This window comes from Mesorhizobium liriopis, assembly GCF_024053505.1.
In the GTDB taxonomy this organism is placed as follows: domain Bacteria; phylum Pseudomonadota; class Alphaproteobacteria; order Rhizobiales; family Rhizobiaceae; genus Mesorhizobium_B; species Mesorhizobium_B liriopis.
In genome coordinates this window covers 228,961-283,330 of record NZ_JAMXQS010000009.1, presented here as the reverse complement: position 1 = coordinate 283,330, position 54,370 = coordinate 228,961, and the positions used below count along the sequence as shown (strand labels likewise).

Below are 54,370 nucleotides of genomic sequence, written 5' to 3'. Positions count from 1 at the left end.
AGTGTCGCTCACGCGGCTCTCAAGAAACACCAGAGGCTAACTCCTCAGAGCCAGTCAGCAAAGTCAGAGGCAAAACCCCGTCCCCGCCAGCGGCGTACCGCCCTCGTTGATGAGGCGTATATAGTCGGGGGCAGCCGGAACTGTAAACCCCCTTTTTCGAGTTTTTTGGAACTTTTGTGACGACCCAACGTAAAGTGCCTTCTGGCCTACGCGAGATGCGTCTAGTTCATCTCCGTGCCGACAAACGCAAAGCGGTCGACATCGACCATGCCGCGGTCGGTGATCTTGAGATGGGGAATGACCGGCAGGGCCAGGAAGGCGAGCTGAAGGAATGGCTCATCGAGTTTCGAGCCTAACGAGAAGGCGGCAGCCCTCAGTTCCCTCAGCCTGTCCCGTACGGCTTCGAACGGCTCCTCGCTCATCAGCCCCGCGATCGGCAGCGCCAGTTCGGCCAGCACGGCTCCATCCCGGACCACCACGAACCCGCCTTCGATGTCACCAAGCCGATTGACTGCGATCGCAATATCCGCGTCCGACACGCCGACCGCGCAGATATTATGGCTGTCATGACTGACCGTGGACGCGATCGCTCCCCCTTGCAGCCCGAAACCCTGCACGAAGCCCACCGCAATATTGCCGTTGATCCCGTGTCGCTCGACCACCGCGATCTTTGCGACATCCTTTTGGATGTCGCCTGAAACACCATTGGGTCCGGCAGGCAAATCGAGCACCAGGCTTTCCGTGATGATCTTGCCCGGCACGACGCCGATCACCCGCGAGCGCCCGCTATTGGAAGAAGAGCGGAATTGCGAAGCCTGCACGCGCGGTGCCTTCACGCTCTTCCGCCCCACCGCTGGAACCGGCTCGCGAGCGGCGAAGAGCGCATCCGAGACCACACGCCCCGCCGCGATCACCTTCTCTGCCCGACAGCTTTCGAGCATATCGAGCACCACCAGATCCGCCCGCCAGCCAGGCGCCACGAGCCCGCGATCGCTCAGCCCAAAGCCCCGCGCCGCCGAGATGCTCGCCGCGCGATAGATGGCGAGCGGCTCGACGCCCCGCGCGATGGCCGTGCGGATCATGTGGTCGAGATGGCCGAGATCGGCGATGTCGAGCGGATTACGGTCGTCGGTGCAGAGCGCGATGAAGGGCGAGTGTCGCTCGGTAATGATCGGGATCAGCGCTTCCAGATCGCGAGACACCGAGCCTTCGCGCACTAGAACATGCACGCCTTTCCTCAGCTTCTCGCGGGCCTCGTCCGCACTCGTCGTCTCGTGGTCGGTGCGGATGCCGGTAGCGAGATAGGCGTTGAGCGCCTCGCCCCGCAACAAGGGTGCGTGCCCGTCAATATGCCTGCCTTGAAAGGCCGCGAGCTTCGCCAGACATTGCGGATCCTTGGCGAGCACGCCGGGAAAGTTCATGAATTCGGCTAGGCCGATCACTTTGGGATGGCCGGCAAAGGGAAGCAGGTCTTCGATCCCAAGCCGCGCACCGGCCGTTTCCAGATGCGTCGCCGGCACGCAGCTCGACAACTGCACGCGGATATCCATCACCGTGCGCTCGGCACTGTCGAGGAAATAGCGAATGCCTTCCGCACCCAGCACATTCGCGATCTCGTGCGGGTCGCAGATGGCCGTGGTGATCCCCCGCGGCAGCACGCAGCGGTCGAACTCGTGCGGGGTGATCAGCGAAGACTCGATATGCAGATGCGTGTCGATGAACCCGGGCACGATCACCCGGCCGGACACGTCGATTTCCTCGCGGCCCTTATATATGCCGCAGGTGCCGACGATGCGGTCGCCCGAAATCGCCATATCGCTTTCCACCAGTTCGCCCGAAACGAGATCGAAGAAGCGCCCACCTTTCAACACGAGGTCCGCCGGCTCGCGGCCGAGCCCATGATCGATCATCCGTGCCAGCGCTTCGCTCATATTATCTGCCTCAATCACCATGCTTCCCATTGAGCATTGCGGAACGCGCAATCTCAAGAGCCGGCGCCCGTTGCGTCGCGCGAGAGGCTTCGGCAAGAGTGCGAACGCGGAGGCCGGCCAAGGGGAGGAAAAGCTGCCGATGACTTATGTACTTGCGATCGACCAGGGGACCACCTCCTCGCGTGCGCTCGTCTTCGACCGCGCGATGCGCGTGATAGCGACGGCGCAGCAGGAATTCCCGCAGCATTTCCCCGCCTCCGGCTGGGTCGAGCACGAGCCTGAGGATATCTGGAGCTCGGTGGTTGGCGTCTGCCGCACGGCGGTCGCGCAGGCCGGCATCGCGGCAAAAGACATCGCCAGCATCGGCATCACCAACCAGCGCGAGACGGTGGTGCTCTGGGACCGCGCCACAGGTCGCGCCGTTCACCGCGCCATCGTCTGGCAGGACCGCCGCACGGCGGAGATGTGCGCACAGCTGCGAAAGGACGGCGCGGAGCACCTGATCACAGCCCGCACGGGACTGATCGCCGACCCCTATTTCTCGGGCACCAAGCTCGCCTGGCTACTCGACCATCTACCGGGTGCCCGCGCTCGCGCCGAACGGGGCGAACTCGCCTTCGGCACGGTGGACAGCTTCCTGCTTTGGCGCCTGTCGGGCGGCGGCATCCATCGCACCGACGCGACCAACGCCTCGCGCACGCTTCTTTATGACATTCACAAAGGCGAGTGGGACGAAGACCTGCTCAAACTCCTGCGCATCCCCGCGGCCGTTCTGCCGGAAGTCTGCGATTCCTCTGGCGAGTTCGGCATCACCGACCCCAGCCTGTTCGGCGCTGCCATTCCCATTTGCGGCATCGCGGGCGACCAGCAGGCGGCAACGGTCGGCCAGGCCTGCTTTGCGCCGGGTATGGTGAAATCCACTTATGGCACCGGCTGCTTCATGCTGCTCAACACCGGCAGCAAGCCGGTACGCTCCGAAAACCGCCTGCTCTCCACGGTCGCCTATCAGCTCAACGGCAAGCGCACTTATGCGCTGGAAGGCTCGATCTTCGTGGCGGGTGCCGCCGTGCAGTGGCTGCGCGACGGTTTGGGCATTATCAAGCAGGCGTCCGAAACCGGCCCCCTGGCGCGCGCCGCCGATCCGGAACAGGACGTCATCCTTGTGCCGGCCTTCGTGGGCTTGGGCGCGCCGCACTGGGATGCCGACGCACGCGGCGCGCTTTATGGTCTGACCCGCAACACCGGCCCGCGCGAACTGGCGCGCGCCGCGCTCGAAAGCGTGTGTTTCCAGACCGCCGACTTGCTCGACGCCATGTTCGCCGACTGGCCGGAAGCCAGCGCGCAGGAAACCGTGCTTCGCGTCGACGGCGGCATGACCGCGTCCGACTGGACCATGCAGGGTTTGGCCGACACGCTCGGGGTGGCGGTGGACCGCCCCGAATTGCGCGAAACCACCGCGCTGGGCGCCGCCTATCTGGCCGGTCTCGCCAGCGGCATCTATCCCGACCCGACGGGCTTCGCTGACAGCTGGCGCCTGGAACACCGCTTCACACCGCAATCGGACAACGCGACGCGCGAAAAACGCCTCGCCCGATGGCGCGATGCGGTGCGCCGCACGCTTTCCGCTTGAGCCAGTCGATCGCGGCTCCAGATTGGATAGACACGCAAGGAGACTTCCATGGCTGAAACCGATCGCTGGCAACCCATGTCCCGCGCCCCGCGCGACGGCACCCGCATCCTCGTCACCGTGCGTTCGGCCGAGCAGGGCTCGGCGGAAGTGGATGTCGCCTATTGGGGCCGCTCCGACCAGCTCGGCGGCGAAGGCTGGCGTGCCGCCGATTCCACGCCGGGTGCGGTGGTCGAATATAGCGAGCCCGAACTGCAATGCTGGATGCCCCTGCCCATCGCGAGCCCGGCGAGCGAGGACAGGCCAGCGGCTTGGGAGGGGGAAAGAATTGAGGAGGTGGACGGGTCGGGGATTTAGGGATGTTCGGGTTTTATAAGGCTTTGGGTGCTCGACCGCCTATGCGCAGTGGATGAAGGCTCGAAGTCAGCGGAGCGGCTCGCTCACCCCCCGGGGACTTCAGCTATCCCGCACCAATGAGAAGTAGTCGTCGCCGCCAACCTGCCCGCCCTTGAACGCGACCTCCAGCCGGCTGCCATCCGCCCGGTGCGCCAAGCAAAGGGGCGAACCCGGTGAGCGCGGCAGCGGCAGCAGGCATTCCAGCGCGCCGATGCCGAGCTCCGCGATCGCATGGCTCGACGTATCGCCGCCGGCGACTACCGCGCGTGCCAAACCATGACGCGAAACGAGCTGCTGCAGCACGAGGCCAAGAGCGCGCCCGATGCGGCGGCCGCCACCCGCGCCTTCAGCCGTTTCCCCACCCAGCGCCGAATAGATCAGCGGACTGCGCCCGGCGCTCAGCGCGGCACTGCCTGCCTCGACGACCCGCGCAATCTCATGCTCACGCTCCTCGCCGAGCAACGCCGCGACATCGAGCGCGATGCCTTCGAAACCATTTTCGGTGGCATGGCGGATCTGCCGCTCCGTGGTCGGCGAGCAGGAGCCCGACACGACCGCGATGGGACCGCGCGAGCCGGGATTGTCGAAACGCCGCGTGCGCCCGCTCAGCGGTGTCGCGGCACCTTTTGCCACCAGCGCATATTCCACGCCCGAGGACCCGACCACGAACGGCGATCGAGCGCGCCGCTGCCAGAGCAGATCGCCGACGCGCTCTTGGGTGTCGGCATCCAGCACGTCGAGCAGCACCACGGGGAAGGTCGAGAAGACCGCTTCCGCATCCTCAGCCGTGATCCCCGCCTTCAATGCCACCAGGTCGATCAGCCCGACCGGCTTTTCCGTCTGCGCGCCGAGATGCACGCGCAGATCGCTTTCAGCCATCGGCGTCACCGGATGGCGGCTCATCACAGGATGGCGGTCGATGCGGAAGTTCTCGCCACGAAAACCGGCAAAGAGGTGAGCGAACGCAGTCCAGCGCTTCAGCTCCGGCGCACCGACAACCAACGGCGTCGAGCTTTGCCCGAACAGTTCGGCTCCGATGTCGAGCGCACGGCCGATGGAGCCGACCGTGGGGCTGGAGTCGAAGGTCGAGCACACTTTGTAATGTGTGAGCGCCGCACCCGTTTCCTTCAGCCAGCGGAACACGGCAGGCAGATGCGCATCCATCCAGTCCGGCGTTTCGCTGCGGCTGGTGCCCGCGATGCCGATCGCCTCGACATGAGCGAAGCGCGCGAGCAGTGCATCGTCCGGGATGCCCGTGAAAAGCACCGTCGGCACGCCGCGCGTTTCGAGCGCTTCCATGACATCCGTGGAGCCGGTGAGGTCGTCACCGTAATAAGAGAGAAGCGGCGGCATCAGCGGACTGAACAGATTGCGACGCCATAGGCGCCGAGGGAAATATGGTCACTGCCGCTTTCACGCGGCAACTCGGCCGAACTGGAGACAGCGTTCCAAACGGTCTCATCGACGCGCATGAAACCATCGAGTCCCTGAACTCGGAGATCGACCGGCTCCGGCCGCAGATTGGCCAAGACCAGCGTCGAGCCCGTCGCGAGACCTGCGACCACAGCATTTTCACCGATCTCGAGGGCACGTGCGGGCAGGCCCGAAAGCGCGGCAATCGCCTTCAAGGCATGGAAGGCCGGACGCACGCCCTCGCCTTCCACCACGCCAAACGGCCCTGTCAACGCACCGAGCGTCAGCGCTTCGAGCCTTGCCGAAAGCGTGGCCGCCGCATAGCCGACGTTCCAGGCACCGGCGAAAAGCCCGCGCTGGCGCGGATCGTTCGACATCATGGTCTTGCGCACCTTGCCGTCGCTGGTGGCCAAGGCAGCGCCATAAGGGTTGTGTCGCATCCCGATCGTGGAAGGGCCGATGCGGTAGGGTTTGTCACCGAAGATCGCCCGGACCGATTGCGTGTTGAAGGGCAGCGCTTCCAGCGTCTGCATCACGCTCTCGTCGTCGGCGGCATGAACGATGGGCGCCGTGCTGTGCGTGACGAAGTCGAGAAACTCCGCCGGCACCCGCTTGCGGTTCAGTTCGGTGAAATAGCTGAACATGCCGCCCCCGAGCCGAACGCCCGGAAAATGTGCGCGCCCCGTACGGTAAATCTCGTCGAGTGGCGGACATTCCGGCCACCGGCTGCCGGGCGGCGTCGATTTGAGGTCGGGCGCGGGGCTGACGGACACCGCATCGAGTCTGAGCCCGGCGGCCTCCACCATACGTGCCGCTTCCGCCAGTTCATCGGCAGGCGTGCGCTTGGCAGGCAGCGTCAGTTCGAGCGTCGCGGGCACCGGATAGGCATCGAGCAGTTGCCGGAACCCGTCGAGCGCCGCCTGCCCGTGACCTTGCAGTGGATCGAAAGACAGGATCAGATGACGCGGGCCGAGCGCCTTGAGATGGCTGAGCGCGGCAAGCGTTGCCGCTGTTTCTTCGGGTGTCACCACGAGCCCAACTGAGGGGTGAATCGCTCCTGTATCCTCACCAAGCCGAACCTGCACCGGACCAACGCCGTTCCTGCCCGACGACTCCGGCACACCTTCCAAGGTGATCGTGATGGTCTGCCGCACCGTCTCGCCTGCCGGCAATGTATAAGGCCACGGCAGCGCGAGCGGACGGACATAGGTCTTATATGAGGCGTCGGTCCAGTTGCGCTGGTCCTCCATCTCGAACGTGTCGCCTTCCATCAGCACGGAAGCCGTCACACTCGGCGCGAGCTCATGCGTGATCCGCCGCATCGCCATGAAAGGCTGCGCCGGATCGATCAGCAAGGGGAACTCCGAATGCTCCACCGTGCCGTCCGTATGCTCCACCATCGCCGGCCGGCCCGCGACGCCCACGATCGGATGCAGGATATTGAAGCCGGTCCGGTTGGTCGAGAAATCCGCATCGGGCACGGCCGACACATCGAACACCAGCCTGCCCGAAGCCTCGCCCGTGATCTTCGCCTCGAAGCGGAGCACCGTACCCGATGAAGCCTTGCAGGTTCCGCGATATGATACGGCAAACCGCGCCGCCTCTTCCTCGACGCTCAGTCCCTCGATCGCCGGCGCATAGGTGCCCCAGTTCTCATCGCGCACCAGATAGGACACCGCGCGGATCGCTTCAGTGCCGTGCCAGCGGATCGTGCGCAGATTGCCGTCCTCAAGCACGACGCTGAGCGGCCCGGCCCTTAAAGTTCGGCTTTCCGCCGGCCTTTCCTCAGTGCCGAACAGCATGATGGCGCGCGATGGTGTGCTCACAGTGCCGCAGGCTCCACCGGCAAGCCCGTCGCAGCACTGTGATAGCAGGCCTCGACCAGGCGCAGGGTCTTCAGATTGTCGGTGCCGCTCGTTTCCAACTGGGCACCGCCGTTGAGGCTCTGCACCCAGTGCTTCTGGATGGCCAGAACGCTTTCCTGAATGTTGTGCCACGGGCGCTCGGCCCAAGGGAGGAGCGGCGGCGACACGTCTCGATACTCGGTCCCGTCCGCATCCGTCACCGTCAGCCGGTAGCCCGCCCCCAGGCGGATCGAACCTTCCGTGCCGTCGATCTCGACCAGCGTCTGCGGAAACAGCTCCTCTTCGAGCTTCGAGGCATAGGAGCAATCCATGATGCCGGTCACCCCGCCCTCATGCTCCATCAGCGCGGTCGCCACATCCTCGCCCTTGATGCGTGGATTGACGCGCTTCGTCGTGGCCGTGAGCTTCGAGACATCGCCAAGCAGGAACCGCGCAACGTCGAGTGCATGCACGCCGAGATCTTCGAGGATGAATCGTTCGCCTTCGGCAAGATAAGGCTGGCCGGAAAACACGTCGAAAGCCGAGCGGAACGAGACGCGCCCCCAGAACACCGAGCCGATCCGCCCACTGTCAATAACGCCACGCACCGCGCGAATCGCCGACTGCCAGCGGAAATTCTCGTGCACCATCAGCGGCACGCCGGCTTTCTCGCAGGCCGTAACGATGGCCTCCGCTTCTTCCAGCGTCGGTGCCAGCGGCTTCTGGCAGATCACCGGCAGCTTGTGCGATGCCACCAGTTCCACCAGCGCCCGATGGCTCGGTGCCGTGGTGCAGATATCCACGAAGTCGAGCTCTTCCGCGTCGAGCATCGCCGCCGCATCCGTATAGGTGCGCGCGATACCGAATTGCGCGGCAACCTGTGCGAGCCGCGCGGCATCGCGGTCGCAAAGCGCCACGATCGCCGCCCCGCCCTCACCCGCAATGTCGCGCCAGGCATGGAGCTGGTTGATGGCGAAGAAGCCGCATCCGATCAGCGCGCCTTTCAGCATGGGCGCGCTCACGTGATGCGGCGGATCGAGGCTTCGAGCTCGGCCGGCTCGAAGATGCGCTTCCAGTCGTCACGCATCAGCATCGGCTTGCCGAATTCGATGGCCTTGTTGCACGCATCCGAGAACACGCCCGGCGTTTCGTCGAAGATCACGGCGCCCAGCACATTCATGTGGCCGAGCAGGAAGTCGCGCGCAGCCTCGTGCGGCACGCCGCGGCTGACCACCTCGTCCATCGCCTCGCGCATCACGACCAGCAGGCTCGCGCACAGCGTTTCCGACAGCCCCGGCTCGAGGAGCGCCATCTGCTCCACCGTAATGCGGTGCGAGCGCATCACCGGCGCCCAGATGATCTTGGCGATCTCCTCGCCCAGGGCATAGGCTTCTTCCGGCCCCTGCATGAGTGCCGAGACGATATGCTGCTTGGCCGCGACCCCACCGAAGAAGTCGCGCTTGGCGGCCTCTTCCGTCTCGTCGTTGAAGATCGGCGGGTGGCAGGGATGGGTAACGAAAACAGTGAGATCGTCGCGCTTGGGCAGATGGCCCGCAAACGGTGCGGCCGCATCGAGGATCACCAGCATCGTGCCGGGCGCAAGATCCTTTTCGATCGCCGACGAGACCTTGCCGATCGCCGTGTCCGGAACCGCGAGGATCACCACGTCAGCGCCTTGGATCGCGGCGGCCGTATCCGACGCATCGAGCCCGAGCCCGCTTTTCAGCCGCTCGCGGCCCGCATCGCTGACTTCGGCATAAGCCACGTCGAAGCGGGATTCCTTGAGCCTTCCGGCGAGCCGGAAGCCCATCTTGCCGCCGGCACCGACGAGCGCAACTTTGGTCATGGTTTGGGTCTTTCCTGAGAATGTCGGGTCTCAGCCGGATCGACATGGTTGAGCAGCAAGGGCACAGCGCGGACGCGCTGCCAATTCGCGGCCCAATCGCCACCGATCAGACATTCGAAACTCCCCAAGGCTTAAGTCGTCACATAAGTTATGTCAATATAACTCGGCTGCGACGGTTGTGCTCGCGCGTCCGCTCTCATAGGACTTAAGCCAAGCAAGGGGAGCCCGCATATGGAGCCGGTTCAAAGGCGAAAACTGTCCCAGGAAGTGCTCGATCGCCTGATCGAGGCGATCTCCACCGCCGAATTTCCACCCGGCTCGCAGCTGCCCTCCGAGCGCGAATTGATGGCCATGATCGGCGTCGGGCGCCCGTCGATCCGCGAGGCGATGCAGTCGCTCCAGCAGATGGGTCTGATCAAGATCAGCCATGGCGAGCGCGCCCGCGTGGTGAACCCCACCCCCGACGTGATCGTCGACCAAATCTCCAACGCCATGATCATGCTGCTCGCCACCAGCCCGCGAGGCTTGGACGAACTCAAGGAAGCACGTCTCTGGATCGAAGCCGCGCTGGTACGCATGGCAACGCGCAACGCCTCCGCCCGCGATCTCGAAGCGCTCGAAGCCTCGTTGCGCGACCTCAAGGAAGCGCGCGGCGACCATGCCCGCTTCGTCGGGGCCGATATGGCCTTTCACGGGCTCATCGCCGATATGAGCGGCAACACGCTGGTCGCCGCCGCCACCAAGGGCATGCTCGTCTGGTTGTCGCGCTTCAAGCGCGAGCTTGTGTCCGTACGCGGCAAGGAGCGCGTGACGCTGGAGGAACACGAGAAGATCGTCCGCGCGATTGCCGCCGGCGACGGGGAAGGCGCGGCCCGGATCATGACCGACCATATCTCTCGGGCCAACGATCTTTATCGCCAGCCCGACACGATCCGCCGCGCGCTCGTGGAGGAATAAGGCCCGGCTGGCATGACAAGGTGAGCAGCATTGTGCACCATCGCCAAACAGCGGTCACCTCGCGCGCTCACCCTCGATATGTGACCAGCACCGGCAAAGGCAGCCAAGAAGTTTGCCGGCCATTCGTCTTTAGACGAAACCGCCCGCAAACATTCCAATTCGGCCGCGCCTGCTTTATGCCGCCTTGCGCACAGGCGTTCACGGAACCCGAGACGACACTTTTGACCGACACGCTTCTCTACGATCTTCTCGAGGTCGAGCCCACGGCTTCCGCCGCCGAGATCAAGACGGCGCATCGCCAGGCGGCCAAGCGCTTTCATCCCGACCGTGGCGGAGACAGTGCGCGCTTCGTGGCGATCACCCGCGCCTACTCGGTTCTCTCCGACCCCGACCGGCGCAAGCGCTATGACGCGACGGGCCAGTTCGACGCGGACGAGGCCGACAACAGCCATGCCGATCTGATCTTCACCTTGAGCAGCGTGCTGAACCACGTGCTGTCTTCCTCCCGGCTCGCCATCGACAGCACCGATTTCGTCAGCGAGATGCGCCGTCTGGTTGCGGCCAGCCGCGACGTGACGGCCGAGGAACTGGCCGCCATCGAAGAGCGCCTCGAAGCGCTTCAAGCGGCGCGCGCCCGCATCCGCCGCAAGGACGAGGCCGAGAACCTGTTTTCCACCGTGATCGACGGCCAGATCAGGAAACTGACGCAAGCCCGCATCACCAAGCGCAACGTGTTGGCCGCCCAGGAGCGCGCCACCGAAGAGCTGGAACGCTACGACTCGATGGTGGACATCATCCGCTCCGTGCAGTCGGGTTCGGCCGGCACGTCCCCGGAGCCCGGCGCGTGATCGCAAGCGCTGCCTCCGCCGCGATTTCCGACCTTCTGCGCCCCGAATCGCGCGGCCTGATCCTCAAGACGCTCGGCCTCACCATCCTGCTTCTGATTGCCGGCTGGTTCGGCCTGCGGGGCCTGTTCGACTGGTGGGTGATGCCCTGGATCGACCAGGGCGTGAACGCCTTGCCCGGCTGGGCCGGCTTTCTCGAACCGCTGGCGGCGATCATCGTCGGCTTGGCGCTCGCGGTCGGCCTCGCTCTGCTTCTGGCGCCGGCGACCGCGCTCGTCGCCGGTCTATTTCTCGACGAGATCGCCGAAGCCGTCGAGCGCGAGGACTACCCCAACGACCCGCCCGGCCGCGCCATGCCGACGCTTGCCTCGCTGGTTCTCTCCGTCAAATTCCTCGGCGTGGTCATTCTCGGCAATCTGATCGCGCTCTTCCTGCTTCTCGTGCCGGGCGTGAACCTCGTCGCCTTCCTCCTCGTCAACGGCTACCTGCTCGGCCGTGAATTCTTCGAGTTCGCTGCGATGCGCTTCCGTTCCGAGCAGGAGGCCAAGGCACTGCGGCGCGCAAACAGTGGAACGGTCTTTCTCGCCGGGCTTCTGATCGCCGGCTGGCTCGCCGTGCCGGTCCTCAATCTGACAGGCCCCTTCTTTGCCGCCGCCTTCATGACCCACCTGCACAAGGCGCTGGCACGACGCGAGCGAAACCGTCTGGCCCGATAGGTTTCGCTTTTCAGGCTCAACCGATCACGCTATCGCGTCTGGGCTCGCATGAGCCGCCACCCTAAATGGGGCCAGACTGCGAAACGGCACTCTTCTCCGCTGTTTCCTCCCGCCTCAAAAAAACAGCCGGACAATCCGATGCAGGTTCAGGACGGTCTTCCGCAACCGCAGCGCATTCTTGCCTTCTCCACGGTCGGGCTCGCCGTGATGATGGCCGTGCTCGACGGCGCCATCGCCAATATCGCGCTGCCGCCGATCACGCAGGAGCTGCAGATCCGCGCGGTGGACGCGATCTGGATCGTCAACGCCTACCAGCTCGTCGTCACCATGTCGCTTCTGCCGCTGGCCTCGCTCGGCGAGGTCTATGGCTATCGCCGCGTTTATCTCGGCGGGTTGGCGCTCTTCACCTTCGCCTCGCTCCTTTGCGCGCTGTCCACCAGCCTGCCTATCCTGATCGCCGCGCGTGCGCTGCAAGGTCTGGGCGCGGCGGGCATCATGAGCATCAACATCGCGCTGGTGCGCTTCATATTTCCCCATAACCTGCTCGGCCGCGCGGTCGGCAATGTCGCGATGGTGGTGGCCGTTTCCTCTGCCATCGGCCCCTCGGTTGCCGCCCTCATCCTGTCGCTGGCACCCTGGCAGGGCCTGTTTCTGGTCAATGTGCCGATCGGCCTTCTGGCCCTTCTCGTCGGCCTGAAGACCCTGCCTTTCACGCCCACCGCGCCCCGCCGCTTCGACTGGCAGAGCGCTCTCTTGAGTGCCGCCACATTCGGCCTGACGATCTCGGGCGTGAACGCGCTCGGCCACAAGGAGGGCATGGTGCTGGCTGCGAGCGAAATCGTGCTCGGTCTGGTCGTCGGCACCTATTTCGTGTCGCGCCAGCTACGCATTCCAGCGCCCATCCTGCCCGTCGATCTCTTGCGCAAACCGATCTTTGCGCTGTCGGCCACGACTTCCGTTCTGTCCTTCAGCGCGCAAGGAATGGCCTTCGTCTGCTTGCCCTTCTTTCTCCACGACACTCTCGGCAAGACCCCGGCCGAAACCGGCCTCCTGATGACGCCATGGCCGATCGCAACCGCCCTTGCCGCCTTCGTCACCGGCCGCCTCGCCGACCGCTTCGAGCCGGGCAAGCTTTCGGCCCTCGGCCTGTTCCTGTTCGCCTTGGGCCTTCTTTCCCTCGCCCTTCTGCCAAGCAATCCCTCCACCGCCGATCTCGTCTGGCGCCTGGCACTTACGGGTCTGGGCTTCGGCACCTTCCAGACGCCCAACAACAAGATCATCATCACCAGCGCCCCGCGCGAGCGCAGCGGCGGTGCGAGCGGCATCCAGTCGAGCGCGCGCCTCGTCGGGCAGACCATGGGCGTGGCACTTCTCGCCGTGATCTTCGGCCTGATACCGAGCAATCAGATCGAGATCGCACTCGGCCTCGCGACCTGTCTTGCCGCCGCCGGCATCGTGCCCAGTGCGCTCCGCCGCTTCGAGCCGACGCCGGGGCCCCGCGCGGCACCCAGAGCCATCGAGGACCCCATCGAAAGTGGCACCTGAAAGCCCGATTTGGCGCGGGCGAGAGCACCGTGATAGGGGAGGCACCGTGACCTTGCGCCTTCTCTCCTTTTCGCTTTCAGCCCTCCTCCTTTCCACGCCGGCCTTTGCCGACTGGAAGCCGCAGGAAAGCACGAAGTTCTATCGTGTCTCGGGAACGACGGAGCCCGAGCTCTACGCTTCGATCGGCGAGCGCGGGCCGCAAATGAGCCTTGGCCGCACCATAGCGCAGACCACCTTCAAGCTCACTTGGCAGCGCAAATACGAAAACCAGAACGGCGCCTGCGTGCTCGCGCGCGCTGTGCCCAGGCTCCTGATCACCTACCACCTGCCGAAACCAGCCAACGCGCTGCCCGAACCGGTCAAGACGCACTGGACCAAGTTCAGCGCCGGCGTCGAGCGCCACGAGAAGTTCCACGGCGTCATCATCACCGACATGGTCCGCGCCATCGAGCGTGAAACGGTGGGGCTGCGCGTCGAGAACGATCCTGGCTGCACCAGGATCAAGACCGAGATGACCCGTCGCCTCGCGGCCCTTTCGCAGGCCCAGCGCCAGCGCAGCCGCGAATACGACCGCGTCGAACTCGGCGATGGCGGCCCGGTCCACCGCCTGATCCTCGAATTCGTCAATCGCGGCGCAACGCCGCCGCCTTTATAGGCTCTGCATGCTCAAGCGCCTCCGCATCGATCCCTACCTTATCCTGCTGCTTTTGACGGTCGTGCTCGCAGCCGTGCTGCCCGCGACCGGCGAAGCAGCACGCATCGTCAAGATCGCGACCTATGCCGCGATCTGCCTGCTCTTCTTCCTTTATGGCGCGCGGCTCGCCCCGAAAGCGATCTTGGCCGGCATCGCCCATTGGCGGCTCCAGCTCCTGATCCTCGTCACGACTTTTCTCTTCTTCCCGCTTCTGGGCCTCGGGCTGGAAGAGCTGCTCGACGGCCACCTGCCTGCCCCGCTTCTCACCGGCATGATCTTTCTCTGCCTGCTGCCTTCCACCGTGCAGTCCTCGATCGCCTTCACCTCGATCGCGCGCGGCAATGTGCCGGCAGCCCTTTGCGCGGCGTCCGTCTCGAACCTTCTCGGCGTCTTCATCACGCCCGTTCTGGTCGGCCTGCTGCTGCATGCCGAAGGTGGCTTCAACCTCCAGGCTTTTGGCGACATCGCAACCCAGCTTCTCCTGCCCTTCGGCCTCGGCCAGCTCGCACGCCCCCTGATCGGCAAGTTCCTCGAACGCCACAAGAAGCTGACCTCCTATGTCGATCGCGGCTCGATCCTGCTCGTCGTGTACAGCGCCTTCAGCGCGGGCGTGGTGGCCGGCATCTGGAGCCAGATCGACGCCACCGATCTAGGCATCGTGATTGCGCTCAACATCGCTCTGCTTGCCGTCGTGCTTGTTGCAACGACAGTTGTGAGTCGACTGCTCGGCTTTTCCAAGGAAGACCAGATCGCCATCATCTTTTGCGGCTCCAAGAAGAGCATGGCGAGCGGCATTCCGATGGCGGGCGTTCTCTTCCCTGCCGCAACCGTCGGCCTCCTGGTTCTGCCTCTGATGCTGTTCCACCAGATCCAGCTCTTCGCCTGCGCCTTCCTTGCCCAGCGCTACGGCGCGCGACCGCAAGAGGCGGAGGCCGTGGTGGTGAGCGAGCCGACTGTCTGATCTTGAAGCGGGAGCCATGCTGGCGATAAGAAGCGCCACCAGAAGCTCAAAGGCGCGAGACCGATCATGATTGCCCTGATGTACCGCTCCTTCGGCGCCGAGCCCCCTCATGGCCTGACGCCGGCGCAGGAAGCGGTTCTGGGCTTTCTCGCCGTCCTCTTCGTTGGCCTGTCGCTGGCCGCGACCGTGCTCGTGAACGTCTTCACGCTTTGCCTGGGCGTGCTCGTCACCTTTCTCGGCCACGACGGCGCGCGCTTCAATTTCGTGCAGCTCTTCGGCCGGCTGCCGCTGATCGGCATCACCGTGCCCGTGCTGCTCGGTTTCGGCATCTGGCACGGCGCACAGCGCATGGGCTGGAGCGCGGCACTCTGGCCGCCGGTCCTGACCCTCCTCCTCGCCGTGATCCTGCTCGCGCTCACGATCGTGGTGAACACGATGCTCAAGGATCGTCGGGGCTAAAACACCCGCATCGCGAGGATCAGCGCGATCGCCGCGTAAGCCGCCGCCCAAAGATCGTCGAGGATCACCCCGAAGCCGCCATTCATGCGCCGGTCGATGAGCCGGATCGGAAACGGCTTGGTGCTGTCGAAGAGCCTAAACAGCACGAAGCCGACAAGCACTGCCCCCCAGCCGGGCGCGCCCATGGCCCAGCCGAACAATTCCAGCGTCAGCGCCATGCCGACCGTCTCGTCCACCACGATGGCGTTGTGATCGTGCAGCCCCAGATCGTCGCCCGTGCGCGCAGCGGCCCATGCGCCGGCCGCGATCAGCACGGCATAGGCGAGCCCCCGTGCCAGCGGCGGCAGGTCCTGCAACAAAAAGAACAGCGGCACGCCGACAGCTGTGCCCCATGTACCCGGCCAGACCCGCATCAAGCCGATCCCGCCGACCAGCGCGAGCCACTGGTGCGGATGGGCGCGCATCAGGGAAAAGGATGGCACCGGCGCGACCCGTCCCGCATCGACCGCATCTTCGCCGAGCCCTGCCTGCATCGAACGGAACACCCTTTGAAACCGCTCGGAGCTAGAAGCCAGCGCGGGGCCGAAAGCAAGCGCGGAACATTCCCGCAAAGCCCTGGTTCGCCCTTTTTAAAAGGAAGAGCGACCATGGCATCCGGCAAAGGCGGCAAGAAGCATATGGGCTTGGGCGCGCAGGGCAAAGGCGACGGTTCGGGCGCGATGAGCACCATGCCCGAGAACCTCGTAGGCGAGAACGACATCCTGTCCAACCGCGACAAGGCGCAACACACGAAGGAGCGCGGCCTCGACGGCAACGACATCCGCAACGAACAGCATCAGGATCACCCGGCGAACCGGTTGCCGGACGAAGAGTAAGAAGCGCCGGGTCGGTCGCCGATCCTGAGCTATGTTAAGACTGCTGGCGCCGAACTCCGTTAAGCAGGGATTTGTTGCGCGCGTCACTGGCCCCTCTGCGTTCCCTCGCTAGTTAGATCGAGGCGAGGCGAGCGAATGCCGGAAGGTCGCGCCTTCGCTCGAATGGGAGCCTGGAGGGATGGGCAGTATAGCTCAGGCGAAAGCACCCAAGCGGTTGCGGTTGGTCCCGCAAGCTGGAAGGGGTTTGCTCTCCATTCCGTTGTCGGGAATGAGGCCCATGACACTGCGTATCCTGGTCCTTTGCCTGCCGGTCCTTCTCCTTTCCGGATGCGGCGGCGGCTTTTTCGATTCCTCGGTCCCGAGCATTCTCGATCCTGTCGGTCCCATCGGCACCGGCAACCGGACGATCCTGCTCAATTCGCTGGCCGTGATGCTGGTGATCGTGATCCCCACCATGATCGCCACCGTCGCTTTTGCCTGGTGGTTCCGCGCCTCGAACCCCAAGGCGGAATACAAGCCGGGTTTCACCTATTCCGGCCGCATCGAGCTCATCGTCTGGTCGATCCCGACCCTGACCATCCTCTTTCTGGGCGGCCTGATCTGGTACGGCTCCCACCAACTCGACCCGCGCCGGCCGGTCGAACCGGTAGCCGACACGCTCGAGGTCCAGGTCGTGGCCCTCGACTGGAAATGGCTCTTCATCTACCCGGGCGCCCAGGTCGCGACCGTCAACGACCTGAAGATTCCGGTCGGCCAGCCGGTGCGCTTCCGCGTCACCTCGGCCAGCGTGATGACGACCTTCTTCATCCCCCGGCTCGGCAGCATGATCTATGGGATGAACCGCATGGAGAACGAGCTCCATCTACGCGCCGACCATGCGGGCAACTATTTCGGCACCGCGGCCCATTACAGCGGCGACGGTTTTTCCGGCATGAATTTCAATGTCGAGGCCATGCCCCCCGATGCGTTCGGCCGATGGCTCACCGGCCTTCATAGCGGCGGCGACGTGCTCAATGCACAGGCTTATGCTGAGCTTTCCCGTCAAAGCCACGACGTGAAGCCGTTCCATTACTCGCAGGTCCAGAATGGCCTTTTCGATGCGATCGTGCGTCAGGTTCTGCCGCCTGCGCCCGGTCCCGACGAGGGACGCCAGGGCGATCCCGGCGTGCACCCTGAATCTCCCGCAAGCGAAGTGCGCCTGCTCGACGGTGATATCTGCACCGCCTCGAACCCCACCGGCACGAAGGGCTGAACATGCTCGGCAAGCTCGATTGGTCCGCCATTCCCTTCGATGAGCCCATTCCGCTCGTCGCGGCACTCGTGATCGTCATCGCGGGCCTCGGCGTTCTCGCCTGGGTCACGGTGAAGGGCTTCTGGCCCTATCTCTGGCGCGAGTGGATCACCTCAGTCGATCACAAGCGCATCGGCATCATGTACATCATCCTGAGCCTTCTGATGCTGATCCGCGGCTTCGTGGACGCCATCATGATGCGCACCCAGCAGGCCATGGCGACAGGCGGCGCGGCGGGCTACCTGCCGCCCGACCACTACGACCAGATCTTTTCGGCCCACGGCACGATCATGATCTTCTTCGGCGCCATGCCCTTCGTGATCGGGCTGATGAACTTCGTCCTGCCGCTGCAGCTGGGCGTGCGCGATGTGGCCTTTCCCACGCTCAATTCCGTGTCCTTCTGGCTGACGGCGTCCGGCGCGCTGCTCGTCAACCTTTCGCTCGTCATCGGCGAGTTCGCCCGAACCGGCTGGCTGCCTTTCGCGCCGCTGTCCGAAATCGAGTATTCGCCGGGCGTCGGCGTGGATTATTATCTCTGGGCCATCCAGATTTCGGGCGTGGGCACGGTTCTGTCGGGGGTGAACCTCGTCACCACCATTCTCAAGATGCGCGCGCCGGGCATGAGCTATCTGCGCATGCCCATGTTCTGCTGGACCGCACTCGGCGCAAATATGCTGATCGTCGCGGCCTTTCCGATCCTCACCGCGACGCTCGCGATGCTGACGCTCGACCGCTATCTCGGTTTCCACTTCTTCACCAACACCGGCGGCGGCAACCCGATGATGTTCGTGAACCTCATCTGGGCGTGGGGGCACCCGGAAGTCTATATCCTGATCCTGCCCGCCTTCGGCATCTTCTCCGAGGTTTTCTCGACCTTCTCGTCCAAGCCGCTCTTCGGCTACCGTTCGATGGTCGCGGCCACCCTCTTCATCGTGGTCGTGTCGTTCACCGTCTGGCTCCACCACTTCTACACCATGGGCGCGGGCGCCGACGTGAATGCCGCCTTCGGCATCGCGACCTCCGTGATCGCGGTGGGCACCGGCGTGAAGATCTACAACTGGCTTTTCACCATGTATGGCGGCCGCGTGCGCTTCGACACACCGATGCTGTGGGCGATCGGCTTCGTGCTCACCTTCACGGTGGGCGGCATGACGGGCGTGCTGCTTGCCATACCGCCCGCCGATTTCATGCTTCACAACTCGCTTTTCCTCGTGGCGCATTTCCACAATGTGATCATCGGCGGCGTGCTTTTCGGCGCCTTCGCCGGCCTGACCTACTGGTTTCCCAAAGCCTTCGGCTTCCGCCTGCATGAAGGTTGGGGCAAGACGGCCTTCTGGCTGACGCTGGCCGGCTTCGTCCTCGTTTTCGTGCCGCTCTATATCCTCGGCCTCCAGGGTATGACGCGCCGCCTGCAACGTGTGACTGTCGAGGCCTGGGTGCCCTGGCTCGATGTGGCGGTTTTCGGCGTTTTCGTGATGGCGCTCGGCGTCGCCGCACAGATCACCCAGCTCGTGGTCTCGATCCGCCGCCGCCATGAGCTTCGCGATGAAACCGGCGATCCGTGGGATGGCCGCTCGCTCGAATGGGCGACGCCTTCGCCCCCGCCGCACTTCAACTTCGCCGTCCAGCCTCATGTCGAGGGCGAGGAAGCCTATTGGGACATCAAGCAGCGCGCGATCGAGGAACAGCGCCTGGGCGACGAGCCGCATTACGAGCCCATCGAGATGCCGCGCAACAGCCCGACCGGCGTGGTGTCGGCCTTTTTCGCCACTTTGATCGGCTTCGCGCTCATCTGGCACATCTGGTGGCTGGCCATTGTCGGCTTCATCGGTGCCTACGCGACCTTTGTCGTCTTCGCATGGCGCGACGAGACCGAATACGAGGTCTCTGTCGAAGAGGTCGCCGAAGCTGATCGCGCCCGCCGCGCCGCGCGTCAGGCCTGGCTCGAAGCCCATGGACAAACCGCATGAGCGCCACCACCGCATCCGGCTTTCCCGGCCACGACCCTTATCGCCTCGGGGGCTCCCACGGCCATGGCGGCCATGGTCATGGCCACAGCGCCACCGGTCACGGCGAGGGTGGGCAGGCCTCCAAGCTCGTCACGGTCGCCTACGGCTTCTGGATCTTTCTTCTTTCAGACATCATCATCTTCGCCACCTTCTTCGCCGGCTATGCGGTGCTTTCGCATGAGACGGCGGGTGGCCCGACGGGCTCGGAACTCTTCGACCTCAATCGGGTCGGCATCCAGACTTTCCTGCTTCTCACCTCATCCTTTACCTGCGGCCTCGGCAGCCTCGCCACCTACCGGCGCGACATGGCTTGGACGCAGATCTGGCTTTTCGCCACCGGCCTCCTGGGCGCTGCCTTCCTGTTTCTCGAAGTGCAGGAGTTCGTGCAGATGGTCGAAGAAGGCGCTGGCCCCTCGCGCAGCGCGTTTCTCTCGGCCTTCTACGCCGTCGTCGGCTGCCACGGCCTCCATGTCTCGGCCGGTCTGCTCTGGCTCGGCACCATGATGGCGCAGCTTTTCTTCAAGGGTTTCCGCCCCGACATCGAACGCCGGCTCCTTTGTTTCAACCTGTTCTGGCACGCGCTCGACATCGTCTGGATCGCCGTTTTCACGATCGTCTATCTTTTGGGAGCGAACCAATGACCCAGACCGAGACGACCGACCAGAACGATGCCGCACCGGGCGCCGAGGAAATCAACGTCGCCGAAAGCGGCGGTGGTTTTCGCGCCTATCTGATCGGCTACGGGCTTGCCCTCCTGCTCACCGCCGCATCCTTTTATGCCGCGCAAAGCGATTTCATCTATGCGCCCGCGATCATCTCGGCACTGGTCGTGCTGGCGATTGCCCAGATGGGCGTCCACCTCGTCTTCTTCCTCCACATCACCACCGGCCCCGACAACACCAACAACGTCATCGCGCTCGCCTTCGGCGTCATGGTCGTCGGCCTCGTCGTGCTCGGCTCGATCTGGATCATGGGCCACCTGCACGAAAACACGATGCCCCGCGAGAACATGACGCGCGAGGAAATGCTGCAGATGCAGCGCTGAGGATTCTGCTTCTGCGCGTCCGCTCGGATCCGGCTCGCATCCGCCTATACAAGCGTGCCCCGTTTCTTTATGCCCGAACCGCAATGGCCGGGCACTGACACGTGGAGTCTTCCGTTCACTCAAGAGCCGTCTTTTTCGTGGGCGGCTACGATCCCAAATCGCCTTCGGCCCTCTTCAAGCGGCTGGAGCGCGAGCACCGGCGTTCGGCGGCTTTGTGGGACGCCGAAAGCACGGTCGGCACCGCAGTTGTCGACCCAGGCGGTGAATGGGCGACCGCCCTCATCGAGGCGAAAGGGCCCGGCTGGAGCACGCAGACGCGTTTCACCACGCTCCTTCTCGACCCCATCGTGCTTGCCGACTTCGCCAAGCCTCTGCCGGTGCGGATCGGCAAGTATCTCCGCGCATTGGCCGATCTGGTTTTGTCTGGCACGGCGTTCCGCATTTTCCGCCATGCCTGGCGCTTCGGCTGCTATTTCCTGTTCCCCTTTGCCTGCCTCGTGCTCTACGCCCTGATCGGCGCTTTGGCCGGAACGCTCGCGGCACGATGGACGAATGCCTTGATCGGCCTCGCACTCGCGGTTCTGATCTTCTTCGGGCTTGCACGCTGGCTCGGCCAGCGTTGGCCGGCGAACCACCTGATGGACCTTTGGTCCTTCTCGCGCGATTTCATGCGGGGCCGGCGTCCCGACGCCGAGGCCCAGCTCGACCGCTTCACCGCGCATATCACCGAGACGCTGCGCGCCAAGCCCTGTGACGAGGTTCTCCTTGTCGGTCACAGCACCGGTGCGCTTCTGATGCTCGACCTCGCCGCGCGGTGCCTGAAGCGCGACCCGGACTTCGCCCGCCGCGCGCGTCATGTCTCGCTTTTGACGCTCGGCTCCACCGCGCTGAAAGCAGGCCTCCATCCGGCCGCCGGGAAATTCCGTGCCGACATGCAGCGCCTCGCCGCCGACCCCCATCTCGAATGGGTCGAGATCCAGTGCATGACCGACATCATCAATTTCCACCGCAGCGAGCCGGGCAGGCTGATGGGCCTCACGCCTGCCGCGAACAAGCCGTTTCCGCTGGTGCGCAACATCTATCTCAAGGAAATGATGGACCGCGACGCCTATAAGCGCATTCGCCGCTCCTTCTTTCGCGTGCATTACCAATATGTTTCGGGCAACACGCGCCGCTATTTCTATGACTGGTTTCTCGTCTGCTGCGGCCCTGTGGCGCTGGGAAACCGCATGCGCATGAAGCAGGCCGATCTCGTGCGCCGACCCGAAGGCCAAGCCCCCTCGGAGCACGCCGCATGACGCCTGAATTCGCCAAGATCGTCTGGCTCGTCGGGCTCGTCGCCTGGGTCGCGATCCGCCTGCCCTATCAACGGCGCGGCCGCCGCATCAAGGTCGTCAACGACAGCCGTGACACGGGCGACCGCATCGCCCTTGCCTTGTCGGCGCTCGGCCTGTCCATCATTCCGCTCGTCTGGGTCTTTACGGGTTTTCCCGCGAGCGCAGATTACCCTTTCCGCCCCTGGCAGGCCTGGCTCGGCCTTCTCGTCGAGATCGGCTTCATCGCGCTCTTCATCGCAAGCCACCGCCAATTGGGCCGCAACTGGTCCGTGACGCTCGAAATCCGCGACAAGCACAAGCTCGTCACCGATGGGCTTTATCGCTTCGTCCGACACCCCATGTATTCGTCCTTCTGGCTCTGGGCGATCGCGCAGGCGCTTCTGCTTCCCAACTGGATAGCAGGCCTGTCGGGCTTGGTCGGGGTCGCGATCTTGTACTTCTCCCGCGTCAGCAAGGAAGAGGCGATGATGCGTCAAGCATTCGGTCGTGAGTATGATGATTACAGCGCGCGCACCGGCCGCGTCTTTCCGCGCCTGATCCGCTGATTCCCATGCGTCTCGCCAAACTCGCGGCAGCGTTTGCCGCCACCCTCATCGCCGTCTCGCCCCTTGCCGCTGCTCCCCTTGCCAAGGAAAAGGCACGCCAGACGACGGTCGCGCCCAAGGCCCGCGCCGTCGAGGTCATCCTTTTGCGTGGCGGCATCGGCGGCATCTTCTCGCAAGGGCTGGATGCCATCGGTGCCGAGCTCAAGGCCCAGGGCGTGCCCGCTCGTGTCGCTGGCTACGGCTCATGGCGGTCGATCGAGCGCCAACTGATTGCCGCGCGCGACCAAGGCAGAACCAGCCGCATTGTTCTGATCGGCCACTCCTTCGGCGCGGATGCCGCGACGGCCATGGCCGCCGAGCTCGCCCAAGCGCGCATTCCCGTCGATCTCATGGTGACCCTCGCCGCCACCGCCCCGCGCCCCGTCGCCCCCAATGTGCGCCGCGCCCTGAATTTCTATTTCGCTTCCGGCGGCTGGGGCTTGCCATTGACGGCCGCCAGCGGCTTTCGCGGCAAGCTCGACAACCGCGATTATTCCCGCGTTGCCGGGGTCGGCCATTTCAACATCGAAAAGCAGAGCGCGGTGCAAGACGAGGTGGTGCAGGCCGTGCTCGGCGTGACCAGAGGCGGCAGGAAGCGCTGATCCGATCAGGGCGCCGCCCGCATCGGCGGAGCTGGCCCAAGGAAAATCGGTTTCCGCCGACGCTTCAAAAAGGCATCCTGTTGCGTGCCGACGGCCCCTCATCTGTGCTGAACGGCTCTGAAGCGGCTGTGCGCTCGGCAGCGGGCCGCAATCAAAAGGCAGGCTGATGACGGAACACGCGCTCCCCCAGACCTTCGAACCCAGTGACACCGCAAGCGCGGTCGAGGCGCTGAAGGCTCGTTTCGGTGAAGCTGCCAGCACCGGCTCGTCCGTGCTCGGCCTTCATCGCCGCGACGAAAGCCATCACGCCCCCTTCGATCCCGACATCGTTGTCTTTCCGTCGAGCACCGAAGAGGTCGCCGAGGTGCTGCGCATCGCGTCCCGCTTCCGCGTGCCCGTCACGCCCTGGGGCACGGGCTCGGGCCTCGAAGGCGGTGCCATACCCACGCGCGGCGGCATCACGCTGAGCATGGCCCGGCTCGACCGCATCCTCGAAATCCGCCCCGACGACATGATCGCCCGCGTCGAAGCGGGCGTCCGCCGCAAGACCCTTAACCGCGAATTGCGCGACACCGGCCTGTTCTTTCCTGTCGATCCGGGTGCCGACGCCTCGCTCGGCGGCATGGCATCGACGGGCGCAAGCGGCACGAATGCCGTGCGCTACGGCGTCATGCGCGAGAACGTGCTCGGCCTCACCGTGGTCACGGCTGCGGGCGAGATCGTCAAGACAGGCTCGCTCGCCCGCAAGTCTTCCTCCGGCTACGATCTCACAAGGCTTTTCGTCGGCTCCGAAGGCACGCTCGGCGTCGTCACCGAAGTCTCGCTGCGCCTTCATCCTATAGCGGACTCTGTTTCCGCTCTGGCCGGCTTCGAAACGCTGGAAGGCGCCATCGCCACCGTTATCGACATCAAGCGCATGGGCCTGTCGATTGGACGCGTCGAACTGCTCGACCTCCAGACCGTCCATGCCATCAACCGGGAGCATGCGCGCGGCGGCCCCCTGGCGCTCGAACCGCTGCCGACTTTGTTCTTCGAATTCCAGCATGCGCTGGGCGAAAGCGACCCGTCCACTGAAGCCATCGCCGAGATCGTGGCGAGCCATGGCGGCACGCCGCTCCGATGGATGCGTGGCGCGGATGCGGCGCAGGTGATCTGGGACGTGCGCCGCGATGCCATGGGCTGGGCCGAACGCGAGCGCCCCGGCAGCCGTTCATGGTCCACCGACACCTGCGTGCCGATTTCCGCTCTGGCCGAGTCCATTCTGGGCGCCAGTGCCGACATCGCCGCCTCATCCGTGCCCGGCTATATCATCGGCCATGTCGGCGACGGCAATTTCCACTGCATTTTCATGATGCTGCCGGATGAGGAAGACGAGGTCCACGCCATCGCCGAGCGCATCGCCCGCCGCGCGCTCCAGGCAAGTGGCACCGCGACAGGGGAGCATGGTGTGGGCATCGGCAAGCGCGAGTTTCTGATCGAGGAGCATGGCCTGCCGGCGGTGACGCTGATGCGCACACTGAAAGCCGCGCTCGACCCTCTCGACATTCTCAATCCGGGGAAAGTCCTGCCCGACTTGGTCTGACCCATAAACTCGTAGAATCACATTCCCCGGAATAGCTCTTCAAGCGAAGCCTTTTCCTTTCCGCGCAAAGGGCCGCGACCTACATCCGATGCAACGAAAGGCATCCGAGGAGACGCCGGGTGAACGCTCTTGATCCTGTGTCCGGCTTCGCGCCGGGCAGCCGCCTGCGCCCGCCGGTGCGCTCGGTGCTCGATTTGATCGGCGAAACGCCGGTCGTGGAATTGACCAAGTTCGACACGGGCCCCTGCCGGCTCTTCGTCAAGCTCGAAAGCCAGAATCCGGGTGGCTCGATCAAGGACCGCATCGCGCTTTCCATGATCAACGAGGCCGAACGGCGCGGCGATCTCAAGCCCGGCGGCACCATCGTCGAAGCCACCGCCGGCAATACCGGCTTGGGGTTGGCACAGGTCGGCATTCCCAAGGGCTATCGCATCGTCTTGATCGTGCCCGACAAGATGTCGCGCGAAAAGGTCCAGCACCTGCGTGCGCTGGGCGCCGAGGTACAGCTGACGCGCTCGGATGTCGGCAAGGGCCACCCCGAATATTATCAGGACATGGCCGAAAAGCTCGCGCGCGAAACGCCCGGGGCCTTCTACGCCAACCAGTTCGCCAACCCCGCCAACCCTTATGCCCACGAAACCACCACAGGCCCCGAAATCTGGAGCCAGCTCGAGGGCGACGTGGATGCGGTGGTGGTGGGCGTCGGCTCGGGCGGCACGCTCAGCGGTCTCGGCCGCTTCTTCGCGCGCGTTTCGCCCAAGACCGAGATGGTTCTGGCCGACCCGGCCGGCTCCGTGCTCGCCCCGCTCGTCAAGACCGGCGAGCGCGTGGAAGCAGGCTCATGGACGGTGGAAGGCATCGGCGAGGATTTCGTCCCGCCCAACTGCGACCTGTCCTTCGTGAAAAAGGCCTACTCGATCCCCGACAAGAAGAGCATGGCGACGGCTCGCGAACTGCTGTCGCATGAGGGCATCCTCGCCGGATCGTCATCCGGAACGTTGCTCGCCGCCGCGCTGCGCTATTGCCGCGAGCAGAAGACGCCGAAACGCGTCCTCACTTTCGTCTGCGATTCCGGCAACAAGTACCTGTCCAAGGTCTTCGACGATTTCTGGCTGGCCGAACAGGGCCTGACCGACCGCGAAACTCACGGAAACCTCAGCGATCTCGTCGCCCGCTCGCACCGCGAAGGCGAAACGGTGGTGGTCGGCCCCGACGAGACCCTGATCAACGCCTATGGCCGCATGCGCCGCTCGGACGTGTCGCAACTGCCTGTTCTCGAAAACGGCAGGCTCGTCGGCATCATCGACGAAAGCGACATCCTTTCCCGCGTCGAGGGCTCCTATGAGGGCCGTTGGGAACGCTTCAACGCACCCGTCCGCTCGGCGATGACCGAAGACCTCCACACCCTCCAGGCCGACCAGACGCTCGACGCGCTTCTTCCCGTCTTCGACCGCAACGAAGTCGCCATCGTCTTCGATGGCGCCGAGTTCATCGGCCTCATCACCCGCATCGACCTGATCAACCATTTGAGGCGCAACCGGTGACTTCGCAAAACTCGAACCGTCTCGCCTTCGCCACCCGCACCATCCATGGGGGCCAGAGCCTCGACCCGACCACGGGCGCGGTGATGGTGCCGATCTATGCGACCTCGACCTATGGGCAGGAAAGCCCCGGCGTGCACAAGGGCTTCGAATATGCCCGCTCCCAGAACCCGACGCGCTTCGCCTTCGAGCGCGCGGTGGCCGACCTCGAAAGCGGCAGCGGGGCGTTTGCCTTCGCGTCCGGCCTTGCGGCCATTGCCACCGTGCTCGAACTGCTCGACCAGGGCGCGCATATCGCCGCCACCGACGACATCTATGGCGGCACCTTCCGCCTGCTCGAACGCGTACGCAAGCGCTCGGCCGGTCTTCAGGTGAGCTTTGCCGACTTCACCGATCTCGATGCGGTCGAGAAAGCGATCAGGCCGGATACCAAGCTGCTTTGGGTCGAAACGCCCACCAACCCGCTTCTCAAGATCGTGGACCTGCGCGCCGTGGCCGAGATCGCGCGCCGCCACGACCTGATCGCGGTGGCCGACAACACCTTCGCCAGCCCATACATCCAGCGCCCGCTGGAACTGGGTTTCGACATCGTCGTGCATTCCACCACCAAATACCTGAACGGCCATTCCGACATGGTGGGCGGCGTGGCTGTTGTCGGCGAAAACCGCGACCTGCATGACCGGCTGAAATTCCTGCAGAACGCCGCGGGCGCGATTTCTGGTCCCTTCGACAGCTTCCTCGCCTTGCGTGGTCTCAAGACCCTTGCGCTGCGCATGGAACGCCACTCCACGAACGGCCTCAAGATCGCCCGATGGCTCGAACAGCACCCTTCCGTGCGCCGCGTGATCTATCCGGGCCTTGAGAGCCACCCGCAGCACGCCATCGCCAAGCGCCAGATGCACGCCTTCGGCGGCATGATCACCGCCGTCCTCGACCGTGATCTCGCCGGCACCAAGCGTTTCCTCGAACGCACCGAACTCTTCACGCTGGCGGAATCGCTCGGCGGCGTCGAAAGCCTGATCGAACACCCGGCCCTGATGACCCATGGCAGCATCCCGGCCGAGCAGCGGGAAGCCCTGGGGATCTCGGATGGGCTGGTGAGACTGTCGGCGGGGATCGAGGATGGAGATGATCTGATCAGCGATCTGGAACGGGCGCTGGGGTGAGGTTTCAGTAGACTATTCGGTTGCGAAGCAGACCCTCAAACAGACATTGTGCAGGTGGATATCTCACCCCAACCCCTTACCCCTCCCCACAGGTGGGAGGGGAGGAGGTCGTCGCCGAGCCTTTCTGCGAAGCTTGGTGCCAGGCTTGGAGACGATGGTGGGAGGCTGGTGTCTCCCCTCCCACCTGTGGGGAGGGGTAAGGGGTGGGGGTGACGTCTCCGCCGCACCTCCCTCGCCACTCTGACTTCTATCCAAACCTGCTTCTCTCACCCAAACCGCCGCGCCGCATCGACCCCGAGCCCCAGGCCCACGGACCCGAACGCATCCGACTGCACGATTTCCGCACTGCCGAACCGCTTCGTTGCAGCCGCGAACACAGCCGGCACCTGCGCGCCGCCGCCGGTCAGGATCACCGTTTCCACCCGCTCGGCTCCAACGCCAGCTTCGTCGAGCGCGCTTTGCACCGCGCCGTCGATCCGTGAAACCAGATCGCTCACCGCCGCCTCGAACTCGTCCCGCCGCACTGCGCGTTCCAGCACCAGCCCCGGCTCCTGCATGCGGATCAGCGTCTCGCTTTCCTCGGAAAGCTTGATCTTCGCCGCTTCCACCGCGCCCGCGATGCGATGGCCCGAACGGTTCTCGATCACGTGGTGAAGCTTTTCGAGCTTCTCGGGCTCCGCTGCCTCGCGCCGCAAGCCGTTCACATCGCGCAGCACCTTGGCATTGTAGAGCATGTTGACCCGGTGCCATGTGGCGAGGTCGTTGAAGAGCCAGACCGGCATGCGCCGCTTGCCGTCCTTGGTTTCCGAGCCGAGCCCCAGAAGCGGCTGCATGGAGGCGAGATTGAGAAGCTTGTCGAAATCCGTGCCGCCCACATGCACGCCCGTGGAGGCCAGGATGTCCTCGCGCCGGTCGGGCTTGCCGGCACGGTCCGGCCCGAGGCGCAACAGCGAGAAGTCGGACGTACCGCCACCGATATCGACCACCAGCGCCAGGCTCTCACGCGCCATTTTCGTCTCGTGGAAGAGCGCCGCCGCCACCGGCTCGAACTGGAATTCGACATGGCGGAACCCTTGCGCCCGCGCCGCATCGGCCAGTTGCGCTTCCGCCTCGCGGTCCGCCTCGTCGCTTTCGTCCACGAAGCGCACGGGACGGCCGAACACGGCGCGATCGACGTGCGCCCCGGTCTGCGCTTCGAGCTGCGCTTTCAGATGCGCGAGAAAGCGTCCGATCAGGTCCACGAAGCTCAGGCGCTCGAGCCCGACCAGCGTGCGCTCGCGCATCAGGCTGGTTCCCAGCACCGATTTCAGCGCCCGCATGAAGCGCCCCTGCGCCCCGTCCACATATTCGTGGACCGCCGCGCGACCGAAGTAGGTGGCATGGTCTTCGAGCGAGAAGAACAGCGCGGAAGGCAGTGTCCGGTGCTCGCCTTCGAGCGGCAACAGCGCCGGCTCCGCACCTCTCGCGCAAAGCCCGAGCGTGGAATTCGTCGTGCCGAAGTCGATGCCCGCGAAAAGCGGCGAGGAAGAATGAAGCATGAAAGCGGCCTTGAGCAATGAGAAGCGACGGCTGACGCGCGGCATGCCCACGCGGCGAAGGGGTCTGAAAGCAAATCGGGAGGGCGCCCTTTGACTGCGCTTCGGCGGAGAAATCAACCGCCCTTCCCAAACAATGTGCAGCGCCGCGAAGGGCAATGGGAGAATGCCGCCTGGCCGCGCCATTTCCGCCCCCACCTGTCCTTGCATCGCCCCCGCCATGGCGTATGACGAACCGCAGGTGTGGGGAGAGGAAACGACATGCCGAGCCTGCTTGGGATCGACAACGGACTGACTGTCACCAAGGCGGTGCTGTTCGATGTCGACGGCACGCAGCTTTCCGTCGCCCGCCGCCGCGTGGAACAGTTGATGCCGCGCCCGCGCTTCGTGGAACGCGATATGGCGGGGCTCTGGCGAGCCACGGCGGAAGCCATTCGCGAGGCCATCGCCGCAAGCGGACGCGACGCCGGCGACATCAAGGGCGTGGCGGCGACCGCCCATGGCGACGGCCTTTATCTTCTCGACCACGACCAGCAGCCGCTCGGCCCCGGCATCCTGTCGCTCGACAGCCGGACGGGCAGCATCATGGAGCGCTGGACGCGCGAGGGCGTGGTCGAAAAGGCGCTCGCGCTCACCGGCCAGCCGCCGCATGTTTCCGCCCAATCCGCCCTGCTTGCCTGGATCAGAAAACACGAGCCCGAACGCTTCGGCCGCATTGGCCACATCCTGTCCTGCAAGGACTGGCTGCGCTTCTGCCTCGCGGGCACCGTCGGCACCGATCGCACCGAAGCGAGCATCGCCTTCACCGATGTGCAGACGCAGAACTATTCCCAGGAGGCGCTCGACCTCTTCGGTCTGGGCGAACTATGGCACGCCCTGCCCCCCGTTTCCCATTCGGCCGGGATCATCGGTGGCGTCACCGCCGAGGCGGCGCGGCTGACGGGCCTGAAGGAGGGCACACCGGTTGCCGCCGGCCTGCATGACGTCACCGCCTCCTCGCTCGGCATCGGCGGCCACAGGCCCGGCACGCTGGCCGTGGTCGCCGGCACCTATTCCATCAACGAGGTGGTCTCGGCCGAACCTCGCATCGACCCGCGCTGGTCGTGCCGCAACGCCATCGAGCCGGGCCAGTGGCACGACATGGCCATCTCACCGGCATCCGCCGCGAATTATGACTGGTTCCTCGACACGCTCTGCGCCCGCGAGCAGGCAGCGTCGCTGGCCGATGGCTCCTCGATCCATGCAGTTCTGGGCGAAGAGATCACCGCAGCGCTTGCACGTCCGTCCACCCTGATCTTCCACCCGTTCCTGTTCGGCTCGCCCTTCGGCGACAAGGCCAGCGCGAGCTTCGTGGGTCTGCGCGGCTGGCACAAACGCGGCGACATGCTCAAAGCCGTGCTCGAAGGCATCGCCTTCAATCACCGCACCCATGTCGATGCGCTCCGCGACGGCTTCTCCTTCGACGAGGTGCGCCTCACCGGCGGCGCCTCGCGCAATCCGGCCTTCGCCCAGATGTTCGCCGATGTGCTCGACCTGCCGGTGACGGTCACGCAAACCGACGAAGCCGCGGCCTTTGGGGCTGCTCTTTGCGCCGGTACGGGCGTGGGCCTCTACGCTTCCGTGCAGCACGACCCGCGCGACCTGCTCGCAACCGCCACCGTCTACCAGCCCGACAAGTTCCGCGCCCGCGAGCTCGACCGCCGGTTCTCGCTCTACAACCGCATCGCCACGAGCCTTCAGGCCCTCTGGCCCGACATCGAAAGCCTGGCGGAGACCTCTCATGCCTGAAATCGTCGCCCATCGCCTTGCCCGCTTCGAGACCCCGTCCCCGATCGACGTCGTGATCCTCGGCGCCGGCGTGAACGGCGCCGGCCTGTTCCGCGACCTGTGCGAACAGGGCGTCGATTGCCTGATCCTCGACAAGGCCGATTTCGGCTCAGGGACGAGTGCCGCCCCCTCGCGCATGATCCATGGCGGGCTGAAATATCTCGAAACCGGCGAGTTTCGGCTGGTCGCGCAGTCCACTCTGGAGCGCAATCTGCTTCTCAGGAACGCGCCGCACACGGTGGCACCCCTGCCGACGCTGATCCCGATCTTTTCCTGGTTGAAGGGCATCGGGGCCGCCACGCGCACGCTGTTCGGCTCGAAAACCGCGCCGCGCTCGCGGGGTGCGGCGCTGATCAAGATCGGGCTGTCGATCTACGACTTCTACGGCGCACGCAACCGCGTGATGCCTCGGCACAAGCTGATGAGCCGCAAGGCGGCGATCAGCACACTGCCGGCGATCAACCGCAACATTCGCGCCGCCGCCCTTTATTACGACGCCCGGATCACGCGCCCCGAGCGCCTGGTCTATGAGCTCGTCGCCGATGGGCTCAAGGCCAATGAGCGATCGGCCGCAGCGAACTATGCCGAACTGGTTTCAGCCGAGAACGGGACACTCTCCTTCGCCGTCGAAGGAAAGACCTATGGGGTGCGCCCCAAACTCGTGGTCAACGCCGCCGGCCCATGGATCGATCACGTCAACGCGCAGCTCGGCAGCCCTTCGAAACTGATCGGCGGCACCAAGGGCTCGCATCTCCTGTTGAAGAACGACGAGCTCGTGCGCCAGCTCGACGGGCGCATGGTTTATTTCGAAACCGATGAAGGCCGCATCTGCCTGGCCTACGAATATCTCGGCCATGCGCTGATCGGCTCGACCGACATTCGCGCCGACAACCCCGACACGGTGCATTGCGAGGAAAGCGAGATCCTTTACATGCTCGCGAGCCTCCAGGCGCTGATGCCGGGGCTGAAACTCTCGCGCGACCAGATCACCTATGCCTATAGCGGCATTCGCCCCTTGCCCCGCTCGGACGCAGCGGTCGCCGGCCTCATCAGCCGCGACCACTCCGCGCCGGTGATCGAACAGGACGCCACGCGCCCGTTTCCGATCATTTCGCTGGTCGGCGGCAAATGGACGACGTTTCGCGGCTTTGCGGAAGAGGTGGCGGATACGGTTCTTTCCCGCCTCGCCCGCGCGCGGAAAGTCTCGACCCGAAACCTGCCGATCGGCGGCGGCCGCGACTATCCGATGTCGACACAAGCCCGCCACCGGTGGCTCGCGGATGCCGCCGCCAAAACCGGCCTCGCCACCGCCCGTCTCGACCAGTTGTTGTCACGCTACGGCACCACTGCGCTCGAACTCGCGGGCGACGGCGGCCAGGGCATGGATGCCGAGCGGCTGCCGGGTTCGAGCGACACCAGCCTGGCCGAGATCGATGCCATCGCGAGGCGCGAAGCCGTGCAGCACCTTTCCGACATCGTGATGCGACGGACGACGCTCGCGATCGGCGGAACATTGACGCGGGGTGATCTGGAGGCCATCGCAAAGGTCGCAGGCCATGCGCTCGGGTGGGACGAGGCGCGGCGAGCGCGCGAGATCGAGCAGACGATAACGGAACTCACCAAGCGCAACATGATGCGGTTGTGAGACGACGTCACGCTGCCGTGCGAACGCTCTTGAGCAAGCTGACGCTCCGAGCTGCCCTGAAAACAGAACGGGGCTCCGAAGAGCCCCGCTTGCTTATCGCTCAAGCTTTGGGATGATACTTCTCATCCAGCTTGTTGATGGCCTCGACATTTCCCGCCGAGCGACCGTTCGGGTCGAAGGTGTTCGCCAGAAATGCGTCCGCGACCGACTTCGCCAGCTCCGTTCCGATCACGCGCGCGCCCATGGTGATGATCTGCGCGTTGTTGGAAAGTGCTGCGCGTTCCGCCGAGTAGGTGTCATGTGTCTGGGCTGCCCGAATGCCCGGCACCTTGTTGGCCGAGAGCGCCACGCCGATGCCTGTGCCGCAGCACAGGATCGCGCGGTCATAGGTGCCGTCGAGAATGCCGTTCGCCACGCGGTCGGACAGGTCCGCGTAGAATTTCTCGGCACCCGCCGGCGGGTTGCTCACTTCCGCGACTTCGAGCCCGTCGCGGTCCTTGAGATAGTCTGCCAGCGCTTGAGCCAGCGGAGCGCCCGCGCTGTCGCCTGCGATTGCGATCTTCATGAAAAACTCCTTCCTGAGCAATTCCAGCAAAAGTGTTCAGCGGTTCTGCGTTCGGAATTGTGGTCCAAAAAACCTGAGCGTTTCCTTGAAACGATCAGAGTGCTGCGGCGACCCGCGAAAGAATGTCCCTGTAGCCTTCGACATTCCAGGCCGAGCGGCCGATGAAAAGCCCGTCCACATGTGGGCAGGCGATGAGTTCGGCGCAATTGCCGGGATTGACGCTGCCGCCATAAAGGCAGGGAATCGTGCGCCCGACCACGTTTTGCGCCACCTCGATGATCCGTGCCTGCCGCGCATCCGCATAATCGGCGCTCGCCGGCACACCATTCTCGCCGATCGCCCAGACGGGCTCATAGGCGAGCAGGATGGTCTCACTCTTCTGCGCCTCCGAAAGCTTGCCCAGGGCACCCTCGACTTGCGCCCTCAAAACCTCGTCCGCGCGGCCTGCATCCTTTTCCGCCGCCATTTCGCCGATGCAGATCAACGGGATCAAGCCATGCCGCACGGCAGCTTCCGTCTTGAGGCCCACGGTCTCGTCCGTTTCGCCGAAAAACGCGCGGCGCTCCGAATGGCCGAGCTCCACGATATCGAGGCCGCAATCGGTCAGCATCAGGGGCGAGACCTCGCCCGTCCACGCACCCTGATCGGCCCAATGCATGTTCTGCGCGCCGACCTTCACATCCGTCTCGCCGAGCATCGCCTTCACCTCGCGCACGGCGGTGAAAGGCGGGATCACGAAACGCTGGATGCGCCGATCGTTTTCAGCTCCGGTCAGGCCCTCTGCGAAGGCCTTGGCCTCGCTGAGCACCTTGTTCATCTTCCAGCTCGTGCCGACCCAGACTTGCGGGCTGTCCGCCATTCGAAACTCCTGAAACTGAAAAGGGGCTCCGCGAACGAAGCCCCCTCATTAAACACGCGGCGCTTACTCGGAAAGAGTGAAGGGACCGGTGTACTTGTCGACATTGTCCTTGGTGATGAGGAGGCAGTCGAAAAGCTGCTTTTCGGTTTCGGCGCCGGTCTTGCCGGTCTTGATGAAGCTGTCGGCCTGCTTCACCGCTTCGGCCGAGAACACCGCGACCGGCTGAAGCACCGAGTACTGCAACTCGCCCGCCTTGATGGCGGCCACTGCGTCCGGCGAACCGTCGAAGCCGCCGACCTTCACATTGGCGAGCTTGCCGGCTTCCTTCAGCGCTGCGATCGCACCCAGCGCCATCTCGTCATTGCCGCTGATCACGGCGTTGATGTCGGGGTTGGCCTGCAGCATGGTCTGCATCATGTTGCGGCCCTGCGTGCGGTCCCAGTTGGCGACCTGCGAGGCGACCTTCTGCAGGTCCGGATACTGCGAGATCACGGTCTCGTAGCCGTTGGAACGCGTCGCGGCATTGTTGTCCGACGGTGCGCCGAGCAGCTCGGCATATTTGCCCTTGTCGCCGACGAGCTCGACCCACTGCTGCGCACCGAGCGCGGCACCCTGCGCGTTGTTCGACACGAGCTGCGCCTTGGCGAGGCCTTCCTGGTTGATCTCGGCATTGACGAGGATCACCGGGATGTTGGCCGCGACAGCCTTCTTCACCGCGCCCACCGAGCCGTCGGCATTCGCGGGATCGAGGATGATCGCCACCGACTTGTTGGTGATGGCCGTGTCGATCAGGTTGCTTTCGGTGTTGGTGTCGCCCTTGTGTGCGCCGACATTGGCCGAATAGCCGAGCTTCTCGGCTTCGGCCTTGGCGACATTGCCTTCGGTCAGCCAGTAGGGGTTGGACGGGTCGTTGACGATGATCGAGATCAGGCCTTCGGCAGACGCCGCCGAGACCGATCCGGCCAGAATGGGGGCGGCCAGCGCGAATGTCGCGAACAGCATGCCCTTGATCGTCTTTTTCATTTCACTCTCCTCCTTGGGGTTTGGCTGCGTGGGAGTTTTGCCCCGCACGCGTCTTCTCGTGGACTCAAGATCAGGCCGCCGCTTTGGCGCCCGCATTCGGCAGAGAAGGGGTGGAGCCGGCGGAAGGCTGAGGCGCCTTCACGCGGCGGCGATACTGGACGGCATTGAGCAGCACCGCGAGCACGATGACCGCGCCGGTGAACACTGTCTGCCAATAGGACGAGATGCCGATGATCACGAGACCGTCGGACAGGAAGCCGATCACGAAGGCGCCGAGCATGGTGCCGCGGATCGTGCCGCGTCCACCGGTCAGCGCAGCCCCGCCGATGACAACGGCGGCGATCGCCGTCAGCTCGTAGGTCGTGCCCGCAGTCGGGCCGGCCGAGGTCAGTTGCGAGGACAGGATCAGGCCGGCGATCGCCGCGCAGATACCGGAGATCACATAGACCGAGATCTGCACGCCCTTCACCGGCACGCCGGAAAGCTCGGCCGCGCGCTCATTGCCGCCCGAGGCATAAAGCCAGCGGCCGAACGCGGTGCGGTTGAGAACGAGGCTCGCGATGACGGCGACCACGACCAGAACCACCACGCCCGTCGGCACGCCGAACAGCCGGTCGAAGCCAAGTGCATCGAAGCCCGTATTGCCGAGTTCGGCGCGGCCGCCGAGATTGTTGTAGGTGAGGCCGTTGGTCATCAAGAGTGCAACGCCGCGCGCCATATACATCACCCCGAGCGTCGCCACGAAGGCCGGCACCTTGAAGCGCGCGATCAGCACGCCGTTGAGCAGGCCGACCAGGCCGCCCAGCGCGCAGGCCAGCACCGCCACGACCCAGACCGGCGGATAGAGCACGACCCCCAGGGGCGCGATCGTCACCCCCTGCATCAGGGCGCCCGCGACCACGCCGGCCAGGCCCAGCGTCGAGCCCACGGAAAGATCGATGCCGCCGTTCAGGATCACCAACAGCATGCCGACCGCGAGCAGGCCGAAAATGGCGACATGGTTCGCCATGGTGAGGAAGTTCGAAACGGTGAAATAGTTGGGCGACAGGAAGGAGAACACCACGATGATGGCGATCAGCGCGAAGAAGGCGCGGCCTTCCAGAAGGAGGTAGGCGAGGTCGAAGCCGCCTGCCTTCTTCGAGGAAGCCGGTGCGGCGAGGGCCGAACTGTTGTTGCTCATGAAGCGGCTCCGAATGGCGTCAGGCGACCACGGCTTCGCCCGAGGCGGCCATGATCTCTTCCTTGGAAACGTTTGACCCGAACTGGGCCACGATGCGTCCGCGCCGCATCACGACGATGCGATGGGCAATCGACAGGCATTCGCTCACTTCCGAGGTCGAGAAGATCACAGCCAGCCCTTGGCGCGCACGCTCGGACAGCAAGCGGAACACTTCCGCCTTGGCCCCCACATCGATGCCCCGGCTGGGCTCGTCGAGCAGGATCACGGAGGGGTTGGTGGTCAGCATCTTGCCGATCACCACTTTCTGCTGGTTGCCGCCCGACAGCGATCCGATCGGCACCTCGCTGCCAGCCGTCTTCACATGGACCTTGCGGATGGAATCGTCGATCAGTGCCTTTTCGCGCGAGCGCGACAGGAAGAGGCTCTTGGCGAACGCCTCGATGGAGGCGAGCGACAGGTTGCGCCCGACCGTCATGGTCTGCACGAGCCCGTCGCGCTGCCGGTCTTCGGGCACCAGCACCAGCCCCGCCGCGATGCGCTGGGCAATGGAAAGCTTGGAAACATCCTCGCCATGCAGCACGACGCGGCCGTTGGCCAGCGGCACGCGACCTGCAACCGCTTCGAGCAGTTCGGTGCGCCCGGCCCCCATCAGTCCGTAGATGCAGACGATTTCGCCCGTCTTCACGTCGAGCGACAGGCGGTCCACCACGTCATAGCCCGAGCCCGCCGCATCGTGGACGCTGACATTCTCGACCGCCAGCGCGGTTGCGCCGAACTCGTAGCCGGTGGGCGGCGAGCCCAGATCGAAATTCTCGCCCACCATGTTGCGGACGATCCATTCGAGATCGATGTCTTTGGCTTCCGCCGTAGCCGTAATGTTGCCGTCGCGCAGCACCACGGCATGGTCGGTGATCTGCAGCGCTTCCTCGAGGTGGTGCGAAATATAGACGATGGCGACGCCCCGCGCCGTCAAATCGCGGATCACCTTGAAGAGCACCTCGACTTCCGACGCGCTCAGCGCCGAGGTCGGCTCGTCCATGATCAGAATGCGCGCATCGACGGAAAGCGAACGCGCGATTTCCACGATCTGCTGCTGGCCGAGCCGCAAATCCTCGACCGGCGTCATCGGGTCGATCTCTTCTTCGAGTTCCTCCATCAGGGCCTTGGCCTGACGGGCCTCCTCGGCGAAATCGACGCCCGTCGCCGTGCGGATCTCGCGGCCCATGAAGATGTTGTCGCGCACGCTGAGATTCGGCGCGAGCGAAAGCTCCTGGTGGATGATCGAGATGCCTTGATCCCGCGCCTCCGTGGAGGACGCGAAAGAGACCGGCGCGCCGTCGAGGCGGATTTCGCCTGACGTGGGCGTGGTCACGCCCGACAGGATCTTCATCAGCGTGGACTTGCCGGCCCCGTTCTCGCCGAACAGCGTCGTGACGCTGCCGCGCCGGATGTCGAAGTTCACGCCTTTGAGCGCATGAACGCCGCCATAGGTCTTCACCACATTGCGCGCGGAAAGAACGACCTCGCCGTGACGCGGGTCTGCAGCGCGTTTCGCCACGGCCGCCTGGCTCATGGCTGAACCTCGAGCCGCACCGGCGTGACCAGCCAGCTCTTGGGGTTGATCAGCTTGAACGCGCCCGTCACCGAAACCGTCTTGCCCTTGAGGTTCGCGGCGTCGACTTGTGCCAGCACCGCTTCCTTCATGGCGTTGTTCAGCGCCGAGCCCGCATTCTGAAATTCGATCTGGTTCTTGAACTGCCCGAACACGTATTTGCCCGTCGCATCACGCAGCTCCGTGCCGTTGATGGCGGGTCCCGTCTGAACGCGCACCAGAAGCCCTTCGGGCAGGCCCTCGACCGTGATCGGATAGATGCCCGATTTCGGCTCGCCGGCGATGCCGGTGAACTTCACCGGGAAAACTGCATTCGGCCCCGTGCCCACCGCATATTGCTTGGTGGCCCCGGCTTTGTCGGCGGCCACCGCATCGGCCAGCGTCTTGGCATCCACCGCGCGGCTTTCGATATCGCTCTGCACGTTCGGAAACTCGGTCTGGCCGAAGGTCTGGGGCGAGAAGCCCGCCGTCTGGGCGGCCTGTTCGGAGTCCAGCCGGATCACGGTCGTGTCGAGCGCCATGGCGGCAATGAGCACCACGCCCAGCGCCGAGAGGATCAGCGCGCGCTTCGACAAACGGCTGGCTTTGCGTCGCACGGCAACAGGCTGCGCGGTCATCGCAATCCTCCTCTTAACGCACCGGTTTTTGCGCCCACGTTCCCTCCCGTGACGCTAATCCGGCAACTCGAACACAAGGGCCCGCTGGCTGATGAGGCTGGGGCAGCGCGATGGTTCGCCCGAAAGCTCGCATCGCCAATTTGTAAAAAAATACACTGGCATGAAAAAATTGCAACAGCTATGATTGGTGACGGATGGAGAGCATGAGCCGACCCCAGACCCGCCCTGCTTCCGCGCCCCGCGCTTCCGCCCGGCGCGACGACGATCAGAGCCTCGCGGTCCGCGCGGCCTGGCTGCACCATGCGGCCGGCATGACGCAGAGCGAGGTGGCGAACCGTCTGGGCGTGACCAATGTGAAGGCGCACCGGCTGATCATGTGGGCCAATCAGAACGGCCTCGTGAAAGTCACCATCGATGGCGACATCGCCGAGCTCGCGCTGCTCGAGACCAAACTTTCCGAACGCTATTCCCTGAGCTTCTGCCAGCTCGCGCCCGACCTGAGCGAGCCCGGCCTGCCCCTTCGCGCGCTCGGCATCGCGGGCTCCAGCTTCCTGCGCCGCGAGATCATGAACCTGCAGGGCGGTGTGATCGGCATCGGCCACGGCCGCACGCTGGCAGCCGCCGTCGCCGACCTGCCGCGCCTGGATGCCGGCGATGTCCGTTTCGTCTCGCTGCTCGGCGGCCTCACCCGCCACCATGCCGCGAACCCTTATGACGTGATGCACCAGCTGGCGCAGAAGACGGGCGCGACCGCTTACGTCCTCCCCGTGCCCTTCTTCGCCAACACGGCGGACGACCGCGAGGTGTTTCTGTCCCAGCGCGGCGTGGGCGACGTTTTCGCACTGGCCGAGAAATCCGACCTGATGCTGGTCGGCATCGGCACGGCGGCTCTCGATTCGCAGCTCGTCGTGTCTCGCATCGTGGAAGCCGACGAGATCGCGCAAGTCGAGGAACTCGGCGGTGCGGGCGAGGTGCTCGGCCACTTCTTCGACGATGAGGGCCGCCCGGTCGAAACGCCGCTCAGCGCGCGCACCGTCGCACCCGGCCTCGAAGGGCTCAAAGACCGCCGCATCGTGGCGATTGCCGGCGGACGCGACAAGGTCCGCGCCATTCGCGCGGCACTCAAGAGCGGCATCCTGAGCGGGCTGATCACGGATGAGGAAACGGCCAAGCGGCTGGCGGAGGAGACGCCGGCCTGAAATCTTGAGGCCGGCGCATGGAGGAAACATGGAGAAGCGGCAAAGCCGCCCCGGAATAGTCATGAGCGTGCTCGGAGCCTCGCTTCATGCGTGAGGGCAAGGATATTCTCATCGGCATCGATGCCGGCACGTCCGTCATCAAGGCCGTCGCCTTCACGCTGGGCGGCGAGCAGATCGCCAGTGCCGCCGTACCCAACCGCTACACGACGCGGCCCGATGGCGCGGCCACGCAGAATCTGTCGGAAACCTGGGAAGACTGCGCCCAGACCCTGCGCGATCTCGGGCAGAAGATCCCGAACCTTCCCCAGCGCACGGCGGCCCTCGCCGTCACCGCTCAGGGCGACGGCACATGGCTGGTCGGTCGCGACAACAGACCGGTTTCCGATGCCTGGCTCTGGCTCGACGCCCGCGCGGCGCCCACCGTCGCGCGGCTCAGCCAGAGCGACGCCGAACGCGCACGCTTCGAGGCGACAGGCACCGGCCTCAACACCTGCCAGCAGGGCGCGCAGATGGCCCACATGGCCGCCCACTGTCCCGAGCTTCTGGAGAATGCTGAAACTGCCCTTCACGCCAAGGACTGGCTTTTTCTCAACCTCACCGGCGTGCGCGCCACAGACCCCTCCGAAGCAAGCTTCACCTTCGGCGATTTCCGCACGCGGCTCTACCATGACGGCGTGATCGCCGCGCTCGGTCTCGAACGCCATCGCCGGCTGTTGCCGCCCATCATCGACGGCTCACAGGAAACCCGTCCGCTTTCCGAAGAGGCCGCGAAGGCGACCGGCCTTCTCGCCGGCACGCCCGTCACGCTCGGCTTCGTGGACATGGTGATGACCGCACTCGGTGCCGGCGTCCACACCGGCGACGCCAACGCGGCCTGCTCCACCATCGGCTCGACCGGCGTCCATATGCGCGCGGTCAAAAGCGGCGACGTGGTGCTCAACACCCAGAACACCGGCTATGTCATCGCACTCCCCGTGCCCGGCACCGTCACCCAGGTGCAGACCAACATGGCGGCGACGCTCAATCTCGACTGGGTGCTCAAGCTCGCCGCCGACCTTCTGGCCGAAATGGGCTGCGAGACCACCCATGCCGAACTCGTCAAGCGGATCGAGACCTGGATGGCGAAGAGCCGTCCCGGCGCGCTGATCTACCACCCCTACATTTCGGATACCGGCGAGCGCGGCCCCTTCATCGACGCCTCGGCACGCGCCAGCCTGATCGGGCTGTCGAGCCACCACCGCTTCCCCGATCTCGTTCGCGCCGTGGTGGAAGGCTTGGGCCTCGCCACCCGCGACTGCTACGCCGCCATGGGCCCGATGCCCAGCGAACTGCGCCTCACGGGCGGTGCCGCGCGCTCGAAAACCTTGCGCTCGGTGATCGGCTCTTGCGTCGGCGCACCCGTCCGCGTGTCCGCCCGCGAGGAAGCGGGAGCGGCCGGTGCCGCCATGATGGCAGCCGTCGCGATTGGTGCCTACCCATCCATGGAAGCCTGCATCGCCGAATGGGTCACCCCGCTTCTGGGTGCTCGGGAAGCGCCCGATCCCGCATTGACCGAAACCTACACGCGCACATTTGCCGCCTACGGGCAAGCCCGCCGGAACCTCGAACCCGTCTGGCACCGGATGGCCGGCCGATAGCGCGCTGAACGCCGGGCATCATGTCGCCCAGGAGAAAACCATGAGCGAAACCGAGACAGTGGATCTCTTCATCATCGGCGGTGGCATCAATGGGGCCGGCATCGCGCGCGATGCCGCGGGCCGTGGCCTGTCCGTGATCCTGTGCGAAAAGGACGACCTTGCCGAGGGCACGTCCTCGCGCTCGGGCAAGCTGGTCCATGGCGGGCTGCGCTATCTCGAATATTACGAGTTCCGCCTCGTGCGCGAGGCACTGATCGAGCGCGAGGTGCTGCTCAATTCCGCGAGCCACATCATCTGGCCCATGCGCTTCGTGCTGCCGCACAGCCCGGAAGACCGCCCCGCCTGGCTCGTGCGCCTGGGCCTCTTCCTTTACGACCATCTGGGCGGGCGCAAGAAGCTGCCCGGCACGCGCAGCCTCAACCTGCGCCGTGATCCCGAGGGCGCGCCGATCCAGACCAAATACACGCGCGGCTTCGAATATTCCGACTGCTGGGTGGACGATTCCCGCCTCGTGGTGCTCAACGCCGTGGCGGCCGCCGAAAAGGGCGCCAAGGTCTATACCCGCACCGCCTGCACCAGCGCGCGGCGCGACAATGGCGGGTGGCTGATCGAGATGCAGGATCTCCGCTCGGGCGCGAAGACCCAGGTGCGCGCCCGTGCCGTGGTGAATGCCGGCGGTCCCTGGGTCAACGACATCATCGGCCGCGTCGCCGGTTCCAACAGCCAGCGCGCGGTGCGGCTCGTAAAAGGCAGCCACATCATCGTGCCGAAATTCTGGGAAGGGCCGCATGCCTATCTCGTCCAGAACCACGACAAGCGCGTGATCTTCATCAACCCCTACGAAGGCAACAAGGCGCTGATCGGCACCACCGACATCCCTTACGAAGGCGCGCCCGAAAAGGTGGAGGCCTCGGAAGAGGAAATCTCCTACCTCCTGAATGCCGTGAACCGCTATTTCAAGGAAAAGCTGCGCCGCGAGGATGTGCTGCAGACCTTCTCCGGCGTCCGTCCGCTCTTCGACGACGGCCAGGGCAACCCTTCCGCCGTCACGCGCGACTACACCTTCGACCTCGACGAGACGGGCGGCGCACCGCTGTTGAACATCTTCGGCGGCAAGATCACCACCTTCCGCAAGCTGTCCGAACACGCGCTCGAAAAGCTCGACAAGATCTTTCCGAACATGGGCAAGGCCTGGACGGCCACCGCGCCGCTTCCCGGCGGCGAAATCGAGAATGCCGATTTCGTCTCATTCGCCGCGAAACTGCGCGATACCTATCCGTGGATGTCGCGTCCGCTCGTCCACCACTACGGCCGCCTTTATGGCGCGCGCACGAAAGACGTGGTCGGCACCGCCCGCTCCCATGCGGATCTCGGCCAGCATTTCGGCGGCAACCTTTATGAAGCGGAGGTCCGCTACCTCATCGCCAAGGAATGGGCCCGCACCCCGGATGACGTCCTGCGCCGCCGAACCAAGCACGGTGTCCATCTGTCGCCGGTGGAGGTGCAGGCGTTTCGCGAATGGTTCGAAGAGCAGAACGTTCAGACGGCGGCGGTGGCTTAAGTTCGTGACGTAGCAGCTCCCCTCCCCCTTGTGGGGAGGGGGTCGTCACCGCCTCATTCCTTCTTCAAACGTCCCGAAGCCCAAAGCCCATGCCCCTTTCCCTCTCCCTGAACACCAACCCCCTCGTCAACCGCTTCGCCGACCCCGACGATCTCATCACCACCGTCGCCCGCGATCTTCGCATCCGTGACCTTCAGCTCACCCACGAATTCATCAACCCTTCGTGGGCCCCGCCCGTCATCCGCCGTCTCACGCGCCAGATGGATGCCGCGCTTCGGCGCACCGGCGTGCGTGTCACATCCGGCATGACCGGGCCCTATGGGCGCCTCAACCATTTTGGCCATCCCGACCGCGATGTGCGCCGCTACTATGTGGACTGGTTCAAGACTTTCGCCGACGTCACCGCCGATCTCGGCGGCACCAGCGTCGGCACGCAGTTCGCGATCTTCACCTTTGCCGACTATGACGACCCGGCCCGCCGCGAAGAGCTCATCCAGATCGCCATCGACTGCTGGGCCGAAGTCGCCGAGCACGGCAAGGCAGCGGGCCTCACATCGATCTTCTGGGAACCCATGTCGGTCGGCCGCGAGTTCGGCCACACGATCAAGGAATGCATGGCGCTGCAGGACCGCCTGAGTGCCGCGCCTTTCGCCATTCCCTTCTGGATGATGGCCGACATCGACCATGGCGACGTGTCGTCGCCCGACCCGGACGACACCGACCCTTACGCCTGGGCGCGAGCGGTGCCGAAAGTCTCGCCGATCATCCATATCAAGCAGAGCAAGATGGACAAGAGCGGCCACCGCCCCTTCACCGCCGAGCACAACGCGACGGGCCGCATCCAGCCCGAGAAGCTGCTGGCAGCCTTTGCCAAAGGCGGCGCGCAAGACAACGAGATCTGCCTCGAGCTCTCCTTCAAGGAACGCGAGCCCGACGACCGCCGCGTGATCCCCGCCATTGCCGAAAGCATCGCCTTCTGGGCGCCCTTCATCGACACGGGCGCGAGCGACCTGAAGATCTGACGTTTCCCGCGCCCCGGGAACTCGACCAGCCTTTACCGATTGCCTCCGATCACCCGGAGGAATTCGCCATGGCGGAAAAGGAAAAATGGTCGGCCGATGTTTCCGAGCACAGCGACGCAATGGACCTCGAAGACCACATCTTCGAGTCCCATGACCCGAAAGAGATCGCGAAATCGCTGAAAGCTTCCGCCGAGCACAGCCACCGCCGCAAGGCGGAACCGTTCCAGTCGGCGATGTCGATGCTGAACTTCTACATCAACCGCGCGGGCAAGAACCTGCCGGCAAAGCAGAAGTCAGTTCTGGAAGATGCCAAGGACGAGTTGCGCGGCCTCTTCGGGCGACCGCGGCAGGATGATTGAACGGACCCGCCTGAACCGCCACTCTCCAAACAGAAACCGGCGCGACGCCCCTGGATCATCGCGCCGGTTTTAGCTCAGCGGCCGATCACGCGGCACTGCGCGCCTGTTCGGGGTGCTTGCCTTCGGCGAACTCTTCCACGATCTTGGCGCAGAAGGCCGGCAGGTCGTCGGGCTTGCGGCTGGTGACGAGCCCCTTGTCCACGACCACTTCCTTGTCCACCCAAGTCCCGCCGGCATTTTCGATGTCGGTCTTGATCGAAGGGAACGAGGTGACGGTGCGCCCTTCGAGCACATCGGCCTCGACCAGTGTCCAGGGTCCGTGGCAGATCACGCCGACAGGCTTTGCCTGTTCGAAGAAGCCACGCACGAAGGCGACGGCCTTCTCGTCGGCGCGCAGTTTGTCGGCGCCCACCGAGCCGCCCGGCACCACGAGCCCGTCGAAATCGGATGGTGATACCTGATCGACGGTCTTGTCGACCGTGTATGAACCGCCCGGGTCGAGATCGTTGTTCACCGCCTGCGCTTCGCCGGCCTTCAGCCCGATCACGGTGACTTCCGCGCCTTCGGCCTCGACGGCCTGCTTGGGCTTCACGAATTCCGGCTCTTCCGTGCCGCGCGGGGCGATCAGGATGGCGATCTTCTTGCCTTGAAGCTTCATGGTATCGGTCCTTTCGAAATCAGATCAAACATCGCAGGCCGAACCACAGCCCGGCCGCTCGATGTGCGAACGGGGACGGTGCTCGGGCGTTCCCCAAAACGCACACACGCTGTTGCGAGCCGGCACCTACATCCTTTCCGCGACGGCTCTAGATTGCCCGAGCGGAAACAGCGGGGACCGGAAGATCATGGCGAATGCAAAGCCCATCGTCGGCGCGCTTCTGGTTCGCGACGGCAAGGTTCTCTTGGGCCGGCGCAGCCAAAGCAAAAAGACATGGCCGGACTGCTGGGACATGCCCGGCGGCCATGTCGAGGACGGCGAGACGTTCGAAGCCGCTCTTCTGCGCGAGACGCTGGAAGAGATCGGCGTCGTGCCCCTCGATTATTCCATTCTCACCGACTACGCCGTCAGCGAAACCGAGCCCTACCGCATCTTCCGTGTGGACCGCTGGGCAGGCGGCGAGCCGCGTCCTACCAATCACGAGCACACGGCACTCGAATGGTTTTTGCCACAAGTGGCGGCCGAACTCGAACCGCTCGCGCTCGAAGCCTACCGGAAGCTCTTCAGCGGGCTGAGCGAGACACTCGCCGCCAACACTTAAGCGGCGAGCTCTTCTCTCTCGGAAGCCGCTACATCCGCCCGGACACTCTTCTCGATCGTTTCCAGAATCGCCGCGCCCACGCATTCGCCGAGTTCGTGCGAACTCGTGATGCCCTGCGCGAAGGGGTGGCGGTAAAGCAGGAAAGGCAGCGACAGGCAGTAGATCTCGCGGCGGAGCGGTCGCGTGAAGCTCAGGCGGTAGCTGTCGTCCAGCGCGATGCCACGCCCGCCCGCCGACTTGCGCACCACACCCTGGCGCAGCAGCGTCGGGAACGGAATATCGTCGGCCGACAGGCTTTCCTGTCCCCGCGCTTCCACGAAAGCGGGGTAATGGATCAGCTTGCCGTCGAGCATCAGAACCGCGCCCGGCTCCGGCCCTTCCGCGTCGAGATCGTAATCCTCGCCGAGCTTCAGAATGCTCAGCTTGCCCGCCTCGTGCAGCGCCAGCAGGCGCTCGATCGACTCATGCGGCACCGAGGCATAGTCGTCCACGAAGATGGCCTTGAACGAGCGATGGAAGCGCTCGAGATCGGCCACGCTGAAATGCGGCACGACCAGCGCGATCACCTCATGCATGCGCAGGATCGCATAGCGCCACGGCACGGCGTAGTGGTTGGCCGCATTCCCCTTGGCCTCCGCCAGATTGGCCCGCGCATAATCGAACGGGTCCTGACGCTGCCGCTCCGCGAAATAGGCCTCGGCGAACGTATCGACGTTCAGCTCTTCAAGCCCGATCCGCGCCGCATAATCCGGGTCGGCCCGCGCGAGCTCACGCGCGAACAGCTCATAGACGGCCTCGAGCAGATCGGTCCGCCCGGACTCCACCAGCGCTTCCATCGCCTCTTCCGTGCAGATTGAAAGCGGGTGGAACGGCAGGTGGTAGAAGAAGTCGGCCTCGGGGATCAGCCCCTTGCGCGACATGATCGTGGCCTTGAACCCTTCGGTGCCGGGCTCTGGCTCGTAGCGCAAGCCACCGCCATCCTGTTCGACGAATGCACCATGGTTGGTCGCCACCGTCATCAGCGCATCGATGGCGCTGAGCGAGGTGCCGCGAATCCCGAGCGAACAATTGCGAATGCCGTTGAGCGCAGAGGCCGGCCAGGGCGAGGTGAAATAACCCGGCTTGATCTCCGTGCGGTCCGGCCAGCTATGACCGGTGGCGAGCACGGCATGGTCGAACAGGCGGGAAGAAGCGGCACCATCCGTCCGTTCCACCGTCAGCCTGATCTTCTCGAACAGGAGCGCGGCATCCGTCACCCGGGCACCTGTCTCGACACGCACGGTGTGACCGTCCGCCTGAAGGGCGGTGATCAGCCCGTCGAACTGGGCCTTGAGATAGGTGCCGAGAATCAGGCGCGGATAATATTCCCGCTCGTCGATTTCACTCCGCTCGAGCCCGATGGCGGCGAGCTCCTTGTCCGTCCGCGTTTCGAGCCAGCCCACCATCGTGTCGAGCACAGGTGGGATTTCGATGCTGGCGATGTTGGACAGCATCACCTTGTTGTTGATGGAAGGGGCATAAGGCGACCCCCGCCCGGCCTCGTCCAGCGCCTCGAACACGGTGATGTCGAGCGGCGTCCTCGCCTTCTGTAAGGCCGAAAGCGTATAGAGAGCCGTGGGTCCTGACCCGACAACGGCGATTGTCGGCAGGGGGGCGATGCTTGGCAAGGGAGGTTACTCCGGAGAACTCAACAATTGCTAAGATGACGCGATCGGGTCATCAAAGTTGCCTGCTCACCGAAAAGTTTTGACTCTCTCATTTGTTAGTTTTTGGAGAGGCTTTATGCAGCCTTGCCATCGCCGAATTTCTCCAGAGACTGCTTGAGTTCGGGATGGCTCTTTGCGAACTCCTCGAGCGGAATATCCGTAACCGCCGCCTCCCAAGCCTGCTGCACCGCGACGACGCCCGCCGCCGGTCCGCCCGGATGGCTGACGATGCCGCCGCCGCAGAGATACAGAAGGTCCACGGTGCGGCCCGTGCGCTGATAGGTTTCCGGTGCCTGCCCGCCCCACTGGCCCGAGCAGACCACGGGAAGTGCGCGGTCGGCTGGTTCGAAGATCGGCGTGGTGATGGCTTCGAACGAGCGCACGAAGCTCTCGTCGGGCTCCCAGTACTTAATCTTGATGCCGTTGATCTGGAACTGATCGACGCCCAACAGCCGCCAGAACTGCTGCCAGACGGCGAAGTCGAAGCCGATCCCGGGATGGCGCGTCAGCACGTCCCAGCCATTGCGATGCGCATGGATGCAGAGCTGGTTGCGCTTGCGCAAAAACGCCATGCCGCCCATGCCGACGGAGGCGATATTGACCACCGCGGCATTGCCGCCGTGAGCCAGGACGATATCGTGGTTGCGCATCATCTGGTCGGGATCGACATGGGAGATGTTGAAGGCGACCATCACCTTCTTTCCCGTCTTCTGCTCATGGTCGAGCACCCGCGGCATGATGGCCTTCACCCGCTCTTCGAGCGGCGAATAGCGCGGGCTCATCAGTTTTTCGTCGTCCTTCACGAAATCGACGCCCGACGAGATCAACTCGCCCACCAGTTCCGCCGTCTCATGCGGCAGGAGGCCCAGCGCCGGCTTCACGATCGTGCCGATGATCGGCCGCCCCTCGACACCCGTCAGCCTGCGGCTGCCTTCCACCCCATAAAGCGGCCCGGGATAGGCGCCCCGGAACTCTTCCGGCAGCTTCATGCCGACCACCCGCAATCCCGTCAGCCCCTTGATCGCGAAGGTCCCGCCAATGGCGATGGTCATGAGTGCGGACAGATCGGTGCCGACCGCGTCGAACGGAAAGCCGATCGTCACGAGCGCCCGGTTGAACGGCCCGTCTTCGCTTTCCGGCCATGAGGGGCGTTCGACCGGTTCCAGCGTCTCTATACTCAGCACCCGCGCCGCAGCCCGCGCCTTCAGCTCGTCCGTTTCGGCGGCCAGCGCCACGAAGGTCCCGGTGGACTGATCGCTGGCGATCTTGGCCGCCATCTTCTCGACGCTGCCTGGCGTTTCGATCAGGTAAGTCAGTTCGATCATGAAAACGCGACCTTGCTGTGGGGACGGGAAGAACGACCGCACTGGTATAACGACCACTTCACCGACGCAAGGCGCGCCCTCACGCAGGCGTCATGCGTTCCCTCTGGCCCTTATCAAATGTTGCTCTAAATCGTTTCGCTGATGTCCCTCGTAAGCCGACGCCAACGGGGATCATGCTCCTTGGCGCTCGTCTTGCCTCTCCCATGCCGGAGGACCGATGCGCTTCACCATCAACGACAAACCAGTCGAGGCCGAGTTCGACCCGCGAACGTCGCTGCTCGATCTTTTGCGCGACCATCTCGGGCTCACGGGCTCGAAAAAGGGCTGCAATCAGGGTGCCTGCGGCGCCTGCACGGTTCTGGTCGATGGCGAGCGCATCAACAGCTGCCTGGCGCTTGCCGTGCAATATCAGGGTCGCGCGATCACAACGGTCGAGGGCCTGGGCCAGACCGGCAGCCTGCACCCGCTTCAGCAGGCCTTTGTCGAGCATGACGGCTTCCAGTGCGGCTACTGCACGCCGGGCCAGCTTTGTTCGGCGATCGGCATGGCGGGCGAAGCCGCGCGCGGCGTGCCGAGCGTGGTGACCGCCGATCTGGGCGATGAGACGGTGACGCTCAGCCACGACGAATTGCGCGAGCGCATGAGCGGCAATCTCTGCCGCTGCGGTGCCTATAACGGCATCATCGACGCCATCACCGAGACCTTCGCGGCGGATGGCTCGCAAAAGGGCGACGCAGGGGCGAGGAAAGCGGCATGACACCGTTCCAGTACGAACGCGCGGCAACCGCGCCGGATGCCGTGCGCATGGCCTCAAACAGCGCCTCCGCGAAATATCTCGGCGGCGGCACCAATCTCGTCGATCTGATGCGCGAGACCATCGAGACACCGGAGCGTCTGGTGGACGTCTCGGGCCTGTCGCGCACCATCGAAACGCGCCCCGACGGCTCGCTTCTGATCGGGGCGGCGGCGACCAACACCGCGCTCGCATCCGACCTCACGGTTCGCCGCGATTTCCCGCTCCTCGCACGTGCCATCCTCGCAGGCGCCAGCGGCCAGATCCGCAACATGGCGACGGTGGGGGGCAATATTCTCCAGCGCACCCGCTGCGCCTATTTCTACGACGATGCCGCGCGCTGCAACAAGCGCGAGCCGGGGGCCGGCTGCGATGCGCTGGACGGCTTCAACCGCATCCACGCGATCCTCGGCGCCTCGCCGGCTTGTGTGGCCACGCATCCCTCCGACATGTGCGTGGCGCTCGTCGCACTCGATGCGGTCGTGCACCTCGAGGGCGCCAACGGCACGCGCCGGATCCCGCTCGCCGATCTTCACCGCCTGCCCGAAGGACGGCCCGATATCGAAACCGTGCTCCAGCCCCATGAGCTGATCACGGCGGTCGAGATCCCCGCTTTGTCCTTTGCCAGGCGCTCCACCTACCGCAAGGTGCGCGACCGTGCCTCCTACGCCTTCGCGCTCGTGTCGGTGGGTGCTGCACTCGATCTCAGCGAGGACGGCAGCGTGCGCGACATCCGCCTCGCGCTCGGTGGCGTCGCCCATAAGCCGTGGCGTGCCCTGAAAGCGGAAGACGCCCTGCGCGGCCAGCCGGCAACGGAAGCGAATTTCCGCGCCGCGGCCGAAGCCGAACTCACGGATGCCGCCCCCTTGCGCGACAACGCCTTCAAGGTCGAGCTCGCCAGGCGGACGATCACCGCCGTGCTTTCCGAACTGAAAGGAGATGCAGCATGAGCATCATCCAGGATGCCGTGAAGACGGCCGTTCGCTTCGTTCCCGACCGCTGGTTGCCGGGCGCTTCGCCCGACCCTTTACGCGAAAAGCACGGCCTCCTCGGCGCGCCGATCTCGCGCGTGGACGGGCCGCTCAAGGTCGCGGGCCAAGCGCGCTTTGCGGCAGAGGTGCCGATGGAAGGCCTCGCTTATGCGACGCTCGTCCATTCGACCATCGCGCGCGGGCACATCACCTCGCTCGATACGTCGAAAGCCGAAGCCGCGCCCGGCGTCGTTCTCGTCATGACCCATGAGAACGCCCCGCGCATGAATGCGCCGGCCATGTTCATGTCGCGTCCCGACGCGGTGGGCGCCAGCGACCTGCCCGTGATGCAGAATCGCGACATCCACTGGAACGGCGAGCCCGTCGCCTTGGTACTCGCCGAGACCCAGGAACAGGCCGACCATGCCGCGACCCTGGTGAAGGTCGAGTATGAAAGCGCCACCGCCGTCACCGACTTCCAGGCGGCGAAGCTCGCGGCCCATCACCCCCAATCCATCCTCGGCGAGCCCCCGCTGTTCGAAATCGGCGACGCCGAAAAGGAACTCAACGAGGCGCATCACAGGGTCGATCTCGTCTTCCGCACGCCGCGCCACAACCACAACGCCATCGAGCTCCATGGCGCGACCGTCAGATGGGACGGCGATGAGCTGACCGTCCACGACGCGACCCAGATGCTGAATGGCACGGCGGGAACGCTGGCCGAGATTTTCGGCATCAACCCCGATCAGGTCCATGTCTCCTCGCCCTATGTGGGCGGCGGTTTCGGCGGCAAGGCGCTGTGGAACCACCAGATCCTGGCGGCGGCCGCGTCCAGGCTGTCCGGGCGGCCGGTGCGCATCGTGCTGTCGCGCGAAAGCGTGTTCCGCATCGTCGGTGGGCGCACCACCACCGAACAGCGCGTGGCGCTCGGTGCCGAGCGCAACGGTTCGCTGAGGGCGCTCATCCACACCGGCACGGTCGCCATGACCGAGCACAACAACTGCCCCGAACAGTTCACCTTCCCGGCCCGCCACCTTTATGCGTCCAAGAGTTTCCGCCTCGAACAGAGCGTGGCGGACATGGACATGATGGCCAACACCTTCATGCGCGCGCCGGGCGAGTCGGTCGGTACGTTCGCGCTCGAATGCGCACTGGACGAGCTCGCCGAGCAGATGGAACTCGACCCGATCGAGCTGCGCCGCCGCATCGAACCCGAAAAGGATCCGACCTCGAACAATCCGTTCTCGTCGCGCTATCTGCTGCAGTGCTTCGAACAGGGCGGGGAGCGCTTCGGCTGGAACAGGCGCGACCCCAAGCCGGGCGCGCGTCGCGAGGGCGAGTGGCTGGTGGGCCTGGGCTGCGCCACCGGCACATACCCTTACCACCGCATGCCCGGCGGCTCGGCGCGCATCCGCATCGAAGCCGACGGCTCGGCCGTGGTGTCCACCGCCGTCCACGAAATGGGCATGGGCACGGCCACCGTTCAGGCACAGGCGGCCGCCGCGCGGCTCGGCCTGCCGCTCGAAAAGGTCCGCTTCGATTACGGCGACACCAGCCTGCCCAAGGGTGTGCTGGCGGGCGGCTCGACACAGACCGCCTCGATTTCGGCGGCCGTGATCGCGGCCAACGACGAACTGGTCAAGGAACTGATCCGGCTGGCCGGCAACGACTCGCCGCTGGCAGGCTTGGGCGCCGACAAGCTCGAAGCACGCGACGAGGGGTTGGCCAGCGTCGATGAGCCCGGGCGCCACGAGACCTATGCCTCGATCCTTGCCCGCGCCGGCCGCGACCATCTGGAAGTGGAAGCTGCCGCCCCCCCGCCGCTCGAGATGATGAAATATTCCATGCACTCGACCGCCGCCCAATTCGCCGAGGTGCGCGTCAACAGCGTCACGGGCGAAGTGCGCGTGTGCCGCATGTTGGGCTCTTTCGACTGCGGCCGCATCCTCAATGCCAAGACCGCCACCAGCCAGTTTCGCGGCGGCATGATCATGGGCATCGGCTTGGCGCTGACGGAGGAAACGCTGTTCGACCCGCGCAGCGGGCGGATCATGAATCCGAGCCTCGCCGAATACCATGTGCCCGTTCACATGGACGTGCCTGAGATCGAGGTGATGTGGACCGACATCCCCGACCCGCACGCGCCGCTGGGCGCGCGGGGTATCGGCGAGATTGGCATCACCGGCGTGGCGGCTGCCATCGCGAACGCCGTTTACAACGCCACCGGCCGCCGCGTGCGCGACCTGCCGATCACGCTCGACAAGCTGTTGTAGAAACAAAAACGGCGCGGCGTCTCTCGCCGCGCCGTTCAGATTGCGAAGGCCCGCAGATCAGTGGGGCGCCTGCTCCCGCCCGCGCCCCGCGACCAGCATCAGCAGCGCGCCGGCGAGGATGACGACCAGTGCGTAGCCGATGACGCCGACCGGCCCCATGCCGTCCACCAGCAACCCGCCGATCACCGCCCCGCTGGCAATGGCTACCTGGAAGCTCGTGGCGAGAAGCGCGCCGGCACTTTCCGCCTGATCGGGCGCGACCCGTGCATTCCAGCTCGAGATCGAAACGGGAAAGCCACCGAACGCGAAGCCCCAGAGCGCGGTCGCGGCAAATGCAACGCTGCCCGTCGCACCCCAGACGATCAGCGCAAGGGCCGCGCCCGCCAGAAGCAGCGAGCCGCTGCCGACCGCGATCCGCGCGCTTTTCTCGGCGATCACGCCACCGGCGAGATTGCCCAGGAAACCACCGATGCCGAAGGCCAGGAGCGCCAGCGAGATCGTCTGGATGCCGAGCCCCGACACCTGTTCGAGAAAAGGCCGAATATAGGTGAAGCCCGCGAAGTGGCCGGAAATCACGAGCAGCACCGTGCCGAGCCCGACCTGGACCGAACGCCGCTTGAGCACGATGGCGAAGGAGGACAGGCCGGGAGCTGCGACCGGCGGCAGCTTGGGCAGGGTCGCAAGCTGCACCAGAAGTGCGACCACGCCGATGCCCGCTGCGGCCATGAAGGTGACGCGCCAGCCCCACAAGCCGCTCAGGAACGCGCCGAGGGGTGCGGCGAACACGGTGGCCACCGACACGCCAGTGAAGATGATCGACATCGCGCGCGGCACCATGGCCGTCGGCACGAGGCGGAGTGCCAAGGCTGCCGCCATCGCCCAGAAGCCACCCAGCGCGAAGCCTAGGAGCGCTCGGGCCAGAAGCAGCACCGTGATGTTCGTGGCGAATGCCGCCAAAAGGCTCGATACCACGAGCATCGTGCTGAGCGTCCAGACGATCTTCTGCCGATCGATCCGGCCCGAACCCAGAACCAGAAGCGGCCCGGCGAATGCGGCGACCACGGCCGTTGCCGTCACGGCTTGGCCCGCGGCTCCGTTCGACACGCCGAGCTCGGCGGCCATCGGGGTCAACAGGCTGGCCGGCAGGAACTCGGCAGTGACGAGACCGAACACGCCGAAGGTCAGTGAAACGACCGCCGCCCATGCGGGCTTTTCGACCGTGGCCGGCACGGCGGTTTGCACAGGCGGCTCGGCGAAGTCGCGCGGAGAGGAAGAAGCCCAGTCGGACATGGAACCATGTCTCCATCAAATCGAGCGCTTCAACTAGGCTCGATTATCTGGAGCTTCCATGCTAGAAAATCCGTTATGCTTGACCATTCGTCCAAATCCGACATCCTGCCATCGGGCGATCCTTTGACGGACATGCTGCAGGGCCTGCGGCTCGACGGCGTGGAATATGGCCGTTGCCAGCTTGCCGCGCCCTGGTGCTTCACCTTTCCCAAGCAGGAGGATGCGCGCTTCCACTTCGTCGCCGAAACAGGCTGCTGGCTCTTTACCCCGGAAGGCGAGTGGGAGGAGCTGACCGCGGGCGACGCGGTGCTGATCCCGCATGGCGCGGCCCATATGCTGGCAAGCCACCCCGGCCTCGAGCCCAAAGCCTTTCCCCGCCGCGAATGCCGCGCGATCTGCGAGGACGTGTTCGATTTCCACGGTGGCGGCTCGGGCGGTCAGTCGCTTTTGTTCTGCGGCTCGATGCGCTTCAATCTCGACCGCCTGCATCCCCTGATGCGCATGATGCCCGACATGATGCGCGCGCAGGAACTGATGAAGAGCGAGCCCACCATCCCGCATCTCCTGAACGCCATGGTTTCCGAATGCGGCATGAGCCGGGTCGGTGCCGGCGGCATCCTTGCGCGGTTGGCCGATGTGCTCGCGGCCCAGATCATCCGCTCCTGGGTCGAGCATGGCTGCGGCAATGCGAAGGGCTGGATTGCCGCCGTGCGCGACCGCGAGGTCGGCCGCGTGCTTGCCGCCATCCATGCCGAGCCCGAGCGCGACTGGACGGTCGCCGAACTCGCCAGGTTGATGGGCGCATCGCGTTCGAGCTTCGCGGAAAAGTTCGCACAGATCGTCGGC

The 54,370-nt window shown here is 64.9% G+C and carries 49 protein-coding genes (1 of these 49 cut by a window edge); 32 read left to right on the top strand and 17 right to left on the bottom strand.

Annotated features, from left to right (window positions below; genetic code table 11):
- Positions 1 to 221: 221 nt before the first annotated feature.
- The gene (ade, locus tag NGM99_RS19440) at positions 222 to 1,931 is read right to left on the bottom strand and encodes an adenine deaminase (RefSeq protein ID WP_252822025.1); all 1,710 of its coding nucleotides are present in this window, start codon (positions 1,929 to 1,931) and stop codon (positions 222 to 224) included.
- Positions 1,932 to 2,070: 139 nt separating this feature from the next.
- On the opposite strand from ade, the gene glpK reads away from it, so the two are divergent.
- Positions 2,071 to 3,561, top strand: a complete 1,491-nt coding sequence (gene glpK, locus NGM99_RS19435; protein ID WP_252822023.1) for a glycerol kinase GlpK — start codon at positions 2,071 to 2,073, stop codon at positions 3,559 to 3,561.
- 48 nt (positions 3,562 to 3,609) lie between these two features.
- Complete coding sequence (locus NGM99_RS19430; protein ID WP_252822021.1) at positions 3,610 to 3,915, top strand: hypothetical protein; 306 nt, start codon at positions 3,610 to 3,612, stop codon at positions 3,913 to 3,915.
- 99 nt (positions 3,916 to 4,014) lie between these two features.
- On the opposite strand, the gene NGM99_RS19425 is transcribed toward NGM99_RS19430, so the two are convergent.
- From NGM99_RS19425 to NGM99_RS19410, 4 genes are read right to left on the bottom strand one after another with little or no spacing between them, the layout of a single operon-like run.
- Positions 4,015 to 5,310: a four-carbon acid sugar kinase family protein gene (locus NGM99_RS19425; protein ID WP_252822056.1), complete on the bottom strand. Its 1,296-nt coding sequence runs from the start codon at positions 5,308 to 5,310 to the stop codon at positions 4,015 to 4,017.
- Entirely contained in the window at positions 5,307 to 7,193 is a 1,887-nt protein-coding gene (gene apnL / locus NGM99_RS19420; RefSeq protein WP_252822019.1) for a D-apionate lactonase, read from the bottom strand. Before apnL ends, NGM99_RS19425 begins: the two co-directional genes overlap by 4 nt.
- Positions 7,190 to 8,221, bottom strand: coding sequence for a Gfo/Idh/MocA family protein (locus NGM99_RS19415; RefSeq protein WP_252822017.1), 1,032 nt, complete (start codon positions 8,219 to 8,221; stop codon positions 7,190 to 7,192). The genes apnL and NGM99_RS19415 overlap by 4 nt, the downstream gene beginning before the upstream one ends.
- Before the next feature lie 8 nt (positions 8,222 to 8,229).
- Positions 8,230 to 9,057 (bottom strand): phosphogluconate dehydrogenase C-terminal domain-containing protein, encoded by an 828-nt coding sequence (locus NGM99_RS19410; protein WP_252822014.1) that lies wholly within the window; start codon positions 9,055 to 9,057, stop codon positions 8,230 to 8,232.
- Positions 9,058 to 9,288: 231 nt separating this feature from the next.
- Here NGM99_RS19410 and nanR point away from each other — a divergent pair, with 231 nt between their 5' ends.
- The 7 genes from nanR to NGM99_RS19375 all read left to right on the top strand — a co-directional run bounded on the left by nanR (position 9,289) and on the right by NGM99_RS19375 (position 15,234).
- On the top strand, positions 9,289 to 10,014 hold the full coding sequence (gene nanR / locus NGM99_RS19405; RefSeq protein WP_252822012.1) for a transcriptional regulator NanR: 726 nt from the start codon (positions 9,289 to 9,291) through the stop codon (positions 10,012 to 10,014).
- A 221-nt stretch (positions 10,015 to 10,235) separates the two neighbouring features.
- Positions 10,236 to 10,862, top strand: coding sequence for a J domain-containing protein (locus NGM99_RS19400; protein ID WP_252822010.1), 627 nt, complete (start codon positions 10,236 to 10,238; stop codon positions 10,860 to 10,862).
- Positions 10,859 to 11,575 carry a sulfate transporter family protein gene (locus NGM99_RS19395; protein ID WP_252822009.1) on the top strand — a complete coding sequence of 239 codons (717 nt, stop codon included), beginning with the start codon at positions 10,859 to 10,861 and terminating at the stop codon, positions 11,573 to 11,575. Before NGM99_RS19400 ends, NGM99_RS19395 begins: the two co-directional genes overlap by 4 nt.
- Positions 11,576 to 11,713: 138 nt before the next feature.
- Positions 11,714 to 13,120, top strand: a complete 1,407-nt coding sequence (locus NGM99_RS19390; protein ID WP_252822007.1) for an MFS transporter — start codon at positions 11,714 to 11,716, stop codon at positions 13,118 to 13,120.
- Between the two features lie 46 nt (positions 13,121 to 13,166).
- Positions 13,167 to 13,775 (top strand): DUF922 domain-containing Zn-dependent protease, encoded by a 609-nt coding sequence (locus NGM99_RS19385; RefSeq protein ID WP_252822005.1) that lies wholly within the window; start codon positions 13,167 to 13,169, stop codon positions 13,773 to 13,775.
- Between the two features lie 7 nt (positions 13,776 to 13,782).
- Positions 13,783 to 14,775 carry a bile acid:sodium symporter family protein gene (locus tag NGM99_RS19380; protein WP_252822003.1) on the top strand — a complete coding sequence of 331 codons (993 nt, stop codon included), beginning with the start codon at positions 13,783 to 13,785 and terminating at the stop codon, positions 14,773 to 14,775.
- Positions 14,776 to 14,841: 66 nt separating this feature from the next.
- The gene (locus NGM99_RS19375) at positions 14,842 to 15,234 is read left to right on the top strand and encodes a hypothetical protein (protein ID WP_252822001.1); all 393 of its coding nucleotides are present in this window, start codon (positions 14,842 to 14,844) and stop codon (positions 15,232 to 15,234) included.
- On the opposite strand, the gene NGM99_RS19370 is transcribed toward NGM99_RS19375, so the two are convergent.
- Complete coding sequence (locus NGM99_RS19370) at positions 15,231 to 15,767, bottom strand: phosphatidylglycerophosphatase A family protein (protein WP_252821999.1); 537 nt, start codon at positions 15,765 to 15,767, stop codon at positions 15,231 to 15,233. The genes NGM99_RS19375 and NGM99_RS19370 overlap by 4 nt on opposite strands.
- A gap of 114 nt (positions 15,768 to 15,881) precedes the next feature.
- Here NGM99_RS19370 and NGM99_RS19365 point away from each other — a divergent pair, with 114 nt between their 5' ends.
- The 11 genes from NGM99_RS19365 (at position 15,882) to NGM99_RS19315 (ending at position 27,266) form a co-directional block, all read left to right on the top strand.
- On the top strand, positions 15,882 to 16,109 hold the full coding sequence (locus tag NGM99_RS19365; protein WP_252821997.1) for a hypothetical protein: 228 nt from the start codon (positions 15,882 to 15,884) through the stop codon (positions 16,107 to 16,109).
- Positions 16,110 to 16,386: 277 nt separating this feature from the next.
- Positions 16,387 to 17,361, top strand: coding sequence for a COX aromatic rich motif-containing protein (locus tag NGM99_RS19360; RefSeq protein WP_252821995.1), 975 nt, complete (start codon positions 16,387 to 16,389; stop codon positions 17,359 to 17,361).
- Between the two features lie 2 nt (positions 17,362 to 17,363).
- Positions 17,364 to 19,370, top strand: coding sequence for a cytochrome o ubiquinol oxidase subunit I (cyoB, locus tag NGM99_RS19355; RefSeq protein WP_252821994.1), 2,007 nt, complete (start codon positions 17,364 to 17,366; stop codon positions 19,368 to 19,370).
- Positions 19,367 to 20,050, top strand: a complete 684-nt coding sequence (cyoC, locus tag NGM99_RS19350) for a cytochrome o ubiquinol oxidase subunit III (protein WP_252821992.1) — start codon at positions 19,367 to 19,369, stop codon at positions 20,048 to 20,050. Before cyoB ends, cyoC begins: the two co-directional genes overlap by 4 nt.
- A complete protein-coding gene (gene cyoD / locus NGM99_RS19345; RefSeq protein ID WP_252821991.1) occupies positions 20,047 to 20,454 on the top strand; it encodes a cytochrome o ubiquinol oxidase subunit IV in 408 nt (135 codons plus the stop codon). The genes cyoC and cyoD overlap by 4 nt, the downstream gene beginning before the upstream one ends.
- 101 nt (positions 20,455 to 20,555) lie before the next feature.
- Entirely contained in the window at positions 20,556 to 21,752 is a 1,197-nt protein-coding gene (locus NGM99_RS19340) for an alpha/beta fold hydrolase (RefSeq protein WP_353937440.1), read from the top strand.
- The gene (locus NGM99_RS19335) at positions 21,749 to 22,336 is read left to right on the top strand and encodes a protein-S-isoprenylcysteine O-methyltransferase (protein ID WP_252821988.1); all 588 of its coding nucleotides are present in this window, start codon (positions 21,749 to 21,751) and stop codon (positions 22,334 to 22,336) included. The genes NGM99_RS19340 and NGM99_RS19335 overlap by 4 nt, the downstream gene beginning before the upstream one ends.
- A 5-nt stretch (positions 22,337 to 22,341) precedes the next feature.
- Positions 22,342 to 22,977: a lipase gene (locus NGM99_RS19330; RefSeq protein ID WP_252821986.1), complete on the top strand. Its 636-nt coding sequence runs from the start codon at positions 22,342 to 22,344 to the stop codon at positions 22,975 to 22,977.
- 166 nt (positions 22,978 to 23,143) lie between these two features.
- Positions 23,144 to 24,559, top strand: coding sequence for an FAD-binding oxidoreductase (locus tag NGM99_RS19325; protein WP_252821983.1), 1,416 nt, complete (start codon positions 23,144 to 23,146; stop codon positions 24,557 to 24,559).
- Between the two features lie 119 nt (positions 24,560 to 24,678).
- A complete protein-coding gene (locus tag NGM99_RS19320) occupies positions 24,679 to 26,103 on the top strand; it encodes a pyridoxal-phosphate dependent enzyme (RefSeq protein WP_252821981.1) in 1,425 nt (474 codons plus the stop codon).
- Positions 26,100 to 27,266: a trans-sulfuration enzyme family protein gene (locus tag NGM99_RS19315; protein ID WP_252821979.1), complete on the top strand. Its 1,167-nt coding sequence runs from the start codon at positions 26,100 to 26,102 to the stop codon at positions 27,264 to 27,266. The genes NGM99_RS19320 and NGM99_RS19315 overlap by 4 nt, the downstream gene beginning before the upstream one ends.
- A 266-nt stretch (positions 27,267 to 27,532) precedes the next feature.
- Here NGM99_RS19315 and NGM99_RS19310 read toward each other — a convergent pair whose 3' ends face one another.
- Positions 27,533 to 28,804, bottom strand: coding sequence for an Hsp70 family protein (locus NGM99_RS19310; protein WP_252821978.1), 1,272 nt, complete (start codon positions 28,802 to 28,804; stop codon positions 27,533 to 27,535).
- 258 nt (positions 28,805 to 29,062) lie between these two features.
- Between NGM99_RS19310 and NGM99_RS19305 the strand changes: the two genes are divergently transcribed.
- Positions 29,063 to 30,589 (top strand): FGGY-family carbohydrate kinase, encoded by a 1,527-nt coding sequence (locus tag NGM99_RS19305; protein ID WP_252821976.1) that lies wholly within the window; start codon positions 29,063 to 29,065, stop codon positions 30,587 to 30,589.
- Positions 30,582 to 32,273: a glycerol-3-phosphate dehydrogenase/oxidase gene (locus NGM99_RS19300; RefSeq protein WP_252821974.1), complete on the top strand. Its 1,692-nt coding sequence runs from the start codon at positions 30,582 to 30,584 to the stop codon at positions 32,271 to 32,273. The genes NGM99_RS19305 and NGM99_RS19300 overlap by 8 nt, the downstream gene beginning before the upstream one ends.
- Positions 32,274 to 32,373: 100 nt before the next feature.
- On the opposite strand, the gene derI is transcribed toward NGM99_RS19300, so the two are convergent.
- The 6 genes from derI to NGM99_RS19270 all read right to left on the bottom strand — a co-directional run bounded on the left by derI (position 32,374) and on the right by NGM99_RS19270 (position 38,129).
- A complete protein-coding gene (gene derI, locus NGM99_RS19295; RefSeq protein WP_252821972.1) occupies positions 32,374 to 32,838 on the bottom strand; it encodes a D-erythrulose-4-phosphate isomerase in 465 nt (154 codons plus the stop codon).
- A 94-nt stretch (positions 32,839 to 32,932) separates the two neighbouring features.
- Positions 32,933 to 33,697, bottom strand: a complete 765-nt coding sequence (locus tag NGM99_RS19290) for a triose-phosphate isomerase (RefSeq protein WP_252821970.1) — start codon at positions 33,695 to 33,697, stop codon at positions 32,933 to 32,935.
- A 63-nt stretch (positions 33,698 to 33,760) separates the two neighbouring features.
- Positions 33,761 to 34,720, bottom strand: a complete 960-nt coding sequence (locus NGM99_RS19285; RefSeq protein ID WP_252821969.1) for a D-ribose ABC transporter substrate-binding protein — start codon at positions 34,718 to 34,720, stop codon at positions 33,761 to 33,763.
- A 70-nt stretch (positions 34,721 to 34,790) separates the two neighbouring features.
- Complete coding sequence (locus NGM99_RS19280; RefSeq protein ID WP_252821967.1) at positions 34,791 to 35,900, bottom strand: ABC transporter permease; 1,110 nt, start codon at positions 35,898 to 35,900, stop codon at positions 34,791 to 34,793.
- A gap of 19 nt (positions 35,901 to 35,919) precedes the next feature.
- The gene (locus tag NGM99_RS19275) at positions 35,920 to 37,473 is read right to left on the bottom strand and encodes a sugar ABC transporter ATP-binding protein (RefSeq protein WP_252821965.1); all 1,554 of its coding nucleotides are present in this window, start codon (positions 37,471 to 37,473) and stop codon (positions 35,920 to 35,922) included.
- The gene (locus tag NGM99_RS19270) at positions 37,470 to 38,129 is read right to left on the bottom strand and encodes a DUF2291 family protein (RefSeq protein WP_252821964.1); all 660 of its coding nucleotides are present in this window, start codon (positions 38,127 to 38,129) and stop codon (positions 37,470 to 37,472) included. The genes NGM99_RS19275 and NGM99_RS19270 overlap by 4 nt, the downstream gene beginning before the upstream one ends.
- Positions 38,130 to 38,332: 203 nt before the next feature.
- Here NGM99_RS19270 and NGM99_RS19265 point away from each other — a divergent pair, with 203 nt between their 5' ends.
- The 5 genes from NGM99_RS19265 to NGM99_RS19245 all read left to right on the top strand — a co-directional run bounded on the left by NGM99_RS19265 (position 38,333) and on the right by NGM99_RS19245 (position 43,907).
- The gene (locus NGM99_RS19265) at positions 38,333 to 39,328 is read left to right on the top strand and encodes a sugar-binding transcriptional regulator (protein ID WP_252821962.1); all 996 of its coding nucleotides are present in this window, start codon (positions 38,333 to 38,335) and stop codon (positions 39,326 to 39,328) included.
- 86 nt (positions 39,329 to 39,414) lie between these two features.
- Positions 39,415 to 40,965, top strand: a complete 1,551-nt coding sequence (locus tag NGM99_RS19260) for an FGGY-family carbohydrate kinase (protein WP_252821960.1) — start codon at positions 39,415 to 39,417, stop codon at positions 40,963 to 40,965.
- Positions 40,966 to 41,005: 40 nt separating this feature from the next.
- Positions 41,006 to 42,526, top strand: coding sequence for a glycerol-3-phosphate dehydrogenase (locus NGM99_RS19255; protein ID WP_252821957.1), 1,521 nt, complete (start codon positions 41,006 to 41,008; stop codon positions 42,524 to 42,526).
- An 89-nt stretch (positions 42,527 to 42,615) separates the two neighbouring features.
- A complete protein-coding gene (locus NGM99_RS19250) occupies positions 42,616 to 43,548 on the top strand; it encodes a sugar phosphate isomerase/epimerase family protein (RefSeq protein WP_252821955.1) in 933 nt (310 codons plus the stop codon).
- A 68-nt stretch (positions 43,549 to 43,616) separates the two neighbouring features.
- Positions 43,617 to 43,907: a DUF3175 domain-containing protein gene (locus tag NGM99_RS19245; RefSeq protein ID WP_252821954.1), complete on the top strand. Its 291-nt coding sequence runs from the start codon at positions 43,617 to 43,619 to the stop codon at positions 43,905 to 43,907.
- A gap of 85 nt (positions 43,908 to 43,992) precedes the next feature.
- Here NGM99_RS19245 and NGM99_RS19240 read toward each other — a convergent pair whose 3' ends face one another.
- Positions 43,993 to 44,565 (bottom strand): type 1 glutamine amidotransferase domain-containing protein, encoded by a 573-nt coding sequence (locus NGM99_RS19240; protein ID WP_252821952.1) that lies wholly within the window; start codon positions 44,563 to 44,565, stop codon positions 43,993 to 43,995.
- A gap of 187 nt (positions 44,566 to 44,752) precedes the next feature.
- Here NGM99_RS19240 and NGM99_RS19235 point away from each other — a divergent pair, with 187 nt between their 5' ends.
- A complete protein-coding gene (locus NGM99_RS19235; RefSeq protein WP_252821950.1) occupies positions 44,753 to 45,166 on the top strand; it encodes an NUDIX hydrolase in 414 nt (137 codons plus the stop codon).
- Here NGM99_RS19235 and NGM99_RS19230 read toward each other — a convergent pair.
- Together NGM99_RS19230 and oiaX are read right to left on the bottom strand one after the other, a co-directional pair.
- The gene (locus NGM99_RS19230) at positions 45,163 to 46,833 is read right to left on the bottom strand and encodes an FAD/NAD(P)-binding protein (RefSeq protein WP_252821948.1); all 1,671 of its coding nucleotides are present in this window, start codon (positions 46,831 to 46,833) and stop codon (positions 45,163 to 45,165) included. The two genes, NGM99_RS19235 and NGM99_RS19230, sit on opposite strands and share 4 nt — an antisense overlap.
- Positions 46,834 to 46,946: 113 nt before the next feature.
- Entirely contained in the window at positions 46,947 to 48,197 is a 1,251-nt protein-coding gene (oiaX, locus tag NGM99_RS19225) for a 3-oxo-isoapionate-4-phosphate decarboxylase OiaX (RefSeq protein ID WP_252821946.1), read from the bottom strand.
- Between the two features lie 217 nt (positions 48,198 to 48,414).
- On the opposite strand from oiaX, the gene NGM99_RS19220 reads away from it, so the two are divergent.
- The 3 genes from NGM99_RS19220 to NGM99_RS19210 are packed head-to-tail and all read left to right on the top strand — an operon-like array spanning position 48,415 to position 52,234.
- Positions 48,415 to 48,954 carry a 2Fe-2S iron-sulfur cluster-binding protein gene (locus NGM99_RS19220; RefSeq protein WP_252821944.1) on the top strand — a complete coding sequence of 180 codons (540 nt, stop codon included), beginning with the start codon at positions 48,415 to 48,417 and terminating at the stop codon, positions 48,952 to 48,954.
- On the top strand, positions 48,951 to 49,940 hold the full coding sequence (locus NGM99_RS19215; RefSeq protein WP_252821942.1) for an FAD binding domain-containing protein: 990 nt from the start codon (positions 48,951 to 48,953) through the stop codon (positions 49,938 to 49,940). Before NGM99_RS19220 ends, NGM99_RS19215 begins: the two co-directional genes overlap by 4 nt.
- A complete protein-coding gene (locus NGM99_RS19210; RefSeq protein ID WP_252821940.1) occupies positions 49,937 to 52,234 on the top strand; it encodes a xanthine dehydrogenase family protein molybdopterin-binding subunit in 2,298 nt (765 codons plus the stop codon). Before NGM99_RS19215 ends, NGM99_RS19210 begins: the two co-directional genes overlap by 4 nt.
- 57 nt (positions 52,235 to 52,291) lie before the next feature.
- Here NGM99_RS19210 and NGM99_RS19205 read toward each other — a convergent pair whose 3' ends face one another.
- Positions 52,292 to 53,524, bottom strand: coding sequence for an MFS transporter (locus NGM99_RS19205; protein WP_252821938.1), 1,233 nt, complete (start codon positions 53,522 to 53,524; stop codon positions 52,292 to 52,294).
- A gap of 75 nt (positions 53,525 to 53,599) precedes the next feature.
- Here NGM99_RS19205 and NGM99_RS19200 point away from each other — a divergent pair, with 75 nt between their 5' ends.
- Positions 53,600 to 54,370, top strand: partial view of an AraC family transcriptional regulator gene (locus NGM99_RS19200; RefSeq protein WP_252821936.1) — the 5' portion only. Its footprint extends 186 nt past the window's final position; only the first 771 of its 957 coding nucleotides appear in the window; it begins with the start codon at positions 53,600 to 53,602; its stop codon lies off the right edge, out of view.

What these genes read in the sequence shown, in the direction of transcription:
- NGM99_RS19365 (WP_252821997.1), top strand. Translation starts at nt 15,882, where the DNA reads ATGGCATCCGGCAAAGGCGGCAAGAAGCATATGGGCTTGGGCGCGCAG.
- cyoB (WP_252821994.1), top strand. Translation starts at nt 17,364, where the DNA reads ATGCTCGGCAAGCTCGATTGGTCCGCCATTCCCTTCGATGAGCCCATT.
- NGM99_RS19325 (WP_252821983.1), top strand. Translation starts at nt 23,144, where the DNA reads ATGACGGAACACGCGCTCCCCCAGACCTTCGAACCCAGTGACACCGCA.
- NGM99_RS19260 (WP_252821960.1), top strand. Translation starts at nt 39,415, where the DNA reads ATGCGTGAGGGCAAGGATATTCTCATCGGCATCGATGCCGGCACGTCC.
- NGM99_RS19220 (WP_252821944.1), top strand. Translation starts at nt 48,415, where the DNA reads ATGCGCTTCACCATCAACGACAAACCAGTCGAGGCCGAGTTCGACCCG.
- NGM99_RS19390 (WP_252822007.1), top strand. Translation starts at nt 11,714, where the DNA reads ATGCAGGTTCAGGACGGTCTTCCGCAACCGCAGCGCATTCTTGCCTTC.
- nanR (WP_252822012.1), top strand. Translation starts at nt 9,289, where the DNA reads ATGGAGCCGGTTCAAAGGCGAAAACTGTCCCAGGAAGTGCTCGATCGC.
- NGM99_RS19335 (WP_252821988.1), top strand. Translation starts at nt 21,749, where the DNA reads ATGACGCCTGAATTCGCCAAGATCGTCTGGCTCGTCGGGCTCGTCGCC.
- NGM99_RS19410 (WP_252822014.1), bottom strand. Translation starts at nt 9,057, where the DNA reads ATGACCAAAGTTGCGCTCGTCGGTGCCGGCGGCAAGATGGGCTTCCGG.
- NGM99_RS19415 (WP_252822017.1), bottom strand. Translation starts at nt 8,221, where the DNA reads ATGCTGAAAGGCGCGCTGATCGGATGCGGCTTCTTCGCCATCAACCAG.
- NGM99_RS19265 (WP_252821962.1), top strand. Translation starts at nt 38,333, where the DNA reads ATGAGCCGACCCCAGACCCGCCCTGCTTCCGCGCCCCGCGCTTCCGCC.
- NGM99_RS19285 (WP_252821969.1), bottom strand. Translation starts at nt 34,720, where the DNA reads ATGAAAAAGACGATCAAGGGCATGCTGTTCGCGACATTCGCGCTGGCC.
- oiaX (WP_252821946.1), bottom strand. Translation starts at nt 48,197, where the DNA reads ATGATCGAACTGACTTACCTGATCGAAACGCCAGGCAGCGTCGAGAAG.
- cyoD (WP_252821991.1), top strand. Translation starts at nt 20,047, where the DNA reads ATGACCCAGACCGAGACGACCGACCAGAACGATGCCGCACCGGGCGCC.
- NGM99_RS19215 (WP_252821942.1), top strand. Translation starts at nt 48,951, where the DNA reads ATGACACCGTTCCAGTACGAACGCGCGGCAACCGCGCCGGATGCCGTG.
- NGM99_RS19280 (WP_252821967.1), bottom strand. Translation starts at nt 35,900, where the DNA reads ATGAGCAACAACAGTTCGGCCCTCGCCGCACCGGCTTCCTCGAAGAAG.
- NGM99_RS19235 (WP_252821950.1), top strand. Translation starts at nt 44,753, where the DNA reads ATGGCGAATGCAAAGCCCATCGTCGGCGCGCTTCTGGTTCGCGACGGC.
- derI (WP_252821972.1), bottom strand. Translation starts at nt 32,838, where the DNA reads ATGAAGATCGCAATCGCAGGCGACAGCGCGGGCGCTCCGCTGGCTCAA.
- NGM99_RS19370 (WP_252821999.1), bottom strand. Translation starts at nt 15,767, where the DNA reads ATGCAGGCAGGGCTCGGCGAAGATGCGGTCGATGCGGGACGGGTCGCG.
- NGM99_RS19310 (WP_252821978.1), bottom strand. Translation starts at nt 28,804, where the DNA reads ATGCTTCATTCTTCCTCGCCGCTTTTCGCGGGCATCGACTTCGGCACG.
- NGM99_RS19290 (WP_252821970.1), bottom strand. Translation starts at nt 33,697, where the DNA reads ATGGCGGACAGCCCGCAAGTCTGGGTCGGCACGAGCTGGAAGATGAAC.
- NGM99_RS19250 (WP_252821955.1), top strand. Translation starts at nt 42,616, where the DNA reads ATGCCCCTTTCCCTCTCCCTGAACACCAACCCCCTCGTCAACCGCTTC.
- glpK (WP_252822023.1), top strand. Translation starts at nt 2,071, where the DNA reads ATGACTTATGTACTTGCGATCGACCAGGGGACCACCTCCTCGCGTGCG.
- NGM99_RS19330 (WP_252821986.1), top strand. Translation starts at nt 22,342, where the DNA reads ATGCGTCTCGCCAAACTCGCGGCAGCGTTTGCCGCCACCCTCATCGCC.
- NGM99_RS19430 (WP_252822021.1), top strand. Translation starts at nt 3,610, where the DNA reads ATGGCTGAAACCGATCGCTGGCAACCCATGTCCCGCGCCCCGCGCGAC.
- NGM99_RS19255 (WP_252821957.1), top strand. Translation starts at nt 41,006, where the DNA reads ATGAGCGAAACCGAGACAGTGGATCTCTTCATCATCGGCGGTGGCATC.
- NGM99_RS19380 (WP_252822003.1), top strand. Translation starts at nt 13,783, where the DNA reads ATGCTCAAGCGCCTCCGCATCGATCCCTACCTTATCCTGCTGCTTTTG.
- NGM99_RS19360 (WP_252821995.1), top strand. Translation starts at nt 16,387, where the DNA reads ATGACACTGCGTATCCTGGTCCTTTGCCTGCCGGTCCTTCTCCTTTCC.
- NGM99_RS19305 (WP_252821976.1), top strand. Translation starts at nt 29,063, where the DNA reads ATGCCGAGCCTGCTTGGGATCGACAACGGACTGACTGTCACCAAGGCG.
- ade (WP_252822025.1), bottom strand. Translation starts at nt 1,931, where the DNA reads ATGAGCGAAGCGCTGGCACGGATGATCGATCATGGGCTCGGCCGCGAG.
- NGM99_RS19210 (WP_252821940.1), top strand. Translation starts at nt 49,937, where the DNA reads ATGAGCATCATCCAGGATGCCGTGAAGACGGCCGTTCGCTTCGTTCCC.
- NGM99_RS19205 (WP_252821938.1), bottom strand. Translation starts at nt 53,524, where the DNA reads ATGTCCGACTGGGCTTCTTCCTCTCCGCGCGACTTCGCCGAGCCGCCT.
- NGM99_RS19375 (WP_252822001.1), top strand. Translation starts at nt 14,842, where the DNA reads ATGATTGCCCTGATGTACCGCTCCTTCGGCGCCGAGCCCCCTCATGGC.
- cyoC (WP_252821992.1), top strand. Translation starts at nt 19,367, where the DNA reads ATGAGCGCCACCACCGCATCCGGCTTTCCCGGCCACGACCCTTATCGC.
- NGM99_RS19245 (WP_252821954.1), top strand. Translation starts at nt 43,617, where the DNA reads ATGGCGGAAAAGGAAAAATGGTCGGCCGATGTTTCCGAGCACAGCGAC.
- NGM99_RS19270 (WP_252821964.1), bottom strand. Translation starts at nt 38,129, where the DNA reads ATGACCGCGCAGCCTGTTGCCGTGCGACGCAAAGCCAGCCGTTTGTCG.
- NGM99_RS19240 (WP_252821952.1), bottom strand. Translation starts at nt 44,565, where the DNA reads ATGAAGCTTCAAGGCAAGAAGATCGCCATCCTGATCGCCCCGCGCGGC.
- NGM99_RS19275 (WP_252821965.1), bottom strand. Translation starts at nt 37,473, where the DNA reads ATGAGCCAGGCGGCCGTGGCGAAACGCGCTGCAGACCCGCGTCACGGC.
- NGM99_RS19300 (WP_252821974.1), top strand. Translation starts at nt 30,582, where the DNA reads ATGCCTGAAATCGTCGCCCATCGCCTTGCCCGCTTCGAGACCCCGTCC.